Origin of the sequence: Secundilactobacillus paracollinoides DSM 15502 = JCM 11969 (genome assembly GCF_001311135.1) — a bacterium.
In the GTDB taxonomy this organism is placed as follows: Bacteria; Bacillota; Bacilli; order Lactobacillales; family Lactobacillaceae; genus Secundilactobacillus; species Secundilactobacillus paracollinoides.
Genome location: NZ_BBAG01000004.1, coordinates 1 through 57,330, shown reverse-complemented (window position 1 = coordinate 57,330; position 57,330 = coordinate 1). Strand labels below are relative to the sequence as shown.

The 57,330-nt window shown below is 47.4% G+C and carries 56 protein-coding genes and 11 pseudogenes; 12 read left to right on the top strand and 55 right to left on the bottom strand.

Going from position 1 to position 57,330, the window contains the following annotated elements; translation table 11 throughout:
* The first annotated feature begins 99 nt into the window (after positions 1–99).
* The 4 genes and pseudogenes from scrK (at position 100) to JCM11969_RS02975 (ending at position 3,141) form a co-directional block, all read left to right on the top strand.
* Positions 100–974 (top strand): annotated as a pseudogene (scrK, locus tag JCM11969_RS02990) (fructokinase ScrK).
* Between the two features lie 286 nt (positions 975–1,260).
* On the top strand, positions 1,261–1,794 hold the full coding sequence (locus JCM11969_RS02985) for a hypothetical protein (RefSeq protein WP_054708053.1): 534 nt from the start codon (positions 1,261–1,263) through the stop codon (positions 1,792–1,794).
* Positions 1,795–1,832: 38 nt separating this feature from the next.
* Positions 1,833–2,408: a hypothetical protein gene (locus tag JCM11969_RS02980; protein ID WP_054708051.1), complete on the top strand. Its 576-nt coding sequence runs from the start codon at positions 1,833–1,835 to the stop codon at positions 2,406–2,408.
* Positions 2,409–2,571: 163 nt separating this feature from the next.
* Complete coding sequence (locus JCM11969_RS02975) at positions 2,572–3,141, top strand: hypothetical protein (RefSeq protein WP_054708048.1); 570 nt, start codon at positions 2,572–2,574, stop codon at positions 3,139–3,141.
* Positions 3,142–3,656: 515 nt separating this feature from the next.
* Here JCM11969_RS02975 and JCM11969_RS02970 read toward each other — a convergent pair.
* Positions 3,657–4,310 carry a Fic family protein gene (locus JCM11969_RS02970; RefSeq protein WP_054708046.1) on the bottom strand — a complete coding sequence of 218 codons (654 nt, stop codon included), beginning with the start codon at positions 4,308–4,310 and terminating at the stop codon, positions 3,657–3,659.
* A gap of 272 nt (positions 4,311–4,582) precedes the next feature.
* On the opposite strand from JCM11969_RS02970, the pseudogene JCM11969_RS02965 reads away from it, so the two are divergent.
* Both JCM11969_RS02965 and JCM11969_RS02960 read left to right on the top strand, forming a co-directional pair.
* Positions 4,583–5,453 (top strand): annotated as a pseudogene (locus JCM11969_RS02965) (DegV family protein).
* Positions 5,454–5,483: 30 nt separating this feature from the next.
* The gene (locus JCM11969_RS02960; protein WP_054708043.1) at positions 5,484–5,678 is read left to right on the top strand and encodes a hypothetical protein; all 195 of its coding nucleotides are present in this window, start codon (positions 5,484–5,486) and stop codon (positions 5,676–5,678) included.
* 946 nt (positions 5,679–6,624) lie between these two features.
* Here the strand turns inward: JCM11969_RS02960 and JCM11969_RS02955 are convergent.
* From JCM11969_RS02955 to JCM11969_RS02945, 3 genes are all read right to left on the bottom strand, one after another.
* Entirely contained in the window at positions 6,625–7,296 is a 672-nt protein-coding gene (locus tag JCM11969_RS02955; RefSeq protein WP_054708040.1) for a hypothetical protein, read from the bottom strand.
* Positions 7,297–7,314: 18 nt separating this feature from the next.
* A complete protein-coding gene (locus tag JCM11969_RS02950; RefSeq protein ID WP_054708037.1) occupies positions 7,315–8,244 on the bottom strand; it encodes a GH25 family lysozyme in 930 nt (309 codons plus the stop codon).
* A gap of 90 nt (positions 8,245–8,334) precedes the next feature.
* A complete protein-coding gene (locus JCM11969_RS02945; RefSeq protein ID WP_082409143.1) occupies positions 8,335–8,943 on the bottom strand; it encodes a C40 family peptidase in 609 nt (202 codons plus the stop codon).
* A gap of 798 nt (positions 8,944–9,741) precedes the next feature.
* Between JCM11969_RS02945 and JCM11969_RS02940 the strand changes: the two genes are divergently transcribed.
* The gene (locus JCM11969_RS02940; protein ID WP_054708034.1) at positions 9,742–10,371 is read left to right on the top strand and encodes a hypothetical protein; all 630 of its coding nucleotides are present in this window, start codon (positions 9,742–9,744) and stop codon (positions 10,369–10,371) included.
* A 71-nt stretch (positions 10,372–10,442) separates the two neighbouring features.
* Here JCM11969_RS02940 and JCM11969_RS02935 read toward each other — a convergent pair whose 3' ends face one another.
* Entirely contained in the window at positions 10,443–11,330 is an 888-nt protein-coding gene (locus JCM11969_RS02935) for a DMT family transporter (RefSeq protein ID WP_156319237.1), read from the bottom strand.
* A 444-nt stretch (positions 11,331–11,774) separates the two neighbouring features.
* Between JCM11969_RS02935 and JCM11969_RS02930 the strand changes: the two genes are divergently transcribed.
* From JCM11969_RS02930 to JCM11969_RS02920, 3 genes are read left to right on the top strand one after another with little or no spacing between them, the layout of a single operon-like run.
* The gene (locus JCM11969_RS02930; RefSeq protein WP_054708032.1) at positions 11,775–12,371 is read left to right on the top strand and encodes a cadmium resistance transporter; all 597 of its coding nucleotides are present in this window, start codon (positions 11,775–11,777) and stop codon (positions 12,369–12,371) included.
* A 53-nt stretch (positions 12,372–12,424) separates the two neighbouring features.
* Positions 12,425–12,850: a EutP/PduV family microcompartment system protein gene (locus tag JCM11969_RS02925; RefSeq protein WP_054708030.1), complete on the top strand. Its 426-nt coding sequence runs from the start codon at positions 12,425–12,427 to the stop codon at positions 12,848–12,850.
* Between the two features lie 47 nt (positions 12,851–12,897).
* Complete coding sequence (locus tag JCM11969_RS02920) at positions 12,898–13,344, top strand: flavodoxin (RefSeq protein WP_054708026.1); 447 nt, start codon at positions 12,898–12,900, stop codon at positions 13,342–13,344.
* A gap of 422 nt (positions 13,345–13,766) precedes the next feature.
* On the opposite strand, the gene JCM11969_RS02915 is transcribed toward JCM11969_RS02920, so the two are convergent.
* The 21 genes and pseudogenes from JCM11969_RS02915 to JCM11969_RS02815 all read right to left on the bottom strand — a co-directional run bounded on the left by JCM11969_RS02915 (position 13,767) and on the right by JCM11969_RS02815 (position 30,091).
* Positions 13,767–14,519, bottom strand: a complete 753-nt coding sequence (locus JCM11969_RS02915; protein WP_225353104.1) for a tyrosine-protein phosphatase — start codon at positions 14,517–14,519, stop codon at positions 13,767–13,769.
* A 56-nt stretch (positions 14,520–14,575) separates the two neighbouring features.
* Positions 14,576–15,631, bottom strand: a complete 1,056-nt coding sequence (locus JCM11969_RS02910) for an oxidoreductase (RefSeq protein WP_054708020.1) — start codon at positions 15,629–15,631, stop codon at positions 14,576–14,578.
* 15 nt (positions 15,632–15,646) lie between these two features.
* Positions 15,647–15,991: a BMC domain-containing protein gene (locus tag JCM11969_RS02905; RefSeq protein ID WP_054708017.1), complete on the bottom strand. Its 345-nt coding sequence runs from the start codon at positions 15,989–15,991 to the stop codon at positions 15,647–15,649.
* Positions 15,992–16,017: 26 nt separating this feature from the next.
* Positions 16,018–17,205 carry an acetate/propionate family kinase gene (locus JCM11969_RS02900; RefSeq protein WP_054708014.1) on the bottom strand — a complete coding sequence of 396 codons (1,188 nt, stop codon included), beginning with the start codon at positions 17,203–17,205 and terminating at the stop codon, positions 16,018–16,020.
* 21 nt (positions 17,206–17,226) lie between these two features.
* Positions 17,227–18,344, bottom strand: a pseudogene (locus tag JCM11969_RS02895) (1-propanol dehydrogenase PduQ).
* A 3-nt stretch (positions 18,345–18,347) separates the two neighbouring features.
* Positions 18,348–19,790 (bottom strand): annotated as a pseudogene (locus tag JCM11969_RS02890) (aldehyde dehydrogenase family protein).
* Positions 19,791–19,792: 2 nt separating this feature from the next.
* Positions 19,793–20,230: a GlcG/HbpS family heme-binding protein gene (locus tag JCM11969_RS02885; RefSeq protein WP_054708011.1), complete on the bottom strand. Its 438-nt coding sequence runs from the start codon at positions 20,228–20,230 to the stop codon at positions 19,793–19,795.
* Positions 20,230–20,727 carry a GlcG/HbpS family heme-binding protein gene (locus tag JCM11969_RS02880; RefSeq protein WP_054708008.1) on the bottom strand — a complete coding sequence of 166 codons (498 nt, stop codon included), beginning with the start codon at positions 20,725–20,727 and terminating at the stop codon, positions 20,230–20,232. Before JCM11969_RS02880 ends, JCM11969_RS02885 begins: the two co-directional genes overlap by 1 nt.
* A 2-nt stretch (positions 20,728–20,729) precedes the next feature.
* Positions 20,730–21,308, bottom strand: a complete 579-nt coding sequence (locus JCM11969_RS02875) for a cob(I)yrinic acid a,c-diamide adenosyltransferase (protein WP_054708005.1) — start codon at positions 21,306–21,308, stop codon at positions 20,730–20,732.
* Positions 21,309–21,324: 16 nt separating this feature from the next.
* Positions 21,325–21,594, bottom strand: coding sequence for a EutN/CcmL family microcompartment protein (locus tag JCM11969_RS02870; protein ID WP_054708002.1), 270 nt, complete (start codon positions 21,592–21,594; stop codon positions 21,325–21,327).
* Positions 21,576–22,079, bottom strand: a complete 504-nt coding sequence (pduM, locus tag JCM11969_RS02865; RefSeq protein WP_054707999.1) for a PduM family microcompartment protein — start codon at positions 22,077–22,079, stop codon at positions 21,576–21,578. Before pduM ends, JCM11969_RS02870 begins: the two co-directional genes overlap by 19 nt.
* 15 nt (positions 22,080–22,094) lie before the next feature.
* A complete protein-coding gene (locus JCM11969_RS02860; protein ID WP_500861337.1) occupies positions 22,095–22,754 on the bottom strand; it encodes a PduL/EutD family phosphate acyltransferase in 660 nt (219 codons plus the stop codon).
* A 32-nt stretch (positions 22,755–22,786) separates the two neighbouring features.
* The gene (locus JCM11969_RS02855; protein WP_275452939.1) at positions 22,787–23,068 is read right to left on the bottom strand and encodes a BMC domain-containing protein; all 282 of its coding nucleotides are present in this window, start codon (positions 23,066–23,068) and stop codon (positions 22,787–22,789) included.
* Entirely contained in the window at positions 23,068–23,754 is a 687-nt protein-coding gene (locus JCM11969_RS17530; RefSeq protein WP_054707994.1) for a BMC domain-containing protein, read from the bottom strand. The genes JCM11969_RS02855 and JCM11969_RS17530 overlap by 1 nt, the downstream gene beginning before the upstream one ends.
* A gap of 17 nt (positions 23,755–23,771) precedes the next feature.
* Positions 23,772–24,122, bottom strand: a complete 351-nt coding sequence (locus JCM11969_RS02845; RefSeq protein WP_054707990.1) for a glycerol dehydratase reactivase beta/small subunit family protein — start codon at positions 24,120–24,122, stop codon at positions 23,772–23,774.
* A 1-nt stretch (position 24,123) separates the two neighbouring features.
* A pseudogene (locus JCM11969_RS02840) lies at positions 24,124–25,955 on the bottom strand (diol dehydratase reactivase subunit alpha).
* Positions 25,956–25,970: 15 nt separating this feature from the next.
* On the bottom strand, positions 25,971–26,492 hold the full coding sequence (locus JCM11969_RS02835) for a diol dehydratase small subunit (RefSeq protein WP_054707987.1): 522 nt from the start codon (positions 26,490–26,492) through the stop codon (positions 25,971–25,973).
* Positions 26,493–26,511: 19 nt separating this feature from the next.
* Entirely contained in the window at positions 26,512–27,213 is a 702-nt protein-coding gene (locus JCM11969_RS02830; RefSeq protein WP_054707984.1) for a propanediol/glycerol family dehydratase medium subunit, read from the bottom strand.
* A 28-nt stretch (positions 27,214–27,241) separates the two neighbouring features.
* Positions 27,242–28,918, bottom strand: a complete 1,677-nt coding sequence (locus tag JCM11969_RS02825; protein ID WP_054707979.1) for a propanediol/glycerol family dehydratase large subunit — start codon at positions 28,916–28,918, stop codon at positions 27,242–27,244.
* A 21-nt stretch (positions 28,919–28,939) separates the two neighbouring features.
* Positions 28,940–29,764 (bottom strand): propanediol utilization microcompartment protein PduB, encoded by an 825-nt coding sequence (pduB, locus tag JCM11969_RS02820; protein ID WP_082409141.1) that lies wholly within the window; start codon positions 29,762–29,764, stop codon positions 28,940–28,942.
* 33 nt (positions 29,765–29,797) lie between these two features.
* On the bottom strand, positions 29,798–30,091 hold the full coding sequence (locus JCM11969_RS02815) for a BMC domain-containing protein (RefSeq protein ID WP_054707976.1): 294 nt from the start codon (positions 30,089–30,091) through the stop codon (positions 29,798–29,800).
* 344 nt (positions 30,092–30,435) lie between these two features.
* Here JCM11969_RS02815 and JCM11969_RS02810 point away from each other — a divergent pair, with 344 nt between their 5' ends.
* Positions 30,436–31,557: a helix-turn-helix domain-containing protein gene (locus tag JCM11969_RS02810; protein WP_054707973.1), complete on the top strand. Its 1,122-nt coding sequence runs from the start codon at positions 30,436–30,438 to the stop codon at positions 31,555–31,557.
* Between the two features lie 261 nt (positions 31,558–31,818).
* Here JCM11969_RS02810 and JCM11969_RS02805 read toward each other — a convergent pair.
* From JCM11969_RS02805 to JCM11969_RS02670, 29 genes and pseudogenes are all read right to left on the bottom strand, one after another.
* Positions 31,819–32,525 (bottom strand): annotated as a pseudogene (locus JCM11969_RS02805) (MIP/aquaporin family protein).
* 150 nt (positions 32,526–32,675) lie between these two features.
* Complete coding sequence (locus tag JCM11969_RS02800) at positions 32,676–33,395, bottom strand: uroporphyrinogen-III synthase (protein WP_054707970.1); 720 nt, start codon at positions 33,393–33,395, stop codon at positions 32,676–32,678.
* An 18-nt stretch (positions 33,396–33,413) separates the two neighbouring features.
* Positions 33,414–33,698 (bottom strand): histidine phosphatase family protein, encoded by a 285-nt coding sequence (locus JCM11969_RS19595; RefSeq protein WP_054707966.1) that lies wholly within the window; start codon positions 33,696–33,698, stop codon positions 33,414–33,416.
* On the bottom strand, positions 33,685–33,999 hold the full coding sequence (locus JCM11969_RS19590; protein WP_054707963.1) for a histidine phosphatase family protein: 315 nt from the start codon (positions 33,997–33,999) through the stop codon (positions 33,685–33,687). The genes JCM11969_RS19595 and JCM11969_RS19590 overlap by 14 nt, the downstream gene beginning before the upstream one ends.
* Positions 34,000–34,082: 83 nt before the next feature.
* Positions 34,083–34,741, bottom strand: a pseudogene (locus JCM11969_RS02785) (adenosylcobinamide-GDP ribazoletransferase); the annotation flags it as partial.
* A gap of 24 nt (positions 34,742–34,765) precedes the next feature.
* Positions 34,766–35,362 carry a bifunctional adenosylcobinamide kinase/adenosylcobinamide-phosphate guanylyltransferase gene (locus JCM11969_RS02780; protein ID WP_054707961.1) on the bottom strand — a complete coding sequence of 199 codons (597 nt, stop codon included), beginning with the start codon at positions 35,360–35,362 and terminating at the stop codon, positions 34,766–34,768.
* On the bottom strand, positions 35,359–36,108 hold the full coding sequence (locus JCM11969_RS02775) for a hypothetical protein (protein ID WP_054707958.1): 750 nt from the start codon (positions 36,106–36,108) through the stop codon (positions 35,359–35,361). Before JCM11969_RS02775 ends, JCM11969_RS02780 begins: the two co-directional genes overlap by 4 nt.
* A gap of 5 nt (positions 36,109–36,113) precedes the next feature.
* A pseudogene (gene hemL / locus JCM11969_RS02770) lies at positions 36,114–37,354 on the bottom strand (glutamate-1-semialdehyde 2,1-aminomutase).
* Between the two features lie 152 nt (positions 37,355–37,506).
* Entirely contained in the window at positions 37,507–38,478 is a 972-nt protein-coding gene (gene hemB, locus JCM11969_RS02765; RefSeq protein ID WP_054707955.1) for a porphobilinogen synthase, read from the bottom strand.
* Positions 38,479–38,559: 81 nt separating this feature from the next.
* Positions 38,560–39,482, bottom strand: a pseudogene (gene hemC / locus JCM11969_RS02760) (hydroxymethylbilane synthase).
* Positions 39,472–40,761: a glutamyl-tRNA reductase gene (gene hemA, locus JCM11969_RS02755; RefSeq protein ID WP_054707952.1), complete on the bottom strand. Its 1,290-nt coding sequence runs from the start codon at positions 40,759–40,761 to the stop codon at positions 39,472–39,474. Before hemA ends, hemC begins: the two are co-directional and overlap by 11 nt.
* A 3-nt stretch (positions 40,762–40,764) precedes the next feature.
* The gene (locus JCM11969_RS02750; RefSeq protein ID WP_054707949.1) at positions 40,765–41,229 is read right to left on the bottom strand and encodes a precorrin-2 dehydrogenase/sirohydrochlorin ferrochelatase family protein; all 465 of its coding nucleotides are present in this window, start codon (positions 41,227–41,229) and stop codon (positions 40,765–40,767) included.
* 5 nt (positions 41,230–41,234) lie between these two features.
* On the bottom strand, positions 41,235–42,749 hold the full coding sequence (locus JCM11969_RS02745) for a cobyric acid synthase (protein WP_054707944.1): 1,515 nt from the start codon (positions 42,747–42,749) through the stop codon (positions 41,235–41,237).
* A gap of 220 nt (positions 42,750–42,969) precedes the next feature.
* Positions 42,970–43,671, bottom strand: coding sequence for a cobalt-factor II C(20)-methyltransferase (locus JCM11969_RS02740; RefSeq protein ID WP_054707926.1), 702 nt, complete (start codon positions 43,669–43,671; stop codon positions 42,970–42,972).
* Positions 43,672–43,673: 2 nt separating this feature from the next.
* Positions 43,674–44,477 carry a sirohydrochlorin cobaltochelatase gene (locus tag JCM11969_RS02735; protein ID WP_054707923.1) on the bottom strand — a complete coding sequence of 268 codons (804 nt, stop codon included), beginning with the start codon at positions 44,475–44,477 and terminating at the stop codon, positions 43,674–43,676.
* Positions 44,474–45,874 carry a uroporphyrinogen-III C-methyltransferase gene (gene cobA / locus JCM11969_RS02730; RefSeq protein WP_054707921.1) on the bottom strand — a complete coding sequence of 467 codons (1,401 nt, stop codon included), beginning with the start codon at positions 45,872–45,874 and terminating at the stop codon, positions 44,474–44,476. Before cobA ends, JCM11969_RS02735 begins: the two co-directional genes overlap by 4 nt.
* Complete coding sequence (gene cobK, locus JCM11969_RS02725; RefSeq protein ID WP_054707918.1) at positions 45,871–46,623, bottom strand: precorrin-6A reductase; 753 nt, start codon at positions 46,621–46,623, stop codon at positions 45,871–45,873. The genes cobA and cobK overlap by 4 nt, the downstream gene beginning before the upstream one ends.
* Complete coding sequence (cobJ, locus tag JCM11969_RS02720) at positions 46,620–47,345, bottom strand: precorrin-3B C(17)-methyltransferase (protein WP_054707915.1); 726 nt, start codon at positions 47,343–47,345, stop codon at positions 46,620–46,622. The genes cobK and cobJ overlap by 4 nt, the downstream gene beginning before the upstream one ends.
* A gap of 134 nt (positions 47,346–47,479) precedes the next feature.
* A complete protein-coding gene (locus tag JCM11969_RS02715; RefSeq protein ID WP_054707913.1) occupies positions 47,480–48,532 on the bottom strand; it encodes a cobalt-precorrin 5A hydrolase in 1,053 nt (350 codons plus the stop codon).
* Complete coding sequence (locus JCM11969_RS02710) at positions 48,519–49,292, bottom strand: cobalt-precorrin-4 methyltransferase (protein WP_054707910.1); 774 nt, start codon at positions 49,290–49,292, stop codon at positions 48,519–48,521. The genes JCM11969_RS02715 and JCM11969_RS02710 overlap by 14 nt, the downstream gene beginning before the upstream one ends.
* A 3-nt stretch (positions 49,293–49,295) precedes the next feature.
* Positions 49,296–49,859, bottom strand: a complete 564-nt coding sequence (locus JCM11969_RS02705; RefSeq protein WP_054707909.1) for a decarboxylating cobalt-precorrin-6B (C(15))-methyltransferase — start codon at positions 49,857–49,859, stop codon at positions 49,296–49,298.
* Positions 49,852–50,115 carry an SAM-dependent methyltransferase gene (locus JCM11969_RS20240; protein ID WP_369523182.1) on the bottom strand — a complete coding sequence of 88 codons (264 nt, stop codon included), beginning with the start codon at positions 50,113–50,115 and terminating at the stop codon, positions 49,852–49,854. Before JCM11969_RS20240 ends, JCM11969_RS02705 begins: the two co-directional genes overlap by 8 nt.
* On the bottom strand, positions 50,112–50,450 hold the full coding sequence (locus tag JCM11969_RS20235) for an SAM-dependent methyltransferase (protein ID WP_369523181.1): 339 nt from the start codon (positions 50,448–50,450) through the stop codon (positions 50,112–50,114). The genes JCM11969_RS20240 and JCM11969_RS20235 overlap by 4 nt, the downstream gene beginning before the upstream one ends.
* Positions 50,447–51,580, bottom strand: coding sequence for a cobalt-precorrin-5B (C(1))-methyltransferase CbiD (gene cbiD / locus JCM11969_RS02695; RefSeq protein WP_054707906.1), 1,134 nt, complete (start codon positions 51,578–51,580; stop codon positions 50,447–50,449). The genes JCM11969_RS20235 and cbiD overlap by 4 nt, the downstream gene beginning before the upstream one ends.
* A gap of 9 nt (positions 51,581–51,589) precedes the next feature.
* Positions 51,590–52,236 (bottom strand): annotated as a pseudogene (locus JCM11969_RS02690) (cobalt-precorrin-8 methylmutase).
* Positions 52,233–53,207, bottom strand: coding sequence for an adenosylcobinamide-phosphate synthase CbiB (gene cbiB / locus JCM11969_RS02685; RefSeq protein WP_054707903.1), 975 nt, complete (start codon positions 53,205–53,207; stop codon positions 52,233–52,235). The pseudogene JCM11969_RS02690 and the gene cbiB overlap by 4 nt, the downstream one beginning before the upstream one ends.
* Positions 53,194–54,568: pseudogene (locus JCM11969_RS02680) on the bottom strand (cobyrinic acid a,c-diamide synthase CobB). Before JCM11969_RS02680 ends, cbiB begins: the two are co-directional and overlap by 14 nt.
* Before the next feature lie 28 nt (positions 54,569–54,596).
* Positions 54,597–55,667 (bottom strand): threonine-phosphate decarboxylase CobD, encoded by a 1,071-nt coding sequence (cobD, locus tag JCM11969_RS02675; protein WP_054707901.1) that lies wholly within the window; start codon positions 55,665–55,667, stop codon positions 54,597–54,599.
* Between the two features lies 1 nt (position 55,668).
* Positions 55,669–56,178: an ECF transporter S component gene (locus tag JCM11969_RS02670; RefSeq protein ID WP_054707898.1), complete on the bottom strand. Its 510-nt coding sequence runs from the start codon at positions 56,176–56,178 to the stop codon at positions 55,669–55,671.
* 507 nt (positions 56,179–56,685) lie between these two features.
* Here JCM11969_RS02670 and JCM11969_RS02665 point away from each other — a divergent pair.
* On the top strand, positions 56,686–57,249 hold the full coding sequence (locus tag JCM11969_RS02665; protein WP_173585412.1) for a cob(I)yrinic acid a,c-diamide adenosyltransferase: 564 nt from the start codon (positions 56,686–56,688) through the stop codon (positions 57,247–57,249).
* Positions 57,250–57,330 lie beyond the last annotated feature (81 nt).

Genomic DNA, 57,330 nt, shown 5'->3' with positions numbered 1-57,330 from the left:
TATTTAAACCGTTAATTTACACCCTGATTTCTTAGAAGACATGCTATGATAGTGGTAACGAAAACGGTTCCAAAAATACAAGCAAGGGTGGTGGCACCGATGCGCCTAGGAAGCATCGAAGCCGGTGGCACAAAGTTTGTCTGTGCTGTGGGCAACGAAAATTATCAAATTGAAGATCAGGTGCAATTTCCAACCACAACGCCGGTGGAAACTTTGCAACAGACGGTCGATTACTTTAAACAGTTTCCGGACTTAAAGGCCATTTCAATTGCGTCGTTTGGCCCCATTGAAATTCGTAAAAATGCGCCAAAATATGGGTTCATTACGGCAACCCCCAAACCCAACTGGTCCAATGTCGACTTCTTGGGCAGACTCAAACAGGACTTTGATCTGCCAATTGTTTGGACGACCGACGTGAACGGCTCGGCCTATGGTGAATACGTGATGTCCGTTCTATATAACGAGCGAATCGATTCACTGACCTACTATACGATTGGTACCGGCGTCGGGGCGGGAACCGTGATCGACGGGAAGTTTGTCGGCGAACTTGGACATCCGGAAATGGGCCATGTGCGGTTGAAGCGCCATCCTGATGACCTCGACTTTAAAGGAATTTGCCCCTACCACGGCGACTGTCTCGAAGGCCTTGTTGCCGGACCAACCTTTGAAGCGCGGACCGGCAACAAGGGTGCCGATGTGCCACTGACCGACCACGTGTGGGATATTATGGCCTACTACATTGCCCAAGCAGCCTTGCAGACCACTTTGGTCATGCGTCCTGCTAAAATCGTTTTTGGCGGTGGCGTCATGAGTGAGGCATTTTTGGATAAAGTACGTGACCAATTTAAGACCTTGATGAATGGGTACCTCGATGTTGGCGAGCTGGCTGATTATCTGACAATGCCACTCGTGAACATAACGGATCCGCAACGGTTGGGAACTTTGCCTTGGCGTTTAATGCGGTTAATCATTAATCACAGTGGTTGACCCTATAGTTTATATTTGATCCTAATTAAATAACTAGGATGACTTTCAACGGTCTGGTGCGGGAATCGATGTTTGATTCCCGCACCTTTTTTGGCTATCACGCTGAAGCGTTTCAGATGGAACGTGGATAACGTGCACCAGCGCCTACTCTGGAGATGTTTGCAGGGGATTAGTGTTGCTATTTTATATGTCGTTTTTTTTGTACGGTCTTCTAGACAACCTAATCGAAACGCGCTATATTGGGCCTTAAATCACACGCAAAGGACCGATGAAATGAGCGACCAACCCTTTAACCAACACAACCACGGTGGGCACACGCCCTATCCAGACGACCACACCTTTATTCTGGCGCAATCGCTGATGATCCGCACCGCGCCGGAATGGACCGCGTTGGCCACCCCACCGCAAACGTTGCCGGCCGGCACACTTGTGCACTACGTTAACCACGTCACCACTGGTCACTACCGATACGTCAAGACAACTGAGGGGACTTATCTGCCAACGGCTGATCTGACAACCAACACCGTGTTTGGTGCCGACAGTGACCCCACTGTCTCGCAGGTGCCAAATCAAACGCCTGTTGTCGGCCATCGATACGCAATGAACGGACTATTTCGAGTGACTCGTAAGACCCTTGCCGAACACAGCGCACCTGATTTCAATGCGCCAGTCAGCCGAACCTTTAAACGTGGTGCGACGCTCCCATATGTCGCCAAATACCGCACTGCTCACCATGGCTGGCTAGAAATTTCGCATGCTGAGGGTGGTAACGGGTATGTCCCTTTATCCGCTACGTTGCAGGAATAGCCGAGTATTGGGGTCGCGAAAAGACCGGGTCGAAAGGCGTGACCCGTTTAATTGAGCCCTGGACTTACACGCATCCAGAAACCATCACAACTACTGAAGACCCGCGTCAATCCTTAGTACCCACCACCGATGAAAAAACCGGGTTCGATCAGTTAGCCGCCAAAATTGCCCAGGTTGCTGCTTCAGACACCGTTGTCATTGGCCTGATCAATGACACCCATCTTGATAGCTACAACACCGCGCAATCCGCTAACACATTGCATGACCTTAAGGCACTAAGTTATTTCGCCAAAAACTACGGACTGGATGCCCTGGTTGCTAACGGTGACCTCAACGATGGCGTTCAAACGCTCGATCGCACGATTTTAGACATCGACCGGGCAGTTACTGCACTCAAAACCAGTGACACCCCATTCTTCATCACCCAGGCAACCACGATGACAACTCCGGATTTGCCCGATACGAAAACGGCTACCGCGTTGACCAGGTGCTCTCAAACGTTGCAGCATCCAATTTACGAAATCGTCATGCTTCTGCCAGCCAAATTCGGCCACAAACAAGCGAGCCTGCCTTCTACGGCAAATACCGGGTACCTCACAGCCCAGTCAGTTTGATCCTATTAGATACGTTTGATATCCCCGATTCGTCCTCAGAGGCTATTTTAAGCGTGATTACGTTGAGGCGCCAACTGGCCTTCACTGGACAGGAATCTTACAAAACATCCGTCATAGTCGTTCCCGGATTCAACAGGCACAGGCAGACTGGTTTAGCCAGACCATGGCAGATTTAGAACCAAATGAACAAGTCATTATTTTCACGCACGACAGCATCCGCTCAGCCGTGACCGATAACGCGGTTGGTCGTTTTTGGACCTACGACTGGTTTGCGAACAATCAACAGGGTGCTTACGTTCAGGTCTATCAAACGATTATCCGTCATCACGCACAAATCATCAGCGTCATGAACGGCCACACCCATGTCGACGATTGGGCGGATGATGACGGTATCAACTGGATCACCACAACTTGCGATGCGCCGGACCGCAGGAAGTCAGCCCACGGGGCGCACGCAACCCCTTCTGACTCAGCCTGGGACGTGCTGGTGATCAACCCAACGCAGCGTCACCTGACACGACTGCGGTATGGTTGGCAGGATGCAACGGGTTCAGTGAGCCGACTTCGGGTGTCCTTGTTTGGCGATGGGACAGATAACAGGGTGCCAAACCTGCACGAAAACCTGAACAAACTGCGTCCAGCGACGGTGACAAGAAACACGATCCTCTACAATCAAACCTCCAAGCAAACCCGCCAAAAATGGCGTGGTTTCCGCGCTCATTTCGACTATTGACCCGCCAAAATTTAAGAACTTTTTTCCTGAAATGACTAGACAAAGTTCTCGAACCACCATATAATATATACGATTTACCGAAACAAGGTAATTCATCAAGCCCGTGAATCTGCTCGGAAACCAGATTTACACCCAAAGCATCCCACCCCTTTCTTTGCATGGATCGGGGAGGGATGCTTTTTTAGAGTAGAGTGCAGAACCAGGGGCGGTTAAGGAGTGGAGCCTAGTGGACTTTACCCGTAAAAGCCGGGGCTTGGCTTTTGCGGGCGAAGTCCACTAGGTGCAACTCCTTGCCCCGTGTCGCACGTTTCGGCTAGATAAAAGTAGAACACCATGCCAAACGGGTCCTTTCGGAAATCAAAAAAGAAAAGTGCATCAAAAGCTCACTACCTCCATCACACTACCCATCCGTAGTACATATCAACTAGCATACAATCGCCTTTAACACAAAAAAAGAGCCAGCCCTAATTCAAGGCAGCCGACCCATACATACTCGCACTTATACAATCACCAATTCAATTCACCAATCCAAATTCATACAACCACTGCTTCACCATCTCATCATCCCCGCTCAAACAAAAGGCATCCAACAGCTCCCGAAAAACATCGTGTTTGTCAGCCGGAATCGTCAGCACACCGGCGCCTTGACTGAGCAACAGGTTGTTCGCCGCAAACAAAGCAGTCCGCTGATTACCTGACACAAAATACTGGAGCCGACAAATATCTAAAAACAGGTCAATCGCTTGGTCCGTCACCGGTTGCCGGCTGGTCAACAGTTCAATCAGGTACGTCTCACGTTCCGTTTGGTCCGGAATCGGTGGTACCCATTGACTCCTCGGTGCCAAATGACGGATCGTAGCAGTTCGCAACTTACCAGCGCCAGCCACACCGGGACCCACGACAAGCTGATTGATGCGCTGAATCGTTCGAAACGTAAAGGTGTTGGTGTTGATCAGGATAAAACGAAAGGCATCCACCAAATGTAATAACACGTCAATATCGTTTTGATTAAAGGCCTCAGTTGTTGCATAATCAATGATTGCCTGAGCCAGACTCAGATCAACATGTTTAAACTGACTGGCACAGTAAATGAGTTGCGGCTTATGATCAAGCAGCAACTGTTGATTATCACTAATGCTTAGCATTCCGTTATGGGCACTGCTCATCATACATCCACCCCACTTAGCCAATCTGCGCGTTAATAAACAACCGTTAAAAATATTACAGTTATTATAACATGTCATATTCAACGGCCGTTAGTGAAAGCCCTTAACGATTACCAATTTTTTTGACAAGTGTTCACAATTTCGGTATGCCCGTCGACAACTTAATTGAATTTTCTACCTCGGTTCGTTAAACTGGAACTAGTTTTTTACGCAAAATACACATTTTGACACTAACGTATCACTAAAACTAGGAAATTTCGGAGGGTGCTCAACCCATGAAAATTGCAGTGGTAACCGATTCAGCAACGTACCTTGATTTCGAGGACGTCAAGAAATACAACATCCACGTGATGCCCATCACCGTCATCTTTGGCAAGCAGACCTTCCTTGATAACGTTGACATCACAACCGCAGAATTTTATAAGCGCATGGCTGCAGACCCCATCATGCCGTCAACATCACAGATCACCCTCGGGCAAATGCAGGACATGTACGACCAGTTGGCCGATGAAGGGTACGACGCTGTCATCAGTATCCACCTATCATCCGGTATCACTACCTTCTTCAACAATCTTGAACAGTTCGTGCCGAGTGTCACGAACATCAAGGTGTACCCGTTTGATTCAATGATCGCATCAGCTGGCGAAGCTAACTTAGCGTTACTGGCCGCTCGTTTGGTTGAAGCTGGAAAGACGCCGGAAGAAATTATCGCCGCGCTGACCAAGTTTCGCGATACCATTGACGCCTACTTTGTCGTGGACGACCTGTCACACCTCGTTCATACGGGACGCCTTTCAAACGCCTCAAGTCTGGTGGGGAACCTGTTGCGGGTGAAACCGATCCTGACGTTTAACGAAGACGGTCAAATTGTCGCCATCGAGCGTGAACACACGATGCGGCGCGCATATAATGCCATTAAGAAAAAAAGTTGCCAACGCTTATGAAACAAGCAAGGTGCCGCTACGGTTCACCGTGATCAACGCCGACAACGCCGAGCGCCAACAACAGTGGGTCACAGATCTACACGCTAGTTTCCCGGACATGGTGATCGACGAATCCATCTTGGGACCCGTACTGGGCGTTCACGTGGGCGCCGGTACAATGGCGGTATTGTGGGCTTATGATTGGCAACAATGGCCGGTGTAGTAATCCTTTAAATGAAAAGAGACAATTAACATGCAATTCTATTCGATTGGTGGGCATAAAGGCGACACAGACTTTATGACCCGAAAAGCGTTTGTGACAAGACTGAGGGAAGAGCTGAAGGTGCCAACAATTGACCTAACGCAGTTTCCAACACCTAAAGACCAAGAACAATATGATCAATTAGTGATCTTTTTAAAGAAGTCTGTGTTGCCAAAGTTAAAGTAACAGTCCAGCGGGCAGAGCCAAAGCAATAAACAGCGGAATTAAATATCAAAAAATAAAGTAACACCCTGTTGCTAACACGTTTCAGCGATTTTAAAGCCCGGTTACAATTGGGTAAAAACATGGACAGACTCGCAATAATTTTATATAATGAAGTCCGAATTACTATTAAACTCGTAATTCATCAAGCATGTTGCCCGTCTAGAAAACGGGTGACCAGTATAGCACCCCTGTCAGGTTTTGCATGATCTGGTGGGGGTGTTTTTTAGAGTGTGAAGCAAGGCGGGTTAGGGGCGGTGTGTAACGAACTCTGACCAAAAAGTCTGGGCTTGACTTTTTGGTCAGAGTTCGTTACACGTTAGCCCCTTGCCTTGCTGAACACGTTTCGGCAATGTGACATGAAAGCTCGTCGCCAGTGGCACTAAGTAAAGTGAAAATGGACCCCAAGTCTGGCATTTTTGCCAGAGTTGGCTTATGCAGGAGCCCTCTACCTTGCTGAACACGTTTCGGCAATATGACATGAAAGCTCGTCGCCAGTGGCACTAAGTAAAGTGAAAATGGATCCCAAGTCTGACTTTTTTGACCAGAGTTGCTTACACAGTAGCCCTCTGACCTTGCTGAACACGTTTTTACAATGTGGTATTAAAGCTCGTCGCCAATTGCACTCAGTAAACTAGAACACAAAAACGCCCTCAACTAAAATCCAAATCAGGATTTTAAGTTGGGGGCGCTTTATAGTTACGTTGGAAAAAATTGGCTGTGTAATTAACATACTTACTATGGTCCTTGAGAGATAGGCTTTACAAGCTTGTCTTTCTAGGCCACGTAGCCGAAACGAGTTCCAGGAAGCAGAGACCGGCCGCGTAAGAGCGATTAGTGACAAATCCAAACCCGGGATTTCTCACTAATCGCTCTTACACTCTGGTCTCTAACCGCTTCCTTCCACTCTCTACTTATCTCCCTTCAAAGCACTCTTAGCAATCTGCAAAGCCGTGTCCGAAGTTTGACTTGAAACCGTAGAGACCTTCTTATTATTTTGCCAACTGATCTGGTTTGCCTGTGAATCCTGCGCGGTATCGTATACCGTGACAGCACCCTTATCGACATCCTGGTTGGTAATGTTATTCTTCTTCAATTGGTTTGACACCGTTGATGCCACCGTTGATGGCGCGGAATGCGCTAAGGTTGAGGTGTCGGTCACCGTGGTCACCGTCCAATCGCCCTGCTTCCAGTTGAGGATCACGTGGCCCATAACGCCCTGTTCTTCGGCTTTTGTACCGTTTGACAAGGTCACCGCTTGCCCACCGTGCGTAGCAGCTGAAACGTCCGACGCTGCCTTATCAGTAGAAGACTTTGTCTGTTGCTGATAGGTTGCTGTCGTATCGTTGTCATCCGTTGTCTTGTATGTCATCTTCGCGTTGGCGTTAGTCCCACTGACAGAACTGGCCTTTGCCGTTGACCCATCAGAATCGACCTTGGTTGGGACTGATAACTGAGTGGTACTGGTTGCGGAATCCCCCTGAACACTGATCAGTGAGGCGGCCTTAGATAAGCCGACCCCGGCACCGACACAGATTGCCAGAGTGGCAACCGCCGTAATTAGTTTTTGTTTGCGTAACATTGATAGCCCTTCTTTCAATTAGTCTGTGACAGTAGCGGCGTTGGCATTGATGTAGCCGACCCACTTGCCGTTTGAGTACAGTGAGTAATATTTCCGCCCGTTGTAGTGGTTATAGTAGTACTTCGCCGTGTACGTGTTACCGACCGTGGCTGTACCAGCATTTGATGTAAATACTAATGACTTCCAAATGTCATAGCCAGACTTTGTGATCTTGACGGTCTTGTTGTAGCTGATTGCCCGTGATGACAGGAACCAACTCTTGTTACGCTTGTGTTCCTTACTTGCATCAACGTTTTGACCCAATGCACTTGAAGCCCATGAATCGGTGTATTGCCAAAGATCATGGCTGGTGGTTGGTTCGCTTGATTGGTAAGCGGCCAACCAGTAACCATCGTACTTGGTCATGGCAGTGTTGGCGTATTCAGTCGCAAAACTGTTGTAGGAATAAAACAGGATCCGTTTGTGTGGCGCCAATGACCGTAATTCAGTGTACCAAGCTGCGGTAGCGCTGTTGGTGGTCCCACTTGTGACGGTCTGATCTTCGTAGTCGTTCACGTAGAAGTCAGCGTCAGGGGCGCGGTTGTAGAGGTCCTTTGCTTCAGTCTTGGCATCTGAGGTGCTCGAGTACTGGCTAAATGAGTAGACCCCATATTCCAACCCGTATTTCTTACATAAGGCTGCGGTTGTTGCAAAGTCTTTGTCCTTGTAGTCTCTCCCGTATTGAACCCGTAGGATGACGTACGGCACTGTTTTCTTCAAATTCTGAACTTCGGTAGCGGTTAGTTTCCCCTGCCACTCTGAGAGATCGGGAATCGAACTGCCAACGGCGGCTTTGGCCGGCTTCGTGGCAATGCTCAAGCTCCCGAACACCACTAAAATTGCTGTAAAGAGCCAGATGATCAGTCGATGACCACCGAGGCGGTTACCTGTCTCACTCACAAAAATCATATCCTTCCTCTATGTTAAACGATAGGGCGCGTGTGAGTCATATCGCGATATCGTTTAACCAATGCATCCTTATCCAAATCAATTATTGGGCTAACGTTTCTGGTCGAGCGTAACCGACCACGTGCACCATGGTGCCGAAATCGCTTCTGTGATCACACCATCGTCTTGCGCATCCAACATTTTACCGCTGCCGATATACATCCCGACGTGGGTAATGCTGCCGGTACTTGTCCCGAAGAAGGCGAGATCACCCTTCTCTAAGTTCGCCTTCGAGACGTGAGTGTACGTGTTGTACTGTGACTGTGCGGTCCGTGGCAGCGTCTTGTAAGCTGCCTTTTCATATACGTACTGGGTCAAGCCAGAACAGTCAAATGATGATGGGCCAGTTGCCCCATAGCTATACGACTTTCCCAGTTCACTTTTAGCCACGCCATAAACTGTGGCATAACTGGCACCAGCTTTAAGGTACCCGTTCCAGATCCAACCACTGACCTTCCCAGACTTGCTGGTCACGTAGTAGTACAGGTATGTAACGCCGTCTGATTTTTTCTCGTAAAGTTTCTTAGTTGCTTCCCAAGTCGTGTTGGGATAGTTCGATAAGTAGTGGGTCTTACTGCTAAAAGTGACCGTTGAGCTACTGATCGATAAATTGTACATGGCGCCGGCGGTACTCTTTTTAACGTATGTCGTGGGCGTCATACTGGATTCCTTCACGTACGTGTCGGCGTGGGCTAAGGTGTGGCCGCTAACGCCAATACCAGCCCTAGCAATCCCAGTAGTCCGACCTTCATATAGAAATGATGTCCATTCTTTCGTTTCAAAAAAATTCCTCCTCATTTGATACGCTTACTAAGTTACACCTCTTGTGCGACAGGTCAGTTACCAGAAAATATCATGATAGTTAATATTTTGTTTCAAGAATCACGTTTGACACATTCCTGTAACGTAAATCGTGATAAACGCTGTTATAGCAACGTTTAAGTGCGTTTTAATTTAAGAATTAGACATTTAGTTAACCAACAGTTAACCCATCTTTGCCATTTTTGTATTAGCCCTGTTAAACCAGGAATACGCACAAGTTAATATCAAAAATACCTTATTGTTTGGCATAGTAATTGTAAATCCAGGGTTATCCGTACCTGTAAATAGCGACAATTAACCTGTTTTGTCTGAACCATAAACGTACGATGACCAGTATTTAATGCCGACAGACGCTGGTCGTTTGAATGACCTGTGATCCTAATCGTCACCAAAGACAACCACTGCTACTGTTTCGTATTAAATGACGTCAAGACCATTTTTATTACATCTGTGTGTTACGCTACTAAAGCAATAAAATGCGCAACTATACCACTTTACGATTAATGCGCAGCTAAAAATGTTGAAAGCGCTTTATAAATTGTTTCAATTCTATTGACACACCCGTCAAATATTGGGAAAATGAAGATGAACGTGAATTAACTCACGAGATACTTAACCGATTAGGAGGGACTGAACATGATTAGAGACATGAACCCTGAACTCGTTGAACGGCAAGCCCAGCTTGCCTTGTGGCTGCTGGTGCATGCACCCCAACACACGGCCTTAACTGACTTGAAGGATTACTTAAGAACGGATGAAGAGACGCTGCGCCATGATTTAAACCTGGTCTCATCTTACCTGTACCCCTATAAAATCGTGGTGGACCCCACAGACGACCAGAAAGTAGGCGCAGTCGGCCAGGAATCAAACATTATCCGAGCCGTATTGGATCTGTTAAACGCAGCCGCCGTTACCGGTCAATTCACCACCCATTTTTCGATAACCGACAGCGAACTGGAACCCTATTTTACTGACCGGATCGAAGCGCTAACGGCTGTCATGACGGTGCCAGCAGACGCGAAGCAAAAGCTTTACAACTATTTATGGACCGTCGGCATGCGTTACCGGTTCGGTCATGTGAAACGGCCGGCGTTGGCCAGCTACTTCACACCCGCGCAATTGGCCTTGATCTCTGAACAAAAAGAAAGCCACCCCTGGTCGCAACAGACCATTGATGGCTTAGATAAGTTGTTGCCGGAGAACGTGGAACTTCCGATTATTGAAGATTATTTGCTGACGTTACGTGTGTGGCTGTACACGCACTAGCACGACAGTGGTATTGAAGATTGAACCAATAAAAAACACGTTACGGCTGTTAGTTGCCCGCAACGTGTTTTTTAATTTTTCATGTCATCAAGGGTCACAAACACCGTGCCGATAATCATCAACACTAGAGCAATACCAAACAGAGCCGTGGGCCGCTCGCCTAATAAGAAGAACGAGAGTACAACCGCCAGAAAGGGGGCCACAGCATAGTAAGCGCTCGTTTTGGCTGCCCCGATACTGCGTTGCGCCAAAATGTAGAACACGATGCTGATGCCATAGGCAAAAAATCCAAGGATCAGCGCTGCAATCACAGTCCCAATTGCGGGCCAGCTCTCCCGGAGCGCAACCGAAACAATCAAACTCCCAATACCAACTCCGAGTCCCTTAACGATCACGACCTGCAGCGGATCACGATCCGATAGAACGCGGGTGAGGTTGTTTTCAAGTCCCCAGCAGGCCGTGGCGATGAGCGCCAAAACAGCGCCAAGTGAGAAGGAAAAATGCAGCACGCCGGTCGAACTCAGCAGAATACTGGCAATGGTAATGACCACGATGCCCAATCCCAACTGCTGTGAAATATGTTCGTGGAAAAAGAGCATCGCTAACACTGAAGTGGCGACGATCTCAAAGTTGCCCAGTAGTGACACACTGCCTGCGTCACTCAGCTTGAGTGCCAGGTTCATCAAAATACTGGCAACGATATTAAATCCAATGACGGCAATTAACGCCGTGGTGTCGCTGCGTTTCAACCCGTTAGCGACGTGGTGACCACGGTGCACCAGCGGATAGATCAACGCCGTGCCGATGCCGGTTCCCAAATATAACAGACTCGAAAGGATCGCCACTGGTACCGAGTGGATCAGGAGCTTTGCCAGCGGTGGGTAAAAGGCGTAGAGTAACGCGGAAATTAATGCGTACCCGATGGCGAGTTGGGTGGTGCGTTTTGTGGATGATGTCAAGTATTGAACTTCCCTTCTGAATCGCACACACGGTGCAACGCTTGTTACTATGTAGGATTAACGCACCGTTATCTTCTATTCTACTCGTCATCCCAACGAGACGTGAGGCAAAAATACATACTTCGTCAGTATCACAATTTTGCCACTTACCACAGTGGTCCGCGCCCTTGTTCATCGGGACACTATGGTCACATTTCGCATGGTTCAATTATTTTGTCTCAAGGCTAACAAAATAATCATAATTCAGGCCTGAACTGGTGGCCCGATCTAACGGCTTTCTGAAAACCACGCCTAACGCATTTAATCCTCACAACCCTGATATCAGGGCAGCTTCTTAAATTTTGACAACCGCTAACTGAACAAGATAAGCGCTTGAATATGTGCATCTTATCACTTAAAATGAAAAGATAAGCAGTAAATGAAAGCGGATACAGAGGGTTGAACATGTTAGCACTGATTATTACGGGGGTCGTGTCATTTATCAGTTCAGACCTAGACGACATTGTGGTCCTCACGCTCCTATTTACACAGGAAGAAAAATATAAACACTACCAAATCGTTTTGGGACAACTATTGGGTATCGGCAGCCTAGTCGTTTTCAGTCTACTGATTGACTACGGCCTCAGTTTTTTAACAACGGGATTGCTTAAATGGCTTGGCCTACTGCCAATTTGCTTGGGCATCAAGTACTGGTTTGACTACTATTATCGGAGCAAAACTGACAACAGCAACTTGCCCAAGGCTATCAAATACAATCAGTTTGCCATCATTAAAATCCTGAGCATTTGCCTACTGACCATTTCAAACGGTGCTGATAACATCGGCATCTACGTCCCACTATTTTCCCAATACAATGATGGCGAAACATGGTTAACGATCGCCGTCTACGCGGTCATGACGCTCATTTGGTGCTTCATTGGGTACAAACTAGCCAACCTGCCCGTCTTAAAGAAACGTATTGAGCACTACCGGAAGTGGGTCATCCCACTTATTTTCATTGTTCTGGGGGTTTACATCCTCATTAAAAACAACGCTTTTTGAGCGTTCAGCAACCAATGACATCATTATAACTATTGATATGGAGGCCTTTTATTATGAAGAAGGCAATGTTTATCGGGCCAATTGGGTGCGGCAAGACCACCCTGATTCAGCGATTAAACGAAATGAAGATCCAGTACAACAAAACGCAAACCATCGAATACTACGACAACATCATCGATACCCCCGGCGAATATGTCGAGCATCGATTTATGTATTCCAACCTCATGACGTCTGCCATGGGTGCGGACATTATCGTGTTGATGCAAAGCGCCACTGACCCGCGGGTGATTCTTCCTACCGGGTTCAGTTCAATGTTCAGCTGCCCCACCATCGGCATTGTCACTAAGACCGACGTTGCCAACGACAAAGACGTCGCGATCGTCAAGGAGCGGTTAGATGACGCTGGGGCTGATCCCATTATTTCGATTTCGTCTTATACTGATACTAATATTGATAAGGTTTCGGATTTACTTGCTTAGGCACTGTCAAGCCGTTACCAAACACTAAAAAAGAAGGCATTTATTTTATGAACGCACACGTCGTTTACGCAAGTATCACAGGCAATAATGAAGATATCGCTGATATTATTTCAGATCAACTCAAAAAACACGATATCGACGTCAATGAAACGGAGATCTCACAAACAGATGCCGAAGAGCTCTTAGACGCCGACATCTGTGTTGTTTGCCCGTACACCTATGATGAAGGTGCCCTCCCTGAAGAAGGCATGGACTTCTACGAGGACCTGCAGGACCTCGACCTCACAGGCAAAATTTACGGGGTTGCCGGCTCTGGCGACGTCTTCTATGGCGATGACTTCAATAAGGCTGTCGACGAGTATGGCGAGGCATTTAAGGCCGCTAGTGCAACGCAGGGGGCTGAGAACGTGAAGATCGATCTGGAACCCGTAGAAGAGGATGTTGAAACGTTGGCTGCCTTTACTGATAAGTTGGTGGCAGCTGCCGAGAAATAGCATTATATGTGCTGGTTTCAATTGAAATTTGTTCCATGATTATTAGAAACGTAAGAACGCTGACAAAAATTCTATGATGGATTCTTGCCAGCGTTTTCTGAGTTGGACGCATTTATGTTCATTAAGTAAACGGCTTCCGCATAGCGGCCTTGACGAAAATACCTTGTTTGGGCGTACTATTTTGTTGGTCTTGCTTGGCAACGTGCGCTACTTTTACATTGCCGAAACGTGTTCAGCAAGGCAAGGGGCGGCCATGTAACGGGCTCTGACCAAAAAGTCAGGCCCGGACTTTTCGGCCAGAGCCCGTTACATTCTGCCCCTTAACCGCCTTGCTTCACACTCTCTACAAAAAAGGTCTCCTCTCAGTCATTGGCTGAAAGGAGACTTTTATTTGTCCCTATCGCTTATTGCATTTCGATACATTATTCCAAATACGTGTCGCGTAACTGTCTTATGTCAGCATCGCTGAGCTGAACGATATCACGCAGATAAGCTTTGATACCGCCGAACTCATAGTTGATCAACGTCATTGCTTGATCAAAATAATCTTCATTCACCGTGGACAGGTCGCGAATCGAACTGATAAAGTTCTGATTCAAATGCGCCTGTTTTGCGTCACTTATCCGTTGATTTAACCGCTCAACGAGGAAGTTGTTCGTCAGCAGATAATCTTGCTTCACATCCGCCAAAGAAACGCCCAGTGCCGATAAAATCAGCAAACTGGTCAGTCCAGTCCGATCCTTTCCTGCTGAACAGTGAAAGAGGACAGTCTCGTCGTTTCCATAGGCAAGAAGATAGGTAAATACCTGACGCATTGCAGATTGAGAATGCTGATTGATCACAAGCTTGCGGTACACATAGAGCATCCGCAGATAGCCGCTGTGCGCACTACTCGAGTAGAATTGATTTAACTCATTCACTGTTTCAGTGCTCTCAGTGTCATCGTTATCCAGACATGGGAAGTGAATAAAGTCAATTCCCGCTGGAATAAGGTCCGGATACTGTTCGAGTTCCGCGCTAGACCGTAGATCAATATCAACTGTCACCCCATAGTCGAGCAACTGCTGCTGACCAGTGGGCGTCAATTCTGACAAATGACCGGCTCTTATTAATTTATGATACTTGACAGTTCTGCCATCACGCGCGACGTGACCACCGAGATCACGGCAGTTCAGCCACCTGATATTGGGATTGCCTCATTGTATCGTGTCATTAATATCACCCTTTACCGTTACAAGTTTAATGTGGTGTATGGAATCACCGTGCCAGTCACCCTGGACTCTGGCTGCACACCTGGGTTGCGTACCTGAGCTGGCCAGTTAGGTTGTTTAAGAAACTTACTGCCAACCGCAAACAAGTCACCTGAGGCTCGTTCAAACGCAAATTGTGTACCAAGATGCCCTGCAACCATGATCGGCAAGTCGTCCCCGACTGCCTGTTTCACGATGTCAGTAATTTGCAAATCAGAGAGCGTCTCACATGTAATCGAGGTCTGATCATACTGGCGAAGTGAAAGACTGAGATAATCAATGCCCAGCTTGCCAAGAACCTGCATTAAGAGAAGATCGTCTCCTAATTTCAGCGCACCGGGTTCAAACTCTTCTGGTGAGATCCGATACCCAACGATAAACCCAGGCTTGTGTGCCCGCGCTGTGTCCAAAACGCGTTTAGTCGTTTGGGCACAAAATCGAATGCGGTTTTCGAGTGACCCGCCATATTCGTCAGTCCGCAGATTTGACAATGGTGACATGAACTGCTGGAACAAAAAGGTATTTGCCCCATGCAATTCGACACCGTCAAATCCAGCCTTGATTGCCCGAATAGTTGCGTCTTCGAACTGTTGAATAACCGTTTCAATGTCGGTCTTCGTCATTGCTTTCGGCAGATCAACATCACCATGGGCTGCTTTCACTTCACTTGGTGCAAGGACTGGCGCCCCCTTCGCAGCATAAGCATTTGTCATCCGCCCCGCATGGACCAGCTGCAAAATTGCCTTACTGCCACCTTGATGAATGACCGTTGCAAGCTTTTTCAATCCGTCGATCTTACTGTCATCTGCGACACTGATCGCACCATAGGCAGTATTTGCCGAATCCGAAATGTATGCTGACCCGATAATATCTAGCCCCACATACTTTGCCCGCGCCTTATGAAAATTTAGGTCGTTTAGACTCACCGAACCATCAAATAATGACGATTGGATGTTCAAAGGTGCTAAAACAAGACGGTTACGAAGTGTGACACGCTTGTTAAGCTGATATGGACTGAATATTTGATCAATTTTCATCTAACCACTCCATATTTAAGTTCGAGTAATACTAGGAATATCGAAACCAAGTAATTCGTGTAATTTCTCAATCACTTGGGTCAACGCTGACTCAACCTCAGAAACTTCACCAACAATGACGACAGAACCACTGAACCGGTCAATAAATCCTAATTGAACGTTACTGGCCTTGGTGGCAATATCACCAGCGATGATGGATGCTTCGCTAGGTGTGATCGTTAAAATTCCCAACGCATTCTTGTGGATTTGAATCCCAAGCTTTTCGTAAATGTCTTCGGTCGGATTTGCAACGATATGAGCCAGCGTAACCTGTTTACCTGGAACGTATTCTTGAATTGTCCGTTCAATATCCCTAGCCATGACTGAACCCCTCCGTTACGACTGTGTTAACCAACAATTTTTTGCGTGTCACGGGCAATGATCAGTTCCTCATCAGTTGGAATGACCATCACTTTAACACGTGAATCATCGGCTTGAATCTCAATTTCATTGGCTTGGTTCTTGGCGTCATCGATCTTCACGCCAAGGTACCCAAGTCGTTCACAGACCCGCTGTCTGATTGGTGCTGAATGTTCACCAACGCCAGCTGTAAAGACTAACGTTGTCAATCCTTCAAGATCGGTCGTGTAACTGCCGATATACTCTTGAATCTGGTGCACATAAACTTCAAGTGCCAATTTTGCGCGGTCGTTGCCCTGTGATTCAGCATCCAGGACATCTCGAACATCGTTTGAAACATCCGATAAGCCCTTTAAGCCTGAATCATGGTTCAACATACTGCGAACATCTTCAGAACTGAGATGGTGTTCTTCTTCCAAGAACGGTAAGATCTCTGGGTCAACATCACCGGACCGGGTCCCCATCACGAGACCAGCCAAGGGCGTAAAGCCCATGGAGGTGTTGACGGATTTACCATCCTTGATGGCACAGATACTAGCACCATTGCCCAAGTGACAAGAAATCAATTTACTTGTCGCCTGCTCACCAACTAAGCGGGTCGCCTCGCTATAGATGTACTGGTGAGATTGGCCGTGGAACCCATAACGCCGTACGCCATCTTCAGTGTAGTATTTGTAAGGAAGCGCGTACATAAATGCCTTACGCGGCATCGTGCTATGGAAGGAAGTATCAAAGACTGCAACCTCTTTAGCATCGGGCAATAATTTTTCAAATGCCTGAATCCCCAGGAGGTTAACAGGGTTGTGCAGTGGTGACAAGACGGACAATTCGTCGATCTTTTCGGCAACGTCATCGTTGATCTCAACGGATTGGGTGTAATAACGCCCACCATGAGAGACCCGGTGACCGACGCCAACGATTTCAGACTTGTCTTGGATGAGCCCACTTCCGAGAAGTGCGTCGATCACCAGTTGGACAGCTGCTGTGTGGTCTTTGACCGGTTGTGTCGTTTCATGTTTATCACTATGACCGCCAATTTTATAGGTAAAAATGGCATCCTCGTGACTGATCCGATCAACCAATCCGCTTACCAGGACGACTTCTTCGGGCATATCATAGAGCTTCAACTTCAAAGAAGAGCTCCCGGCATTGATGGCAAGGATTTTCTGTGACATAGATGAGCTTCCTCTCTAAACTTATTTAATGACTTGTTTGTACAATGCAGCCAGGTCTTCGTCTGAAGGCACAACTGGTTGCCAGGGAAAGTCCCATCCTTCTTAGCGCCATCAACAACTGTATCGACCATCTTCAACGCTTCAGCTGGGTCAATGCCAAATGACTTAAGCGTTTGTGGACAATCCATTTCAACCATCATGTGTTGGATCTGAACAGCTAAACGCTTCACTGCGATCCGGTCACTCATGCTGTTTGAAACTAAACCAGACTTCTTGAAGGCTTCTGCGTACTTGTGTAAAGCAAAGTCAGATTTGCTTGCGTTGTACAACACAACGTGCGGCAGCATCATGGCACATGCTAACCCATGCGGTACATGGAAGTTTGCCCCTAATTGGTGCGCAATTGAGTGGGCAATTCCGAGGCCGGCATTGGCAAAGGCCATCCCGGCAGCACATGAGGCTTCATGAACCACTTTACGAGCGGCTTCGTTATCACCATGACGATAGCATTCAACCAAGTTATGCAGGATAACACTAGCTGCTTTTTCAGCTAAAGCGTCAGTAATGGTGTTTGAATCCTGGGCAACTAATGATTCTAGTGAGTGGGTCAAGACGTCAAGTCCTGAGAACGCACTGACACTCTTAGGTGCCGTCATCACCAGTTGTGGATCCAGCAGGGCAACATCAGATGATGCTGTCCTCCATAATTGGGGCCTTCTTATGGTGTTCCGTATCAGTCAACACACTGTGTTGGGTGACTTCAGAACCAGTCCCACTGGTCGTTGGTACAGCGACAAACAGATCAATGGTGTACTTGTTGAGCTTTTCACCAAAGAACCGAACAGCTTCCCAGTATCGATGGCAGAACCGCCACCAATCCCGATAACAACGTTTGGTTGGACTTTGTTGAAGACTTCAACACCGGCCATGATGTTTTCCAAAGGTGGATCTGGCTTCACATCAGAGAAGATGGTCACTTCATTTTTACCTTCGACATTCTTCTTGATACGATCAAGAGTTGGTGTACCAGGCAAGAATGCATCGCAGACCATTAAAATCTTTTTGTTAGAAATGTTTTGCAGCCAAGTTAGACTGTCGTTACCAGAGAAGACCTTGGTTGGAATTTTAAACTCTTCCATAGATTAAACCTCCCAAGAACGCAATGAGAACCCTTGTGGACAGTTGAAACGACGACGACGGGTAAAGGTCTTAGTAGTGGTAGTACCTTCACCAGTTGGGGTAGCAATTGTCAGCGCAGCGGCACCACTGTAGTAGCCGTTATCACCAACACCAGTTGCAGCAAATGTTGGGCCATTGGCAACGAAGATCGAGGTGTTCATCCGGTGAGCAGCCTTGTTGATGTGTTGAATGTTGTTTGAGTGAATTGAAGCAGTATGGTGATTGCCACCTTCAACTTCAATGGCTGTGGCTAAGACGGCGTCAAAGTCTGGGCAGCCCACGATTGGTAAGATTGGCATTAACATTTCAGTCTTAACCAATGGGTTATCCTTATCAACATCCATCATGATCAACTTAGGATCGCCGGTGTATGAAATACCCGCAGCATCAAGAATGACGGTGGCATCTTTTCCAACATACTTACGGTCAGGCGCACCATTAGCTGAAATGGTCATGTCAGCGAGATGTTGAATATCCTTAGGGTCAGTGACAAGGGCAGCACCCTTAGCAACGATCTTTTGAAGGAGTTCATCCTTGATTGAGTTTTCAGCAATGATTTCCTTTTCTGAGGTACATAGGATTTCGTTGTCAAACTTAGCTGATGTAAAGAGGTTGTGCGCTGCTAGATCAATATCAGCGGTGGCATCAACCATTGCAGGTGGGTTACCAGCACCGGCACCGACAGCTTCTTACCGCTCGTTAATGCTTGGTGCACAACTGCGGGGCCACCAGTAACAGCTAACATGGCAACGTCTGGGTGTTGCATCATTTCTTGAACGGATTCAATCGATGGTGTGTCCAGAGAAACTAACAGGTTCTTTAAGCCAGTTGCCTTGCAGACAAATTCGTTCAACTTTTCAATTGTCCAACGGGTAATGTTCTTAGCACCAGGATGGGCACCGAAGAACACAGCGTTACCAGCTGAGATCATCATGATAGAGTTGTTCAAAACAGTTTCACAAGTTGGTACTTGGGCCAACGGCACCGATAACACCGAATGGGGTGTATTCATACATCACCATTCCACCGTCACCAGTCTCAACTTCTGGGTCCAGTAATTCAACGCCTGGTGTGTTGTAGAGGGCGTTCTTTAACTTAGCAACCTTAGCTTCAACAGTCCCCATGCCAGTTTCTTCACGGGTCTGCTTGGCCATATATTCAATATATGGGCCAAAGCCGTCTTTGATTGCTTGCACGATCTTTTTACGGAAGGCAAGTGGCTTATCTTGTAAGATTTCCTGAGCTTGCTTAGCAGCAGCAATGGCATCATTGACGTTAGTGAAGATCCCGTTGCCTAACCCATCAGGCTGACTGGTAGTTGCACCAGCAGCACTAGATGAAGCGTTGCCGCTTAATTCTTCTTGTAAAATTCGTCTGATTTCTGCTTCAATATTTTGATCTGCCATACTCAGTTACTCTCCTTTAGAAATTCGCTTACGACGGCTTCACAAATGGCTTGATCTTCTTCGATCAACCCACCGCTAACGCCAACGGCGCCGATGATCTCGCCGTTTATAGTCAATGGAATTCCGCCTGGGAATGACACCAATTTGCCATCCAGCATGGTTTCCATTTGGTATAAAGGACCACCTGGTTGGATATCTTTGCTGATATCCTTAGTTGGTTCCTTCATTGCAATAGCGGACCAAGCTTTTTTAGGGGCTAAAAATGTCCCGACCAAGTTACCGTTTGGCAGATGATATGACATCTGAACAACTTGATTGCAATCCATAATTGCAAAGGTCACGCCAACTTTAAGTTCATTGGCTTTTGCGACACCAGCATCGATTGCGCGTTCCATCTTATGCTTGTCGAATAATTTTGCTTGTTCTGCTTCAGTTGTCATTATTTAGTCGTCTCCTTAAGAAACTCATTTACTGTGGCTTCACAGATTGCTTGGTCTTCTTCGATCAGGCCACCGCTAACACCAACAGCTCCGAAAATTTCACCATCACAAGTTAACGGGATTCCACCTGGGAATGACACAAGTTTGCCATCCAGCATGGTCTCCATTTGATAAAGGGGTCCACCTGGTTGAATATCTTTACTGATATCCTTCGTTGGTTCCTTCATTGCAATTGCTGACCAAGCCTTTTTTGGTGCCAAGAATGTCCCCACCAAATTACCGTTTGGCATGTGGTAAGACATTTGAACGACCTGTTTGCAATCCATGATGGCAAAGGTCACACCAACTTTAAGTTCATTTGCTTTTGCAATACCGGCATCAATAGCACGTTCCATCTTATGCTTATCGAAAACGTTTGCTTGAGCAGCAGGACCAGCTTGAACGCCGTTTTCTGCCAGAACTTCACTGATAATTTTACTAATTTGATCTTTATCCATTGTTAGGATTCCTCCGTTGCCTTTTTATACCGTTCAACAACCATGTCAAGGATCTTCTGATTCTCTGCAACGTGGTCTTCAGAACGCGCCATGATGTAGAAGAAATCAGAAAGACGGTTTACATAGCGTTCCAACTCTGGTCGAACGTCATTTTCGGCCATAAAGGAAACAAATTGTCGTTCGGCGCGACGGCAGACGGTCCGACAAACATGCAATTGCGCACCTGCACAGCTTGAACCGGGTAAAATAAACGTCGTTACCTTAGGGAGTTCGGCTGTGTATTTGTCGATAATTGATTCCAAGTAATGCACGTCCTCGTCAGTGATGATGGTACTTTGTTGCCGAAATTTTTCTGGTTCTTCGGTGGCAATCTCACCTTGAAGGAAAAACATGCGATATTCAATTCGTTGTAAGATCTTACGGTTTTCCGGATCAAGGCAAAATTTATCAGCTAAGCTGACATTTGCATTCAGTTCATCAAAGGTACCATAAGTTTCAACCCGCAAGGAATTCTTGGGGACCCGTTTACCGTCGAATAAACTTGTGTTGCCTTTATCGCCACCCTTAGTATAAATGGCCATAGTTACCCCTTCTTTATCACTTATCAAATCGGTCTATGATGCCGACAATCGAACAATCATTGACATCCTTAGATATATCCTCTGAGTTTGCGCGTCGTGCCCCGGCGCCTCTGACGAGTAACACATACTCGCCAACCCCGGCACCGACGCTATCAGCAGCCACTTCTTCGTGGCGAACTTCTTCTCCATTAGAATTGACTGGTTGCACGATCATCAACTTTCTACCGACAAGTGAACGATCTTTTTGCGTTGAAACAACGCTTCCAACTACTTTTGCCATATACAATCTTCATCAGTCCTAATCTGTATAGTAATCTGCTTCAACCGGCTAACTTCCGTGGCTTCGGTTGTTAAATGCTGAGCAGTAGTGACAACGAGTACCGCTTTATCAGGTAAGGCAGCAACGTCTGATCTGCTAACTGTTTTGCGATTGAACGTCACCACAGGACGTCCCTTATCAACAACAAATTTCACCGGCCAATTTAACAGCATCTTTTTAGGAATAAAGTTGACCATGTATTGACTAATATTAAACGTGAAGTTTACTTGAAAGCTAATCCCTTGCAAGAGCCAGTGAACCCAGTCATTTGCCGTGTCCACTCGGTACAGATCAATTAACAAATTAATGGTGACATTGTTAATTGAGACGTTTGCAAAGTCGGTAAAAACCTGGTCATCAGGTGGTAAGGTCTTATCAAGATAATCAACTTCGAATGATTGGTGTTCGCGTTGTCTGATTTTCGTCAGTACTTGCTCAATAAGATGATCCATGTTGGCCACCAACCTTTAACTATTCAAGTTATTTCTTATCCGGAACGATGATCCGGCCATATGTTGTGCTCCCCATACCAACGTTAGCCGCATTGGCCTCGTCAGTATCGATGTGCATTTCAAGAACAAAGTCCTTACGAGGACGGGCAATAACGTCGTTAAACGTTGTCCGACGATTGTTTGACATGATCTCAACACAGACCGTATCGCCAAGCTTAACGCCAAGCGCTTGGCATCGTCATCACTCATGTGAATGTGACGCTTTGCAACAATGACCCCTTGAACGTCAACTTGTCCATCCGGCGTCACAAGCTTAACGGATGGCGTACCATCCAAGTGCCCAGAAAGCCGAATTGGGGCATCGACCCCAATTGCAATGGCTTCTGAACGGGCAATTTCAACTTGTGAGTGGGACCGGCATGGGCCAAGGACCCGCACGTGTTCGATCTTGCCAGCAGGGCCGACGATCGTTGCCACGTTTGCAGTTGCGTATTCGCCAGGTTGTTTCAAAGGCTTAAACGCTTCCATCTTGCCGTTAGGAAATAACGTTTTAAAATCTGCTTCAGTCAAGTGAATATGGTGGTTTGAAACGCTAACCTGAACACGGTTAGGGTCGCATTCCTCCGCAATCACTTGTTTGATAACTTGTCTGAGTTTCTCTTCAGTTAATTCCATAAATTAACAGCCACCCTTTGTTCGATTATTGATTATTTTGCAGGTTGAGGTAAGATGTTTTCTACTTCAGCGTGTGGACGAGGGATAACGAATGACGTTAAGACTTCGCCAATGTTTTCAGCAGCTTGAACGCCGGCATCAACAGAAGCTTTAACGGCACCAACATCACCACGAACCATAACAGTAACTAACCCGCTACCGATCTTTTCTTGGCCAACCATAACGACGTTAGCTGCTTTAACCATAGCATCGGCTGCTTCGATAGATGCGACAAGACCCTTTGTTTCAATCATTCCTAATGCGTTGTTCATAATCAATTCCTCCTATTTTTGGTGCCTTTTAATTCAGCGTAGTGAATGCACTTCTTATGTGGTTCCCCCATCTTGCGTGGGCAGGCAGGATCACCACAAAGGTTACATGTGGCTTCTTTTGTATCATTTTTGTCGGCTGTCTTTGCAGTTGCTGACTTATCCGACACTGGTGCTTCCTTTTGCTTAGCATCTGGTGTATTCCCTTTTGAAATAGCTAAAGGAGCAGCATTTGCTCCTCCAGCTTGATCGATTGTATTAGTCGATTCTTCCACCGGTGATGCTGCCAATGAATCGTCCTTTGGCTTAGGGGTATCCTTTGGTGCTGGTCCATCATTTGGCCCCTTCGGATCATCTGGTCCCTTTGGATCACTAGGTCCTTGAGGATCATCTGGCCCTTGGTCGTCTAAATGATTGCCTTTGATCGCATCATTTTTCCCTAAGGTCTCAATACCAGGCGCTGGGTTGGCAATCACGTCTGAGCAGTAAACTTGATCGCCAAGTTCACCGATACCAGCATCGATTGCGGCTTGAACGGCTGCAACATCACCAGTGACAGAGACGGTGATCCAACCGCCACCCTTAGTATTTTCAACGTATTTCAGACTCACATCGGCTGTTTTAAGCATTCGATCTGCCGCAACGATTGCGCCAGGAAGCCCTTCTACTTCAAGGTATCCAATTGATTGCATAAAACGTTCACCTGTCTTTACTTCTTGAATGGAACTCCTTTTACCAGTCGAGCAGCGTTTGCCCCAACTTTACGAACGGTGACCGGATCAGTGATCTGGACATCAAACAGTGGTTTATCAGGTGCCAAGTTTTTGTAATGCACAATGATCTGTGTATCATCAAAGGCGACCCCCACTGACAATCGTGAAGCAACGGAAGCGTTGTAAGCTCGTTCAACGGCTGAACTGCCTTCCATATCGAGAATTTGAAACGGAATTTGTTCCTCTTCCATGCCATTTAGCATTGGATCAAGAACTGCAGGAAGCTGGCCATTAGAACCCGTTGGTGTCGCCAATATAATTGACGGCCGTTCAGAATCAAATGCCATACTATCCCCTCTTCTCACTCGCGTATGAAAGAATCAAACCAGTCGCCACGGCGTTTCTTGGACCTTCAATTCCCCGAATATTACCACGACCTGCAACTAAGTTATAATGTGATAATTCATCGGTTACCAGTTGTGGAATTTCAAAGTCGAGGGCGGACCCACCGACAATGACCACGAACGGAATATCTCGGATATTACCTGTTGGACTAACGTGGTGTAAGGCACGAATAGCATTTGTAACGAAGACCCGTTTCTTGGCTGTTTGACGCACGATTTTAACTTTTTCAATGCTCAAATTACCTGGAAGCGGTTCGTATCCATCTGGTTTAACGGCCACAACTCTGGCGAATAAATCAGCAGGTAATGGATCTTCGAAGAATTGAACGGCACCATCTTCATGCCGTAACTGGAATAAATTATCAACCTTTGCAAGTGGATACTTCTTAATATCCTCTGCCAAGTATGGGTCTTCCAACCCAAGTTCAGAATTGATGATCATGGTGACCATATCACCGGCACCAGCCAAGTGAATCGCAACCTTTTCATCTTTCTGGTTGATAATTGAAGCATCGGTTGAACCGGCACCCAAGTCAAGAATGGCAATCGGCTTCGTTGTCCCAGGCGTTGTTAACGCACCCAGAATTGCTGATTCAGCTTCAGCACCACCAATTTCAACTTGGACGTGGAACTCGTCTTTCATGAGATCCGCAATCGCTTGCATTTGTAAGTGATCCGATTTAACCATGGCGGCGATCCCAACAGCTTGTTCCATCGAGAATTCACCAGCCAGACCACCCCGAACCGTTACAGGAACGGAGGTGTTGACAGCCAGCACATCTTGAATCGCAATGTCACTGTTTTGTTTGTCAGTTAACTGCGCCATCGTTTGACGCACCTTTTCCAACATTCCGCCGACGTTAGTGCCCGATTCACCGGTAATGTCATCGACACTATCGAACTCGTTCACCTTTTTCATGATGGCATCCGCACCAGCTGCAACGTTAACCTCGCCATGACCGTTTGGTTGGCCATTGATCAAGATCTTACCAGCTGGAATCACACGCGCTTTAACGTCACCAGCTGGCGTCTTAATGACAACAGCTGAACGGTTTCCAATTAAAGCCCGGGCAACGGGCACAATGTTTTTAGTTTCTTCAGAAGAAAGTTCGAACAGTGTGGCGATACCATATGGGTTTGACAATTGAGCAATGACCTTGCCAGGTGGTGCAACTTCAACCGCGGCAAGCATGTTCAACGGTACCTTGTCGATCTGTGACACTTCATCCACAATTGGAATCTTTTTTGTTAACCGGTTATTGATCAGGACACCATCATCACTTTGGAGGATGGCAGCTGTGATCTGATAGCCTGATGCAACGTAAGCGTTAATCAGCTTTGCCGCATCCGCAAAATCAATTTCTTTGGAGATGATCACGATGTAAGGCTTGTCCTTATCACCCTGACTCAACAGATCCAGCAAATTTACCGTGTAGCCAGAACCTGTTCCGACACCCCCAGGCGTACCTGGGTTATGCCCGATCATCGTTGATTCAGTAATGACCGTTTCAGTAATGGTTTCCATCGCAACATCACCAATAACGGGCGTTGCTTCGTTGATCCGAATCAGATCAACATCGGAAATTTGCATGTTTGATTTTTGCAAAACGATTTGAATCGATTTACGAACCCGATCAAGTTTTGCTTGGTACCTTTAATGCCAGTTGTTTCGGAAATTCCAGAATTAATGAAATTTACTTCACCACTGTCAGACACATCCGCAAGGGCAACTTCAGTAGAGGAATTTCCGATATCAACACCAATTACACGTGTCATACTAAAACCCCCTAACTAGTTATCGCCCTTCAACTTCTTGTTGACTTCGTAGTTTGTAGCAGCCTCTTCGAACCATGCGGCACAAATCGGTGCGTGGTACTTGTCACGAAGATCTTTGGCGGTATCCAATAATTCTTGTTTTGTTGAACGGAATGGCCGTAATGAGTTGTAAAGGTTCAAAACAACATCATCAGGAACAGAAGTTAATTCTGAAGCCCGTTGCATGTTCCGTTGAATGGCAGGACGGCCAGCGTTGGCAGCAATTTCACCTTGTAACTTCAACGTTGCTGGGGTGATCCGCATATCCTTGGCAGTAACCTTACCGTTAACGACGTTTTCCAACGTAATTTCGTTAACGCTTTGTCCTGTTGGTGTTTTGATTAAATCTGAATGCTTTTCAAATAGTGGGTAGTCAGCAGCCCCTAATTCTTTTTCAGAACTAGTAGCGGTGCTAGCACTAGTTGATGCACTAGAAGCGTTGCCGCCCTGTTGTAACTGAGCAGCAATTCTAGCGACTAAGTCATCTACTTCGCTCATAGTATTAAATCCTCCTCAATTAAAGGGTAACCTTAATTTCTTCGGCAGCCTTACCAACGACAACCTGCTTCGTTTCCTTAATGTGCATCAAGGCTGAAAGAGCTTGATATTGGACACGAGCCATTTGATCGTTAACGGTTGGCACTGGGTTTGGTGACATTCCCTTGGCATATTGGGCAGCGTTCTTACCAATTGCCCGGTAGGCATCAAGTGTTAACACTGGTGCTTGAGGGAATAATTCAAGGTTAGATAATGGTGCTTGATCCTTTTGGTGAATGATCGTTGTACCCTTTGATTGAATAGCAACTGAAATGCCAGAACCAGATAACTGGTCAACATCAGCGGAAACAAAGGAAACATCTGAAGTCCGGTATACCTTAACGACCCGAGCCTTCAAGCCTTCTTCTTCGATCCCGGCAATGACTTGACGTAGGATATCCTTGTGAGGAATCTTGGTCATGGTCTTAGTCAAAACTTCAGCAAATGCTGGGGCAACCCCGATCACAACTTCGTCCTTTGACAGACCTGGCTTGGCGACACCAACGTGTTCAAACCAATCTAACTTCTTCTCTGGTACGGCACCTTCCTTGGCACCAGCAACTGGGGCTGATGCTGCAGATTGGTCACCACCAAAGGAAATTGGCGTATCAGTGTTTTGAACTTCACTTAAAACGCCTTTGATAATATTTCTAAGCAATGTTTCATCAATTTCTGAACTCACTGTGCTTACCTCCCTTCGACCTGTCTGGTTAGAATTCCAACTTCTGAGGATCCAAAGCCCACGGAACGTTTTCTAGACGGTTCCACTTGTCTTTGTCTTCCCATAGACGGTAACCAGTACCTGGGCCTTTGTAATCGTTAGCATCGTTAATAGCTGAAGTACACTTCCAACCATCCAAGAAGACAGCGGATGTTTGCAGGTAGTCACCACAAACTTTTTGTTGAGCTAACTTAAGCACAGCTTCAGCGACGTCTTTGATATCGTGGTCGTATAAGGCCTTGATAACATCAATGACCGTAATACCACGAGTCATTAAGTCTTGAGCAGCCTTCATATCTTGCACCATGTCACGTTTTGGCATGTCGTTTGAATTGCTGCCGTAAGTTGCGGCTTCAACTTCTTCATCAGTGATTGGTGGTAAGCCTAACCCATCAAAGACAGCTTGGAGAGCAACACCGGCCTTGTGACGAATCTTGATTGATTCTTCTTCAGTGATAGGCATGATCCCACCATTGATGGCCAAGTCACGTTCCAAAGTAATGTAATCATCGAAGTCTAAGGCATCCATGTTTGACCCAGCAAAGGTGTTATCAATGTTTTCTTCGGCGGCATACCCTGATGAAATGTAATCAGTACCGGCGATGAATTGACCGATCATCCGGCCAGTCCGACGAATGTCAGAGTGAGAGAAGGCTTGGTCGTTACCAGAAGCACATTCAAGGTCAAGTGACATACATAGTAAGTTTTCACCGAGAACTTCACGGATCCCGCCTACGACGGCACCTGGCATCCCGATACAACTAACACCACCGTTTTGCAGGCCTTGAACACCTGATGCTTTGGTAATGTAGATACAACGTGCTTCAAGGTAAAGCATTGACTTACCTTCAGTGTAGCCCATCATAACCTCTGAACCGGCACCTGAAGTAAACCGCATCTTCAACCCACGTGAAGCGTAGCAAGAAGCTAAGAAGCCCTTTGACCAAGGGGTATCATCACCATCAGTGAAGACCCGGTCAGTCCCATAAACGGAAATCGTTTCGGCATAGGCGGTAAACCCACGCATCCCTAAACTCAATTCGTCAGCTTCTTCAACTGAACATTGGGTGATAACACCAGGACGGCCACTTTGAGCACCGACCATGATTGAAATGGCGTTCATTGGCGCATACCGAGCAACGGCAGTCGTGGTTTCTTCTTCAGGAACCCCACGTAAAGCGGCTTCGGCAGCATCAGCAGCAATTTCAACTGGGTTATCCAACGTGTTGGTGGCGTGGACTTGTGTCATAGGTGTCCGACGTGGCCGCATCTTTTGAGTTGCCATGATCATTTCAGCAAAGTTCAACTGGCTGATAACTTCAGCAGCCTTTGCAGGAGTCATAGCTGTTGTGTATTCAATAATTTCAGCACGGGAGACGTTAGGATCACACATCATGTTGGCGATCTTAACTGAATCGGTCTTTAAAGTCTTTTCAGCGTTGTCCAAGTTGATCCCGTATTCGGCGATGTACTTGTCGATAAGGTCGAAGTCTGCCTTCTTCTTACCATCCATTTCAGTAACAACACCGTTTTCGATCGTAATACTTGGTGTTGGATCATTCTTACCGTTAAGGGCAACTAATCCTTCATCATCCCAGTTCTTAACGAACCCATCTAAATGAACTGGACGTTTCTCTAATTTTTCAAATCTTTTTTGACGTTCCAATATTGTTCCTCCTCTCTGCTACTACTTAATGTATGATGGAAAATCATTTACTGGAGTTTCGCCAAGTTGTGCCAAAAGCTTAAGGCCAACTTCACGGCCGGCAATAACGGCCTGGCGAACGGCACCTGAATCACCGCTAATGTGAACCATCCCTTCGTTTGAGAAGCTGGTCCCATGACTAGGAGAAGCAAAGGAAAGAACGTTAACCCCGGCAGTTTTAATTGCAGTATCGGCCATAACAACACCGATCCCAGAAGGGGCGCCACAAATCAAACCGTATGCTTTGCCTTCAGGAGCGCCGAATGCCATGTGGCAGGCGCCTGAAGCACGGGCAGTAAATTGTAATTCCAAGTGACCAGCAGCAGAGTTATAAACGTCTCCAAAAGTCCGGCTCAGGTTATCCAAAGCTACATTAATAGCTGAACGAACGTCTGAAGGATCATACCCACCAACAAGAATCAAAGAACCGTGACCAGCGCCACCCTTTGTATCACGTGGAAGTTCGATATCGACAACTTCTGTGTTGGTTGCCTTAACAGCTTCGTCCATGGCCATAATTTGTGGGCCAGCACCTGAACGAGCACTAAGAATACCAAGTACAGAGTATTTCTTTGTAATGTGCAGTTGATCTAACAAAGTTGGGTCAACACTGGGAATACACATACCAATGGTGTCACCGATTTCTCGAGTTCCAACAAACTCAGGGACAACACTAGTAGAGTTTAAAAAATCATTCATTTCGAATCCTCCCGATGCATTTGACTGATTTTTATCATCAAGCGAGATTCCTTTTTTGAGGAGCTCACTCATTACTTGCTCAACTAACGCGTCTTTATTCACACTCATACCCTAATCTCCTTTAATAATCAGGCTAACTGACTATTCTGCAGAGAGTTTCTTAGGATCTGGGAGAATCTTTTCAACATCGCTATGTGGACGTGGAATGACGTAGTTAGATAAGACTTCACCGATATTTTCAGCTGCTTGAACACCAGCATCAACAGCGGCTTTTACGGCACCAACGTCACCGCGAACCATAACTGTGACTAACCCATGACCAATCTTTTCTTGGCCCACCAAATCAACATTTGCGGCCTTGACCATTGCGTCGGCTGCTTCGATTGAGGCAACCAGACCTTTCGTTTCGATTAATCCTAAAGCTTCTTGGTTCATTAGAGCTTCCTCCTAAATTTTGGAAGTGCAGTGACGTTAGACAGTAAACGTTTGAGAAGTTGTTATTATCTAATTTCCGCGCATTTCCAATTAGTTTTGAAAACACTTACATTATAGGTGATTCTATTTGTGATATTTTAATCAAGTGTATTTCGCGATGTCAAAAAAGGTAAACGCTTTCAAAAGAATATGGCATTAGTGCAAAATAATACAAATTAATTTAAAAATTATGTTGAACTACCGTTGCGATTATTTTAAAATCAATTGTAAAGGAGTTGGCATCGTTTACCGTATTTATACAGTGTACGTGAACCGCTTCTCATACAATTGGAGGAGGACCATTTATGATCGACTATCCACTTAAAACAGAAGACTATCGTACACTTGCAGGGGCGGTTGCGACGTTCGCCGGTATTACTCAGATCGACACTGTTTTTTATACCTTAGACGAGCAATTACTAAAGGATAACGCTGTGTACTCAGGGCTTGACGAGGTCCAAAAGAATATCAACTTTGATGCGTTAAAGGTCTACGCGATTTTTCCTGTCACCATTGAGCATCGCCTATGGGGATTCATTATTTGTAACTCAGTAAACGTTTCCCAACAGCGTATTTATCTTTCTAGAAGTTATCTCGAAAATATCTTTAATCAACTGCTAGAACCGGATTTCAACATCACCGTGTCTGTCTGGGATGCCCTAGATACGGAGCAGTTGTCTAAAATCCGCTACTTCGACACTTTCTTGCGTGCCTCAACAGCAGAAGGTAATCAAATTACCACGCAGCCGGTCAAGACGGACCGCAATAAGTACCACAATGTAGAAACTGAATCGCAGCCCACTGTCCAAAGTGAGGATGATGGCGTCACCCAGAGTATTGATGCCGCCATTCAATATATTGAAAAGAACATTCGGCACACGATCTCACTGTCGACCGTCGCGCAAGAAGTCTTTTTGTCCCCGTCCTACCTCAGTCGAATTTTTAAGAAGATCCTCGACGTCAACTTCATCGACTACGTGAACTACCGAAAGATTGCAGTAGCCAGTGAAAAACTCGCTTTGTCTAAGCTGCCGATCAACTACATTGCGAATCAAATCGGCTTCCAACAGACGAGCTATTTCACCAAGATCTTTAAGCAACGCACTGGTCTGACACCATCGGAATACCGCCACCAGAATACGTCGATTCAAAAGATCTTTACAATTCACCGCGATATTACCTGGCAGGAAAGTGACACCGTTTTTGACGTCTCAAAACGCTATTTCCAAAAAAATGACATTGCCTACTTCTCGCAGCCGGTAAATGGCTACCCGTACTTTAATAACATCAGCAACCTCGCCGACTCGACCGGCTCTCGCGGTTGGATCTATACCGTTGACTGTAAACAGCCGACGGTGCCATCGAGTGCTGTCAGCATTAAAGGCAAGTCAGTTGTACAGTGGATCTACACGGCATTCGCGAATTAGGTCATTTTTACCAGGTACAAGCAAAAATAATGGTATTTTTTTGAACACGCGTCAATTATCCTACGACAATTAAGTAATAGTTGGTTTTCTCATCCATTTAACGTTTGATAAATTAAAAGTCTCTCCTATTTTCAATTTCACATCGTAATTTAGGAAAAATACTTAATTTATGACATTGTATACTGGACACTTTTCTGAATACGCAAAAAAATGCTATCAAATTAACTTGATAGCATTTTTATTTGAATAAGTGCAGGATGACTAATGAACAGCCGTTTCCAATGCGGCGGCAAGAAAACCACCGATCAGTGGACCACACATTGGAACCCATGCATAGTCCCAATGAGCTGAACCCTTGTTAGAAACAGGCAAGATCGTGTACGCGAACCGCGGACCCCAGTCACGGGCCGGGTTAATGGCGAACCCGGTGGTCGTCCCTAAACTAGTACCAATGACGAAGATCAAGAAACCAACAACAAGTGGTTTCAAGCCAGTTGTGAAGTTACCTAAGTTAAGAAGAATAAAGACAAACGCAAATGTTGCGATAACTTCTGAGAGGAAGTTGAAAAGTGGTGACTTAATTGCTGGCATCGTAGCAAATATCCCAACAGTGTTCCCATTCTCTTCCCCTTTGGTTTCTTTAAAGTGTGCCCCAAAGCAACCATGACGATTGCTGCGCCACAAAACGCACCTAAGAATTGACCTGCTAAATATGGCAAAACTTCATTCCATGGAAACAACCCGAAGATTGCAAATGGAATTGTAACTGCAGGGTTCAAATGCCCATCTGAACCCAAAAGACCTGCAACATAGACCCCCATGGTAACAGCCATACCCCATGACAGGCAGACGAACAGCCAACCTGAGCCTTTGGCATACGTCTTATTTAAGTTGATCCCAGCACCAGTCCCGGCTCCTAAGAGAATCAGGATTGCAGTGCCGAAAAACTCACCAATAAAACCATCCATTAGTGACACCCACCTTTATATTAGTTTGTTAATTCACAATTAACAAACTAATATTAGCATATTTGTAAGCGCTTTATTTACATTATTTTCACTTCTTTACAACATAAATGTGATTCCTTACAACAATAATGTGTGATGTCGTTCAATATTTTACTGGTCTGCCCGTTCGTCATTGCACATTTTCATAAGCATTTGTCCAAGAACGTGTTGCCTGTTAACAGGTTTAACAACGTCATGGCTAAATTTGTTGATTTCAGTAAATGTACTATCGCCTAACGTATAATACGTGACTGATGAAAACACCTTTGAAAGTCGCGACTCAATCACACGAAGCCGAGTGTAAGACGACGGACTAGTGACCAGCACTCGATTAATGGTTTGACCCTGTAACGCGGCAACAATTTCGTTCTCCTTTTGCTGCGACCAAGTGTTCTTATAACAGATCATTTGGTGCACATTTACGAGTGCCGACAACCGATTTTGTTTGACGTGACGATTGCCGGTTAACCACAGCACGGGAGCATTGGTACTATGCTGCACCAGTTGCGCCAAACTGGCCTGATTTTCCGATTGAGACTGGTGCACCTGAGTTGCCCCGCGGCGACGTAACTGATCAGCCATTCTTTGACTTAAGACATAGTAGTGTGGTTGCCGCTGGTCTTGCCAATATTGTCCTAAATAGAGCTGGAGTGCAAAGGGACTGGTGATCACAATGTTTTCGGCTTGGGCAATCTGAGCCACCTCTGACGGCGTTAACTGACTAGCGACCAGTTCACGCAACGACATATACAACGGCGTCGTTACCGTTGCGAGTGCCCGTTGAAACTCAGTTGAGACCTTTTCTTTCGGATACGTAATCAAAAATGCCACTTAAAACACCTTCTCATTTTAACGATTTAGCGCTTGTAGAAGTCCCTTGCCACCTTGAATCTGATACGTCGAATAGTGGCCCGCCTTAAAGTCGAGGTTCCAGAAAACCGTTCCCGGTACCCACGCTTGGTGCATGACGCGCAGTGTCCCTAAATGGGCCACTAGTAACATGTTTGCCGTTTGATTGAACATCGGCATCAACGTTGCAACAGTAGTCAGTACCCTATTAGAAAAATCAGCGAAAGATTCCGCACCATTGGGCGTTACATCAAAGGGATTGGCAATCCAATCATGCCAGGTCACTGTCCTTGGCCTCAATTTCATCCGCATCCAAGCCCTCCCAATCACCAAACCCTTTTTCATTCAAGCCGGGATTAACGAGTACTTCTGCGTTCGGGTGGTCTTCGATAATGGGCTGAGCCGTTTGTTGCGTGCGACGCGTATCACTACGGATAATGACGTCTAGCGGTTGTCCGCGTAGCTTGGCAGCCAGTTGGCTTGCCTGTTGTCGGCCCTGTTCATCAATCGGAACATCCAGCGCACCGTAAAATTTACGTTGCTGATTAAGCGTTGTTTCACCGTGACGGGTCACAAATAGCGTCATTTTAGCACCTCTATAATCCCACTATAGACCAGCAGGAAGACAACCTGCGACAGCTCACCAAAGGCGCCAATGGTGTCACCGCTGAAGCCCTTTAATAATCGAATATGAAAGCGCCGATAAAAATACCCGAAAACAACCATGCTAAATAGCCAACTAGTCCCGGCCACTGCAACACCGCGCCGATCACCACAATTGCGAGCACCTGCGAGGCAACGATCCGCCAAGTCTTCACGCCGACCCAGATACTGGCAAGACCACTATCGCCGTTGTAGACCATCTTGTAAAACAGTAGTGCAATACCCGTTTTGGCCATCATTGTCATCACCGCGGTGAGTCCGATCAACTGCCAAAGGGGTAACTGGTTACAGATCACAATACCACTGCCGATAACGATCAGGTAAAAGTAGATCAGCCCCAGCGCGCCCATTGTCCCCAGCCGGCTATCGTGCATAATTTCCTTCATCCGTTCTGGTTTCCGCGATGAAAACAACCCATCAGCGGTGTCCGCAAGCGCATCTAAATGAAAGCCGCCCGTGAGCAGACCATCTGTGATCCAGTAGATCATCCAAGCAAACCACAGTGGAAAAATACTAGCGAACCCCCAGAAGATCAGCGCCTCGATGCAGCCCAATAAGAGTCCAAAGAGGCTGAAGTACTGAATATTATTTTTAAATTTAGTCGTTGCATCCTTTATTTCAATTGGAATCGAAATGCGCGTGAAGAATTGCGCGTATAAAATCATTGCTTGTCCCATACGAACCCCCAATTATTTCAACTGTTGCGGTAATCCACTGACGACAAAATACACATGGTCCGCGGCTTGGGCCAGACGCTGATTAACTTGACCATAAATATCTCGCAATATTCTGGTCTGCTTCGTTGCCGGGACGATGCCCAGACCTGTTTCGTTAGTCACGATCACCATTGACTGACTGGTTTTCTGCAAGGCTGAAATGATGCTTTCCCACGCCTCAAAAATAAGGTGGCTGACCATGGCAATCTCATCGCTTGTCATCTGGTCGATGGCATCATCAAGCTCAAGATGGCGCGAACTAGCAAATTCAATTGCCCAATCGTAAAATAAGTTGGTATTGAGCATCGTAGCATCATCCAGCAGATAGGCATCGTATTGACTGGAAGCCACAAACTCACCAACTTGTTTAAAACGCTCCTCAGTCACCCAATTCTTGGCTTCCCGCCGTTTTTGGTGCGTTTTGATACGCAACTGCATCTCCGGATCCGGTTGCGTCATCACGCCAGTGGCAATATAACAGACTCGCGCATCATCTTGAAGAGATTGCTCGGCAAACACGGATTTACCGCTCTTTGCCCCGCCCGTCACGAGTGTTAAGCTGTTTGTCATTTTATCGCCTCCTTCAAGTCCGCAATCGCAACTAATTCTGGAAATTTCTGGGTCACTTCCGCCGCCTGCGTTTTTGTCACAGCAACCAGCACAACCGTTGCCGGCCCTGCTGACGTGTGCAACGCTGGCGCTTCACTGTCGACCAGATAATGAATAGCAAGTCCGTGAGTCTGCGCCATCTGGCCGAGCTCATAGGTGACGCCTTTTGATCCAACCGGCAGCATGTCCACCACTGCAGACTGTTGCCTGATTTGGCGCACCGTATCATAACTGAAAATGCTGTCCAAATGGGCAACCACTTCATCGCCAACATACGGCACCCCCAGCTGGAAAACTGTCAATTCAGCCGTTGCGGTCGTCGGCATCATGTTATTTTGAATGCGGCCGATCACCGTAATACCAATGGAGGTTGTAATTGTGGCCATGTTATCTTCGGTACTGCCATTTAGCGGCACATCAGCTAACTTCGCCCGCGCCATTTCGGCACGCACCCCCGCAATCATTTTTTCACCTGTCGGCACCAGCTCATTGCCGATCGTATCGATCACCGTTATGGGTTGGGCACCATAGCACATTAACTCGAGCAAGGGAACCCTTAAAGAATAAGCAGCCGTAATAGCTGGATCAACGGCTACAACGTCTGCTTTTTTCTCCCCAATTCCGGCACTGCTGTCGCACGCGATCACGAGTGATTCCTCAGAAGTGATCGGTGCTAACGTTAAGTCTCGAAACTGTGTATTTTTCATCTGTTTTACCCGTTATTCACGGCGTCGAACGCATCGTTGAACGCCTGAATCGTGTCGTCAATGTCTTGCGTCGTGTGTTTGCTCGACATAAAGTTCGTTTCAAACTGTGATGGTGCCGTGTAGATACCCTGTTGCAGCAACTGCTTAAAGAATTTCGCAAAGTAGGCCACATCGCTGGCTTGCACGTCCGCAAAGTTGTTGACGTCGCCACCGTTGAAGAAGTAGCTCCACATCGTCCCAACGTGGTGCACTGTGATCGGTACATCGTGCGCATCTGCTGCGGCTTTGATGCCTTCAACTAACCGCGTCGTTTTAGCCGTCATGTTCTTGTATAGGTTATCATTCAGCTGATTAAGCGTGCTCAACCCACCAGTCATCGCAAGGGGATTACCTGACAGTGTCCCAGCATGGTAAACACTGCCATCCGGCGTAATGTGTTCCATAATGTCGCGCCGGCCGCCAAAGACGCCAACGGGCAAGCCGCCGCCAACAACTTTACCAAGTGTGGTCAGGTCTGGCTTAATGTGGTACAAACTCTGCGCACCATGGTAGGCTGCCCGGAAACCGGACATCACTTCGTCAAAAATCAGCAGTGATCCTGCGTCAGTTGTCAGTTGCCGTAACGTATCCAGGAATTCTTGGGTCCCAGGGATTACACCCATGTTTCCCGCAATTGGTTCAACGATCACAGCGGCAATTTCTGGTCCGTTCTTTTCGAACACGGCCTTGATGCTTCAACATCGTTATATGGCACGGTCAAGGTATCGTAAGCCAAATCCTTTGGCACACCTGGCGACGTGTTGATGTTAAACGTGGCTAACCCGGAACCCGCGTCAACCAGCAATGAATCACTATGCCCATGGTAGTTCCCAATGAACTTAACGATCTTATCACGGTGGGTAAAACCGCGGGCTAGACGAATCGCACTCATCGTGGCTTCCGTCCCAGAGGACACCATCCGCATCATTTCAACGGATGGGACGATCTCGCGGATCTTCTTTGCCAGCTGTGTTTCCAATTCTGTTGGCGCACCGTAGCTGGTTCCCTTCGCCGTGGCTGCTTGGAGCGCACTCACGACCTGATCATCAGCATGACCTAAGATCAGCGGTCCCCACGAGAGCACGTAATCAATGTACGTATTCCCATCAATATCTTCAATGTGTGACCCTTTTCCCTGTTTAATAAACAGCGGGTCGCCACCCACGTTCTTGAACGCACGAACTGGACTATTCACACCACCTGGCATGTAACCCTGCGCTTCCTTGAACGCTTTTTTTGAGTTGTCAAAATTCTTCAATGTGTTTGGTTCCCTTCTTAATGAGTATTGCCGTTGCCGGTTAAGTCGTTTCATTATTATCTAAAACACAGATTAAACGCAAACGCCTCAACACATCCCGACTACTGAGCCATCCGAGCAGCAACTTCCTTCGCAAAATAGGTAATGATCAGATCAGCACCAGCACGCTTAAGCCCCACCAGCACTTCGTTAACGATCTGTTCTTCATTGATCCAGCCATTTGCGGCAGCCGCTTTAACCATCGCATATTCGCCTGAAACGTTATAGGCCACGAGCGGCAAATTGGTGTTGTTACGCACATCACGAATGATATCAGCAAACGCCATCGCTGGCTTGACCATGGTAAAATCAGCCCCTTCGGCTTCATCACTCTTCATTTCCCGAATTGCTTCAAGACGGTTAGCCGGATCCATCTGGTAGCCTTTACGATCGCCAAATTGTGGGGCGCCGTCAGCAGCATCCCGGAATGGGCCGTAGAAGCTTGATGCAAACTTAACGGAATAAGCCATGATCGGCGTTTCGATATAACCAGCTTTATCCAAGCCCTCACGAATAGCGGCAACAAACCCGTCCATCGCATTTGATGGCGCAACCATGTCAGCCCCGGCCTTTACTTGGCTGACCGCAACCTTAGTGTTGTATTTAAGTGATTCATCATTTAACACTTTGTGATCCTTCACGATTCCGCAATGGCCAGTGGATGTGTACTCACACATACAGGTGTCGGCAATGACAATGAGGTCTGGGTAGGCTGCCTTGATCTTACGGATGGCCTGTTGCACAATGCCGTCATCCTCCCACGCGCCTGACCCGACGTCATCCTTGTGATCTGGAATCCCAAAAATGATGATCGACTGAATACCAAGATCAACGATTTCCTTAATTTCATCTAAGATCGTATTGAGACTATACCGGAAAATGCCAGGCATGGAGGCAATTTCTTCCTTATCAGAAATCGTGGCATCTACGAAAACCGGCATGATGAGATCAGACTTTTCCAAGTGCGTCTCGCGGACGAGATCACGCATTGCAGCACTGCTTCTTAAACGACGATGACGATCAAATGTAACCATAATGATAAACGCTTCTTTCTGTTGGGTGTCGACCGCTTACCGCATTGTCAGCAAGTAAGCGTCACCATCCAGCTTATAAATTTATTTTAACGTTGATTCAATTAATTTCAAAGCGCCTTCTGAAATTAATGTCTCAGCAGCTTGTTGGCCAAGGTTATCCTCAGGCGCGCCCTGGACTATTTTGTTGAATAAATGGTGGCCATCCGGCGATGCAACCAGGCCTTTAAAGGTGACCTGACTGCCAGTCGTCTCAGCAAAGGCGCCAATTGGGTAATTGCAGCTGCCACCAAGAGCACGCAGAAAGTCGCGTTCCACGCGAACGTTCAGTTGGGTTGTTGCATCGTCGATCGTACTCAACAGGGCCAAGGTGTCGGCATCTGTTTTGCGACATTCGATGGCGAGTGCCCCCTGCCCCGTTGCAGGCAGGATATCATCCTTCAAGCTTAGACGGTAGAGCCATCTAATGGCACTTGCAGGCGATCCAACCCCGATTCGGCCAAGATAACGCCATCCAGGTGTTCCGTTTCAATTTTCTTGATGCGCGTATCCACGTTACCACGAATTGGAATCACCTGAACATCCGGGCGCAAATGCAGCAGCTGGCCCTGACGGCGCAAACTATTCGTGCCAATGCGCGCCCCCTCGGGTAGATCTGTTAAGCTCGAAAACTTCCGCGGGCTGATCAGACAATCAAACGGCGACTCACGCTTGGGAATGGCCCCAATCATCAGATCATCCGGTAAGACAGGCATGACGTCCTTTAGACTGTGAACCGCAAAATCGATCTCGCCAGTTTGCAGCTGGGCCTCGATTTCCTTCACAAAAACGCCCTTCCCACCAATTTTTTGTAAACTATCTTTTAAATTACGGTCCCCCTGCGTCACGATTTCCTTGATCTTAAACGTGATGTTTGGGAAGCGTTCCTGTAAGGCTGCGATGACCAATTTAGATTGGCACATGGCCAGCAGCGATTTACGGGATCCAACAATAACTTCATTTTTCATAAGGCTGCTCCTGTTTAACTAAGTCCGTTGAAAGACCAAAGATCTGGCAAACAAACGCGAGGTCCAAGTCAGCATCATCCTGCAAAGAGAGTTCCTTCACACTCTTAATGGGACCAAGAATCATCTGGTTGATGATCGATTTCATGTGCTTGCTGATTACTTTGCGCTGATGGGCATCTAGCTCTGGCAGTTTACGCAATAAACTGTCGTACGCGGTTTTCTCAACGTCCAGTGCCGACTCACGAATCTCTTGAATGACGGGCACCACGTGAAGCTGTTGCTGCCAAACAAAGAAGGCATCAACTGCCGCTGGTACTTGGGCTGCCATCGCTTCAAGCATCTCACCCTTAGCCATTTGGTTTTCAGAGATAATCGCCGTCAGATGGTCAATGTCAAAGTAGGTGATTTCAGTTGGCAGGTCCTCACTGTGGACGTTACGCGGCACACCCAGATCAACGACCGTCTTCAAATTGGTTGCGCCACTCGCCAAGGTATGGCCGTTGAGCACCGGCTGTTTAGCTGAGGTTGCTAAAACCACAGCATCCGCAGCGTTAGCCGCAACAGCCAGTTTATCCCAATCAGCTGCCTGCACCGTCTCACCATAGCTAGCGGCAAGCGCGGTCGCCCGCTCGTTTGTCCGATTTAAAATGGTGATGTCTTGAAAACCCATGGTACTTGCATTTTTTAGGACATGAGTGCCGACATCACCAAGACCGGCAATGACTAAATGCTTGTCAGTCAGGTCTTTCAAACTCAGTTTAATTTGATGTAACCCAGTCTGTCCCGATGTTTTAGCCAGTTCACTGACCCGATACGTTGTGTGTTGTTTCTTAGCAAACGTGATAGCAGTTTTAGCCAGATGGTTAAGGATGACCCCCGTTGTTCCCTGATCTCTAGCGGTAAAAAAGGCTTCCTTCACCTGTCCTAGGATCTGCGGCTCGCCGACGATCAGCGACTCTAACCCAGTTGTCACACGCAACAAGTGGGCAACTGCGTCCTGTTTAAACCCGATCTGCGCCCACTGTGTGATTTGGTCAATACTGACATGAAACCAGTTCGCTAAGAACCGTTTGATATAGTATCGGCCGGTATGGATCTGGTCGACCACGGCGTAAACTTCGGTTCGGTTACACGTTGATAATATCATATTTTCGAGGATCGATTTTTCGTCACTTAACAGTGCGTTCGCCCGGGTCAGCTCATCCTTACTGAAAACGAGCTGTTCTCGGGTCGTGATCGGCAGCTGTTGATAGTTCAGACTGACGTAGATGACAAACATGGGTTAACCCTCCTCCTGATTAAACCAGTGTCTCGTTTCCAGCCACTGGCGAATTTCTTTTTTGATCTGCTTGGCCTTAGTTGGTGATTTGCCCTTCGTTGAGACGGTCACCAGCAAATTTTTTGACTCAACGCGCGCCACATTGAAAAAGTCAGACTGTTTTTTATCACTCGCGTCGTTAACTAATTGAAAGTGAGTCGCGTCTTTTGTGACCTGCCGATTGACGCGACGACTATTGGTGCAGGCAATAATCAGATCCATGTCGGCAATATCGCCCGTTGCGTAGTCTTTTTTGATCCAGGTGATTTTTGCCGGATCAATTTTGTCGCACAGCGATGGGCTGATCACAAAGACGTTCGCTTTAGCGTCCAGCAGACCGGCTACTTTCCTAGCGGCAATCTTCCCGCCGCCAATGACGGCGACCTGCTTGCGACTCAGATCAATATTGATTGGGTATGGATAATTCACGAGGTTCACTTCCTGTAATCCACGTCAGACGCAGCTAAAATGTCATCAATCTTAGCCATATCGACGTTTTCTTCGACAATTTTCGCTAATTTTTCGTACTGGGCTTCCTTATACTCAGCCATTGTTTCGTTCTTGGCATGTAGTGGCTGGAGCCCCTTTGCAACCCGAAGCTGATCCAATAATTGGCGCGTCCATGCCGTATTATCAAATATCCCATGCAGGTAGGTGCCCCACACGCTGCCATCAGCATTGACCGCACCGTCTAAACGATCCTCCGGTTGCCCGTTATTTTCAATAATCGTTGAAAATGGGCTGGCGTTTACCCCTAAACTGGTTTCACCCATGTGAATCTCATAGCCGTGCAAATCCGTGCCTGCATGCTGTGCAATCGCTTGAGTGGTCGTTTTTTCACCGGTAAAGGTCGTTTGAATATCCAATAACTGTAAGCCGTCTTGATCAGTAATATCAGATTCAACATGGTTCGGGTCATGGAGCTTACTGCCCAACATCTGATAACCGCCGCAAATGCCAACAATTTGTGTTTTTCGTTCATGCAGCGCCTGAATTTCTGACACGAATCCATGCTCGCGCAGATAGGCCATATCTTCGTTGGTGTTTTTACTCCCTGGCAAGATCAGTAAGTCGGGGTTGCCAAGGTCTTCTGGCTTAACCACGTACCGAACGGAAACATCCGGTTGAATTTCAAGACTGTGAAAATCAGTAAAGTTCGATAATTTCTGGAGTGCCATCACGGCCACATCCAAGTCCTTGGTCGTATCCATGACTCGCGACTTGCGTTCCAAGGCCACGCTATCTTCTTCATCCAGGTCAACGTCAGTCATCGGAATGACACCGATCACCGGCACACCAGTCAATTCTTCAATCATATCATTGCCGGGCTTCAGTAGACTAGCATCACCGCGAAACTTATTGACAATGATGCCCTTGAACCTCTTTTGGTCTTCTTCAGGCAACAGTTTGATCGTCCCATAAATTGAGGCGTACATGCCGCCCTTATCAATATCCGCAACGAGGATCACTGGTGCGTGGGCCATTTCAGCCATGCCCATGTTGACCAGGCCCTTGGTATCGAGATTAATTTCTGCTGGACTGCCAGCCCCTTCCAGCACCATCACATCATTTTCAGCAGCTAATGACCGGTACGTGGCTAACACGCGGTCTTTAAGCGCCATCTTGTGATTCTGGTATTCAACCGCCGTCATGTCGGTCAGGACCTTCCCCATAAAGACGACCTGTGATTCCTTGTCCGTCGACGGTTTAAGTAGTAGCGGGTTCATCCGCACGTCTGGTGCAACGCCAGCCGCCTCTGCCTGAAACACCTGCGCGCGGCCCATTTCTTTGCCATCCGCAGTAATGTATGAGTTGAGTGCCATATTTTGTGATTTAAACGGGGCAACCTTTAAGCCGCGATTCTTCAATATCCGGCAAAGCCCGGCCGCAACCCAGCTCTTGCCTGAATCCGACGCGGTCCCCTGAAACATGATTGATTGTGTGCCCATAATCTAATCAACCCTCCTGAATTCATCAATGGTCATCGATTCTTATAAATGACGCGTGATCGTGCGTCACACTCATGGTCTTGACCGGGATGCGGCCACCATGTATGTAGGGTCTTTTCGATCTTATCTGCCACTTTAAAATGAGCGTGGCTTTTGCTTTAGTAGCGTTACCAATCAAGGAACCCAACGCCCTCAAAGACAAAACGAAAAGACCTGAAACTCAAAACGCATATGTTTTCTTCAATAATAATGTTGAGAAGTAGGGCAACTTTTCCGTTGAATCCACTTCCGACAACTTGACTGTTTGTTGTGTGCGCATTGATGCGTTACTAATGATGAGCGCGTGGTCCAACAAATTGCGTTTCTCAAGCAGCGCATAGACCAGCGGTAAGTTGGCTGAAATCTTCATCATGACCACGTTGTCATTATCATCAATGGCGGTGGCGATGGCTGTTTCATCCGCGGTTGCCGGAATAATTTCCAGCAATTCATCATCAAGCATTAAGGGTGTCGAAATGGTCGCTGCAATTTGGGAGTATGATGAAATGCCGGCCAGTGTTTCAACACTAATGCGATTACCAATAATATCCAGCAAGTAGCTATAGGTACTATATACGGATGCGTCACCCAGTGTAATGAAGCCGACCTCGTTGCCTGCTTGAACGTCGGTAACGATTTCTTCAGCAATGGCTTGCCAACTCGCCTGTTTTTCTGCCAGGTTCTTGACCATTGGAAACCGGCGCCGTTTGATTGTCAACTGGGCTGAAAAGTACGGCGCCGCAATTTTTTCTGCCACGCTTGGTTGGTCGTTATGCGCCTTGGGGGCGTACAGGACATCAAGGGCTTTGATCGTGTTGACCGCCTTAATCGTCATCAACTCGCTGTCACCAGGGCCAACGCCAATGCCGTAAAATGTTGCCATGCTTACATTCCGCCTTTCGTTTCAGCGGCCGAAGGTGCGGCCAACTGACGTTTTAAATGCGCTACGAACTGCTGCTGAATCTCAGGATAAGCGCCCATGCCCTTTTGGACAGGCGTGACCTGAATCCCTGCGCGTTGCAATTGTGACTGCCAAGAATCAGGTGCATCAGATGCCATGTCGTTGTGGGCGTGATTCCCAGCGACCAGCATAAAGGGCTGTAACCGAACTTTTTTGGTACCAGCGGCTTTCAACCGACCAATCTCAAACTGGATGTCGGGGTAACTCTCCACAGCCCCCATATAATGCTGACTGTCCATCAACATGTGATCCAAGCACGCGTAGGCGGTAAACGCACTGTTAGCCGTACCGTGCCCCATAAAGAGGACGGCTTCATCAGCTGCGAGCGGACTGCCGATCTGTTTTAGAAAGTGCACGATTGCCTGATAGTCAGCAAAGTCATTCAGCAACGGCCGGCCGATGACCACCCGCTTGAAGTGACTCGCTGATGCGCGAACGGCATCTTCAACCTGATGGTATTCAATGCCTGGAATCAAATGCAACGATTGCACATACAGGGTATCAAATCCCGCCGCGCTGATCTTAGCAATCGCTTCTTGTGGGGAATCAATAGTTATGTCTTCGTTTTGTTTGATGCGCGACACCACGATTTTTGACGTAAACGCACGAAAGACTTCAGCATCCGGAAATGCCATTTGAAAGGCGTTTTCCGTGGCTTCAATCGTTTCGTGTCGCGTTTGTGGATAGGTCGTGCCGAAACTAACGATCAATAGTGCTGTTTTACTCATCGTGCAAAGACCTTCCTTACTGTTTGAATCACATTATCGTAACTTGGTTTAACTTCGATCACGTTTTGGAGACCCCGTTTTTGGCACTCATCAGCAACTGTCTGGCCCATTGCAAAACACCGCATGTGCCGCATGAGTTCCTGTTCATCACTCGTGCAACCGGTGTAGAGGTCAGCCACAGCAGCCGAACTGGGAAACACGATTCCGTGAAACGCGTTCAGGTCGATTGACTGGTCCACGGTCTCACTTTGGTAGGTTGCTAGATAATCTGCTTTGATTGCTGGCTTATAGCTCGTGAGTGCCGTCTTTTCGCCAATGAAAACAACCGGGCGCTGATAGTCTAACTTTTGCGGATCATACAACTCGTCTGCCAGCAGGCCATCTTGTTGCAGCCGGTACTTCACGATGTGGTTGCAGGCAACCAGTTTCCAATTCGTCAACGCCCGGTTGTCAATGCCCATTGTCAAGAGCCGCTCCTGAAAATAGTGAAAGGCCGCAAAGTCGATCACAATCAGCGTACCGCCAGCGTTGAAATCTGGTAGATCAAACGCCAATGGTCGCTTCACACGTCGGTCAAAGAAGTTAACTGCAGCACCCTCATCCTGCAGTGCGTTGCACAATTTAGAATCCTGTTTATACGGAATTAAAAGGTGCAGTCCCTGAAGCGGTTGGTGCGGTTGAAGGTCTCCCATGAGTTGAACGACACCGCCAACAACGATAAGCGCTGGCGAGGTTATTTTCGTTTCTTCAACCAGTTTGACAATGTTCGCCAAGTCTGAGGAGACTGCCCGCTGCTTCCAATGTGTTGCCCACTGCACCACGGCAACGGGCGTCGTGTCCGCCATCCCATGCGCCATCAGTTCCTGCGTAATAGTTGGCAGCTGGGCCATGCCCATCAGGAAAACAATGGTGCCTTCCTGATGCGCGATATTTTCCCAATCCAGTTCCTTACCATTTGACTTGCGATGGCCAGTAATGACGTGAAAACTCGACGCAAAATCACGGTGAGTAATTGGAATTCCCGCGGCTGCCAAGCCCGCAATTGCGCTCGTGAGGCCAGGGACGACTTCAAAGGGAATCTTATTTTTACTCAAGTATTGACCTTCTTCGCCGCCGCGCCCGAACACGTAGGGGTCGCCCGCTTTGAGTCGCGCCACCCGCTTACCGGCTTTGGACAAGTCCATCAGCATATCGTTGATCTGATACTGGCTGACCTTATGATGCAACGGTAACTTCCCGACATCGATCTTTTCGGCCGCGTATGGTGCCAACATCGCAGGGTTCACCAACCGGTCGTAAACGATCACATCGGCTTCTTCTAGCCGGCGTTTTCCCAGCAAGGTGAGCAGCTCCGGATTTCCCGGACCCGCACCGATCAATGAGACTAAACCATTCATTGCGTTCCCTCCAATAGTGTCGTTAATTCAGATAAACTTGCGGCCTGTTCTGGATACGTCAGCGTTGGTCGCTTGATCACTAAACACGGAATGCCAAGTGCGTCACAGGCGGCCATTTTTTCTTGAACCCCGCCGCGTCGACCAGACTCTTTTGTGACGACTGCTACAGCGTTGCACCGCTGAAACAGGTCCACGTTTAGTTGTTCAGTAAACGGGCCACGAACGCCATCAATCTGGTCCGCTTCAAACCCGGCATCATCCACTAGGCCAATGGCTTTCACAGTTGGTAAGACGCGGACGTGCAGCCGATCAACACCTAATTTTTCAGCGTATTCACCGGCTGTCTTACTCCCTGTCGAGAGATAAACAGTGCCAGTTGTTTGCTGTAAATAGCGCACAACGCCATCCAGATCATCGAATAACTTTAAGTTGGGGCCCTCGGCCAGACCGTTTGTGCGTTCAAGGCGGATGTAGCGAATCCCGTCCGTCTTAGCAGCACTCATGATCGTGCTGGAGATCACCTTTGCAAACGGGTGCGTCGCGTCGATAATCAGTGTCACGCCGTGTTGCGTAAAGAACGCGTGAAAGGTTGCCGGTGTTAGGATCTGTTGACTCACCTGTGCTGCGTGGGCTCGCGCTAGTTCTGCACCGTATGCCGTAGTGACCGATAGGATAAACGGTACCTTACGCTGAGTCAGGTCGTCAGCAACCTCTAAACTTTCACTCGTGCCCCCAAGGAGCAAGATCACAGGGTGTACCCCCGTGGTGTCACCATTCGACCGTCCGCAACGTAGGTGTTCTTGTTTCCCACGATTACGATCGTCGTCATGTTGATCTCCTCCTCATCGAGGTCTTTGATAGTGGTCACTTTTTCAATTTCTTTCTTGCGGGCAACGTCTTTACCGATTCCCACAACTGTATCTTCTGACTTGTATTTCAAAATAATAGCCAGTGCTTCATGCAGATTGTTTGGCCGTCCCTTGCTGCGCGGGTTGTACAAACAGATCACGAAATCGGCCTTGGCTGCAGCGTCCACGCGGTCCTTGATGACATCCCACGGGGTCATTAAGTCGCTCAAACTGATGTGACAAAAATCGTTCATCAACGGTGCTCCTAACGCAGCGGCCGCACCAATACTTGCCGTCACACCAGGGACGACCTTAACGTCGATGTGCTGGTCAGCCTTTGAAGCAAGTTCCAATACTAAACCGGCCATCCCGTAGATCCCAGCGTCGCCACTGGAAATAATGGCAACGTCCTTACCCGTTTGGGCAATTTCAATGGCTTTTTTGCACCTCTCTATCTCACCTCGCATGCCAGTTACAACAAGTTCCTTGCCCTTCAGCATGTCCTGTACTAACCGCACATAAGTTGCGTAGCCAACGATCGTGTCTGTTTTTTCAATGACATCTAATGCTTCTTGAGTCATCAGGTCCTTTGACCCCGGGCCAAGCCCAACGATGTATAACATATGTCTGTACTCCTCTTTGTTTAATGATTTTTGACTAGCTTCTTGCGTCTTTTAATGTTAGGTGACGATCCATTGCACTCTGCGTGGTGCAACGAAGCGGCATGATAGTGCTATTTAGATGACGCAGCGCTGCATTACAACGACTTGCGACTCATTGCAATCGTGATTTCATCCAACGCAAACCGATCAGTGATCGTTCGTTGCCCAGTGAGCGTTTCAGCTGCAGCGCAAGCAACGTTGCCGACACCCACTGTTTTGGCAACGAATGTCGACTGTGGATAGTGCTGGCTTGCTGGTTTCAATGCCGCCGCAGTATAGAACGTTACCGGCACATTTAGCGTGTCAGCCAGGTAATGAATAGCGCCCTCGTGCTGCTTTTTTTCGATAGAACCCAACGCATAAATGGATTGCCAAGCTAATTGATGTTCGATACAAAACTGGGTAAATACAGTTTGAATCATGTCGAACGTCACATCCTTTCGACAACCGATACCTAACGCATTGACTCTAGGAATCACCTGGACGCTAGCAGCACGTTTTTCAAAGTTCACCTTATCAGACACAATGACCAGCGGCACATCAGCTGATGCGTCGGCCAACGTGGTCAGCTTTCGAAAGCCGCTTAGGTCTGGAAAATAAGTGTTAAACGCTGGATCGATCCAAATTTCAACCGGCTCACCAGCAGCCAATAGACTGTTATATTTTTTGGTATTGAATTTAAAATCCGGGTACCAGCCGTCAACCTGTTGTGCCAGCGTGTCCAATGCCTGAACGTGCTCTGTGTCAGTCGCTGTCGTGATAACGGGATCAGAATCCAGCAAGGTCGCTAACTGGGTCGCCCAAGCATTAGCGCCGCCAACGTGGCCAGACAGAAGACTGATCACATGGTGAGCACGTTCATCGACGACCAGGACAGCTGGATCAACCGTTTTATCCTTGATCAGTGGTGCAATCGTGCGCACAACGATTCCGGTCGCCATCACACAGATCACACAATCCATTTCCTGAAAAAGCTGCTGGCAAGTGACTGTAAACTGACCCTTACCAAACGACGACTCATCAGGTGCCGCAAAGCGGGCCGGTAAATAAAGGCCACCATGCATCGCTGTCGCAATCTGTCGGGCAACCCGTGTCCCCTGAAGCGTTAATGCGATCACACCGAGTTTTGGGCCATCATTGCTTGGCATTTTTAATTCCTTTTCGATAGGTATGAGTAAACGTGGCATCATAAAGTTTAGAGTAACTGTAGTCGTCACCTAAGAAGTCACCAACCATGATTAAGGCTGTCCGACGAATGCCCGCTTCCTTGACCTTCATGGCAATGTCCGCCAGCGTCCCCTTGACCATTTTTTCATCCGGCCAAGTTGCTTTATAAATCACGGCAGCTGGCGTCGTTTCTTTGTACCCGCCGGCTAAGAGTTCGCGAACAACTTTCCCGACACCCTGAACGGAGAGGAAGATCACCATTGAAGTGTGATGACTGGCGAGTCTTTGCAGTGATTCACTATCAGGCACCGGTGTGCGACCGGCCATCCGGGTAATAATGACGCTTTGTGAGACTTCAGGAACTGTATATTCAACCCCCATTGAGGATGCCGCACCGAGGAACGAACTGACACCGGGAATGCATTCATACCCAATATCAAGCTTTTTTAATTCTTCAATTTGTTCACGAATCGACCCATAGATTGAAAAGTCACCAGTCTGTAACCGCACGACTGTCTTGTCTGCTGCAACAGCTTCTTGCATTTTGGCAATAATATCTTCGAGCGTCATGCTAGCGCTGTCATCTTTCTCCGCGCCATCTTTGCAATAATCCAGCAACTCTGGGTTCACTAATGAACCCGCATAAATGACGACGTCAGCCTCAGCTAAGCGCCGATACCCCTTCAACGTAATGAGATCTTTATCACCAGGGCCTGCGCCCACAAAACTTACTACTGTCATAATTTATCTAACCTTTCTGATGGCACTCACAACGAGTGTCGGATTTTGGGGTTTAAAGAAGTGACCTTTGCCAAGTGCGTGCCACTTTGCGATCCGCGTTTCGACCATTTCTAGGTCGGTAACAGCGACAGTCTGCAGGTGTGTCATCGCTTCAAACGCGTTTTCTTGCAGGATGAAGTTGAGCACCAGTGCCCCACTATCAACTAAGTGAGCCACTGAAAAATCAATGATCGTCTCCAAATTAGCGCCACTGCCGCCGACAAAAATCGCGTCGTATTGCTGGTCTGGAATATCAGCTGGTGCCTCACCCTGGACTAACGAAATGTTGGTTGTGCCAAAACGCGCCATATTTTCCTGCATAATGGCCACTGCATCGTCATTTCTCTCAACAGCAGTCACCTGGAGTTCTGGAAATTCCAGTGCAGCCTGCAAACTCACGCTGCCCGTCCCTGAGCCAATATCAAGGAACTGTGACTTGCCGTGCAGTTGTAACTTATCAAGACTGATTGCACGCACCTCAGCCTTTGTCATTGGGACCTTTGTCCGTAAAAATTCCTCATCACGCATTCGTTATGATCACCACGTTCATCTTGTATTTTTTATCTGGAACGGCTTCAGGCTGAAACTGACTGATGCATTCTTCTGGATAGCTGAGCTGTTCACCAATGTAAATTGCCCGCTTTTGATGACGGTGCACCACTTCTTGGGCAATCTGGTAGGGACCAATGACCTCATCCGTCACCATGCCAATCGTTTTGTGTGCCAGCAGAAAATCAAAGTCAGGAATTCGACCATGACTGCTGGTAAAGTAAGCATCGTTCATGCTAGTCCCACCTGGTGAAACATGTACTGAATCGAGCTAATGCCGGGAATGATCGTCACGTCATCCGGTCCAAATTGTCGCAATGTCCAACTTCCGATGCCATATAGCAATGGATCACCGGATGACAGTAAAACAACTTTTTGATCATACTGTTCAACCAGTACTTTTTTGAGCAACGCTAGTTTAGGGAGGACAAGCTGTTTTTCAGCCGGTATATCAAACCCTGCAAGCTGTCGTTTTGACCCGATCACCAGCGTAGCCTGTTGCAATAAATTCTCAGTCCCCTGCAAACGCAGTTCTGGACTGCCGGGACCAATGCCTAAGACTGTGATCATTGCCAATCCGCCTCAATTTCTTTCAGTGGCTTGGTTGCAGCTAAAAAGCCAGTATCACGTGAGAAAATCACCGCATCGATGTCGATTTTCGGTTCCTTATGCGCCAACAGTTTGTCGGCTCGACCCTTGATCTTATCGACGATCATCTGGTAAACGTCTTGGTAACCGGCTTCGTTGATCAATTTGATCATCGCAATGGTCGTCAAACAGCCATAGACGTTTTTCATCAGATCTAGTGGCGCACCCATTAATGCGAGGTTTGCAACCATGATTTCTGCCCGTGCGTCGGCGTCCTTACTGTGCGTCGAAAATATACCGCCAGCGACCTTGATCATTTTGCCAAGGTCGCCCACGATCAGTAGTTTAGTGAACCCAAGCCGTTGCACCTCTTTAAGGACGTAGCCGACGAAATTACTCATCTGCACCTGCTTATCAACTGAAATATGCATCTCATCCTTCAGAAAATCTTCGCCATAATTACCCGGCGTTAAGATGAGCGCAGTATCGCCGCGCTTGCGGTGAATGTTCATTTCAATCGAGATCGAATGTTTCCAGGATTCCTCAGACATCGGGGTCACGATTCCGCTTGTACCAAGGATCGAAATGCCACCGACAATGCCCAGTTTTGGGTTATAGGTCAACTTAGCAACACGCTCGCCTTCAGGGGCTGAAATGACGATGTCAGCGCCCTTCTCCGAGCCAAGCACGTGTCGAACCCCTTCTTGAATCAGCTTGTACGGCGTTGGGTTAATGGCCGGCATCCCCGGCTTATTCGCCAGTCCATCCTGAGTGACCCGGCCGATCCCCTCACCACCATCAAGGGTAATGGTGTGGTCATCTCGTAACGTCACCGTGGAATAGATCAACATCCCATCCGTAGCATCCTGGTCATCCCCGCCATCCTTTTGAATCGCGACACTCGCATGATGACGATCGAATGAGCACTCCTGAACATCAAACTGCACCGGTGTCCCGTTTGCGGCATTCACTTTAACCACAGCTGGCGCTTTTTGGTCGAGAATGGCCTGGGCCGCTGCAACGGAAGCAGCGGTTGCAGTCGTGCCAGTGGTGTACCCTTTTCGTAACTTACGACCGTTATAGTAAACAAAATTATCTTCTGGTTCTGACATTGACGTCACCTACTTTACAAGATCGAGGTTATACAACACCGCGTTGACCATGGCTGCAGCAAGGTTACTGCCGCCCTTGCGCCCTAGTGCAACGATGGCTGGAATGTCGCTTTCGTAGAGGGCTTGCTTGCTTTCAGCAGCTTCCACGAAGCCAACGGGGACGCCGATAACGGCATCCGGTGTCAACTTACCAGCCTTAGTCATTTCTAAGATCTTATACAGTGCGGTTGGCGCGTTGCCAACGACAAACACTTTTTCCGTTGGGACTTCAGCCGCAACTTCAATGGCCGCCATTGACCGGGTAATGCCGCGTTCTTTCGCCCGAGCGAATACTTCCGGTTCACTGATGTAACAGTGATAGTGACAGCCAATAGCATCTAGCTTTCGCTTGTTCATTCCCGCCAGTGCCATGGTCGTATCGGTAAAGATCGTGCCGCCATTTTGCATCACGTGCGCGATTTTTGTAATTGCGTCGTGGGTGAACTTTAAATTTTTGAGGTAGTCAAATCTGCGGTGGTATGGATTGCACGCTTAATTGTGGCTTCCTCAACTGCAGAATGAAACGTGTAGTTCGGATCAATATGATCAATTTCGTCTTGAATCATTTCAAAACTTTTATCCGTAATTTTATTTGGAATCGTAATGTAATCACTCATGCCATAAATCCTCCAATGATTAAAAATGCAACCCGACAAGCACAGACTAGGACTAAGCCTAAAACCGCAACCGTATAAACGAGTTTTAGCGTGTTTTGAATGGCCCCAAAATCGGCAGCAACCGCATCCGCGTTGCCAATAAATGGCTTATCAACAAGTTCGCCAAAGTAGGTGTGCGGGCCGCCAAGACGTAGATTTAACGCCCCCGCAACAACTGATTCAGAAAAGCCGCTGTTTGGGCTGCGGTGATGTTCTCGATCCCGCCTGCCGACAACCAGCGCGTTGCTGGTATCAAAGCGCAACAGCGCCGTGGCCAGCATCAGTAAACACCAGGTCAGCCGGGCCGGAATGTAGTTGAACAGGTCGTCTAATTTTGCCGACGCCAGACCAATATCACCATACGTCTCGTTTTGATACCCGACCATCGAATCCAGCGTGTTGACTGCCTTGTAGGCCAGACCTAACGCCGGACCGCCAACGGCTAGATACAGCAGCGGTGCAATCACACCGTCACTCGTGTTTTCAGCATCCGTTTCAATGGTTGCTTTACAAACGTCCTCTGCCGAAAGCCGATCCGTGTCTCGACCCACGATCATGCCGACCTGGTAGCGAGCCTGTTTCAAGTTATTTTCCCGTAAACTCGCCATAATCTTGCGGCTTTCAATGGCGAGGCCCTTAATTGACAGACACGTGTAGCACAGATACGTGCCGATCACAAAATGTAACCAGGGAATCGACCGGGTCAGCCATAAAAGACCAAACGTAATTGCGTAAGTGCCGCCAACGATGATCACCCACATGAGGCCGCCCAACCAGCGCCGCGTTCTTGGCTTGTAGGCGGGCTTGTTCCACAATCTGGTCAGACCAGCAATCGCGTGTCCTATCAGTTTAACTGGATGCGGCCAGGTCGGCGGATCGCCAAGCAGCAGATCCAATACGAATCCAATCGTAATCATACTAATGACTTGCATGAACACGCGCTCCTAACCGATCCAGTAACCCGTTAAAGACTGCTGCGCTCTGGTAAAAATGAACATGCAGGTAACTCGCAAATGTCTGGCGGACTTGGTAGCCGCCAGTCCACTCGTCAACCACAACACCATCCCGCACCTTTTTCATATGAAGGATCGGTTCGAGTCCTGACTGGGCAGCAAAAACGGAGTGATGGAACTCATGACCAACTAATTTGGTGCCAGCCATGCCAATAAGCGACGACTTCGCCGGTGTTGCCTCGCAGTACCCAAATCGTTTCAACCGTGGGGTCATGGTACTGCTGCCATCGAGGATACCTACCATCTCGTAAGTCCCATTTTCAGTCGTCAACTGTTTGCCCAAATACATCAGTCCGCCGCACTCTGCATAGATTGGCTTATCCGCCAGCGAGAAGTTTCGAATGGCTTGTTTCATTTCCGTATTTGCTGCAAGCTGTGCCGCAAATTCTTCGGGATAGCCTCCGCCAAGGTACAGTGCGTCAACATCAGCTGGTAATGTTTTGTCCTTAATGGGACTAAACGGTTTGAGAACAACGCCGGCTTCCCGTAAAGCTTCTAAATTATCTTGATAGTAAAAATTAAACGCATCATCCTGGGCAATACCAAGCGTTAACGCCACTTGGTGCGTCACAATGGGTGACGGTGCCTGCGGATCCACACTGGTGCCTGCCAATGCGAGGATCTGATTTAAATCAATATGTGCGGTCGCTAATTTTCCAAGCGCCGCAATTTTGGCATCCACTTCGGGCAGTTCGTTATCGGGTACCAGCCAAGCTGCCGCGAAGGTAAAGCCAACTCTTTTTTAAACGGCAAATACCCCAGAACTGGGACGTTAACGTAGCGTTCAATTGCCCCTTTGATCAACTCATAGTGGTTTTGACTCATCACGTTATTGACGACGACACCAACAATTGGAACGGCCGGATCGAATGTCAGAAATCCTTTCACTATCGCTGCAATCGATGTTGAGGCTGACCGGCCATTCACCACTAAGACAACTGGAATGGCCAGCGCCTTAGCAATGCTTGCGGAGGAATGGGCATCCTTATCAGTGCCCAGCCCATCGTAGAGGCCCATGACCCCTTCAACAACACCCAGATCAAGGTCATTGGTATCCCGTTCAAACAGGTATTTTAACGTCTCATTGTTTGGGACAAGAAAACTATCAATATTGCGTGACGGCCGTCCCGTGATGCGGGAATGAAATTTAGTATCCACGTAGTCCGGACCAACCTTATATGGCTGAATCCGCATCTGCCACTGAGTGCTGACAAAATGCCCAGCGTCACACTGGTCTTACCAGAACCGCTCGTTGCCCCAGCAATCATTATTTTCTTCATGCAATCAGCCCTTTCACCTGCTAGACATCTATTCGACTGAACGCAGTGCCGCGATCAGCTGTTCATTTTCTGAATGCGTTCGAACCGCCACTCGGTAGTAGTCATTGCCAAGTCCTGCATAATCGGAACAGTCGCGAATCATGATGCCGACCTGCCAGAGTTTTTCGCGAAGGTTAGGCATCGTGCTGCGGAGTAAGTAATAGTTCGTGACTGAGGGGAAAACGGTCAAGTACGGAATCGTTTTAAGTGCATCAAACAACCGTGGTCGTTCAGTCGTTAGCCATGCGTATGTTTGGTTAATATAAACCGCATCGTCATACATATGCGCCCCAAACTTAGCCGCCATGGTATTGACCGACCAGGGTTCCTGCGTGGCAATCAGTCGTTGTTTAAGCTGCTCATTTTTGGTGATGGCAAACCCTAAACGGAGACCGGGAATCGCAAAAAACTTCGTTGCTGACCGCAGGATAATCACGGGATCGCTTGCGGTCAGCTGACTCACAGCACTCAGAGCATCGTGGTCTGCAAGATCCATGAAAGCTTCATCTAAAATCAGCCAGACATTGTGCCCCATACAGTAGTCTGCCAGCTGCTGAACAGCTTCTGGCATAATGACTTGACCACTCGGATTATTCGGATTGCACAGACACACCAGATCAATTGACTTGTCGGCCTCTAACGTCGTGATCAATTGTGTCACTGAGACCTGAAACACATTTTCGGGCGTTAAGTTAAAGTGTGAGACCCTTGCGCCAGCGCGGGTCAATGAGCGTTCATACTCGCCAAAGGTCGGCGCCAGAACCAATGCGTGCTTCGATTGTAAGGCCGTTGCGGTGTCAAATATCATCTGCACCGCGCCGTTTCCGACGAACACATCCTCACGCGAAACGTTAAAGTGCGTGCCGATTGCATCACGTAATTCTGGGTACTGGGGGTTGGGATAGTAGATCACCTCATCAATAGCATCGGCAATCACCCGTTTTAATTTTGGAGACAGCCCCAACGGATTAATGTTGGCGCTAAAATCAATTAGTGACGCGGGATCAACGCCCACCTGCTGTGCAATCAACTCACGATTGCCGCCATGAATAATTGTCATATTAGTGGCTCCCTAAGAAGTTGGCGTGCTTCATCGTTTTTGGTAAAAACGCGTAAACAATTTCAGCAATGACGATGTTAAAGATGGTTGCGACAGTCAACGGCACAAACAACGCAAATATAGCGCCCTTTAACAGTGGGTAAAGCAGCGGAATCTCCAACGGGGTGTTAATGATGTACCCCACAATGTCAGAAATTAAGATCACCCCAAATTTATCTTTACCGAACCGTTGCCGGATCCAGCCAAACACAAACATGCAGACCCCCATCATAAAGCCGACAACTAAGTGCACCGGCAAGGTTAACGGAAATCCGGACAACGCAGCCGAGGTCAAATGGCCAAAGATACCAAGAAACGCGCCAAACCACGGTCCTAATAAAATGGCGCCTAAGAACGCTGGGGCCGAATCAAACGCAATCGACCCCATGATCTTAATGTTGGCGCCCACCACACATAGTGCAAGTAACATTGCTGCCAAAACAATTCGTCTTAACCGATCTGAATTACCCATAATGACTAACCTGACTTTCTTTAAATGAATAGAATAATTGATATTGTTGCCGCTTACATCATCATACCGAACTTGGTTCCTATTAAAAATATAATAGGTTCCCCTTGTATTTCAACGCCTTGTGATTCAACTAACAATTTTTTTGCCGCAATTCTATTATTTCTTCAAAATAGTACAGAATTAATTGCGAATGATAAAATATTGTATGACATTTTCACAACGGTCAACTGACAATAACTGGTCAATCAAGGGTTATGACACACTTCATTTTAATTGGTCGATTTTTGAAACCGCTTTTATAACAAATTCTCGTCGTAAACCAACTATTTTGACGTCATATCAAAATGAATGCCACCATTTTGCTAGAGATTCTGTTTTTTCGAGTTTAAGTGCTTTAAAGACGATTGCAGCAACGTTTATCGACGGGCATCAAGAATCGCCACTTTAAGGTTATTTTATGTACAATGGAGAAAAGTAATTTTATCCCATTATTTCAGGAGGCTCATTATGAAAATTTACACAAAAAAAGGTGACAAGGGACAGACCCGGATCATTGGTAAGAAAATTGTGGACAAGGACGACGCTCGTGTGGAATCTTACGGGACCGTTGACGAACTTAATTCATGGGTTGGGTATACGATTTCTGTTCTGACCCCAGAAACCGCCGTGTTAAAGGACGAGCTGGAGGAGATCCAACAACTGCTGTTCGACGCTGGTACTGATCTGGCAACGCTTAACGACGACCCCAAGCGGTCATTCATCTTTAATGTCGATTCAGTTAAGTGGTTAGAAGGTAAGATCGACACGTACACCGAGGCCGTTCCCGCCGTTCAAAAATTCATCCTGCCTGGTGGTAACCAACCAGCATCCGCCCTGCACGTTGCCCGAACCATTACGCGTCGTGCTGAACGCCATATTGTGACGCTGCAAGGTGAAGATGACATCAATAAGGACGTCCTTGTCTTCATCAACCGTTTGTCGGACTACTTCTTCGCAGTAGCTCGGTATGCCAATATGCTGGGAAAAAATGAAGATATTTTGTATCGGAATAGTAAACCGGTATTTAGGTAGAGCGTGAAGGAAAACGGGAGGAAGCGGAGTGTAAGCCAACTCTGACGTAAATGCCGAACTTGGCATTTACGTCAGAGTTGG

Coding starts and splice junctions, on each gene's coding strand:
- JCM11969_RS02985 (WP_054708053.1), top strand. CDS start 1,261: ATGAGCGACCAACCCTTTAACCAACACAACCACGGTGGGCACACGCCC.
- JCM11969_RS02975 (WP_054708048.1), top strand. CDS start 2,572: ATGGCAGATTTAGAACCAAATGAACAAGTCATTATTTTCACGCACGAC.
- JCM11969_RS02970 (WP_054708046.1), bottom strand. CDS start 4,310: ATGATGAGCAGTGCCCATAACGGAATGCTAAGCATTAGTGATAATCAA.
- JCM11969_RS02960 (WP_054708043.1), top strand. CDS start 5,484: ATGCAATTCTATTCGATTGGTGGGCATAAAGGCGACACAGACTTTATG.
- JCM11969_RS02955 (WP_054708040.1), bottom strand. CDS start 7,296: ATGTTACGCAAACAAAAACTAATTACGGCGGTTGCCACTCTGGCAATC.
- JCM11969_RS02950 (WP_054708037.1), bottom strand. CDS start 8,244: ATGATTTTTGTGAGTGAGACAGGTAACCGCCTCGGTGGTCATCGACTG.
- JCM11969_RS02945 (WP_082409143.1), bottom strand. CDS start 8,943: ATGACGCCCACGACATACGTTAAAAAGAGTACCGCCGGCGCCATGTAC.
- JCM11969_RS02940 (WP_054708034.1), top strand. CDS start 9,742: ATGATTAGAGACATGAACCCTGAACTCGTTGAACGGCAAGCCCAGCTT.
- JCM11969_RS02930 (WP_054708032.1), top strand. CDS start 11,775: ATGTTAGCACTGATTATTACGGGGGTCGTGTCATTTATCAGTTCAGAC.
- JCM11969_RS02925 (WP_054708030.1), top strand. CDS start 12,425: ATGAAGAAGGCAATGTTTATCGGGCCAATTGGGTGCGGCAAGACCACC.
- JCM11969_RS02920 (WP_054708026.1), top strand. CDS start 12,898: ATGAACGCACACGTCGTTTACGCAAGTATCACAGGCAATAATGAAGAT.
- JCM11969_RS02910 (WP_054708020.1), bottom strand. CDS start 15,631: ATGAAAATTGATCAAATATTCAGTCCATATCAGCTTAACAAGCGTGTC.
- JCM11969_RS02905 (WP_054708017.1), bottom strand. CDS start 15,991: ATGGCTAGGGATATTGAACGGACAATTCAAGAATACGTTCCAGGTAAA.
- JCM11969_RS02900 (WP_054708014.1), bottom strand. CDS start 17,205: ATGTCACAGAAAATCCTTGCCATCAATGCCGGGAGCTCTTCTTTGAAG.
- JCM11969_RS02885 (WP_054708011.1), bottom strand. CDS start 20,230: ATGACAACTGAAGCAGAACAAGCAAAATTATTCGACAAGCATAAGATG.
- JCM11969_RS02880 (WP_054708008.1), bottom strand. CDS start 20,727: ATGGATAAAGATCAAATTAGTAAAATTATCAGTGAAGTTCTGGCAGAA.
- JCM11969_RS02875 (WP_054708005.1), bottom strand. CDS start 21,308: ATGGCCATTTATACTAAGGGTGGCGATAAAGGCAACACAAGTTTATTC.
- pduM (WP_054707999.1), bottom strand. CDS start 22,079: ATGGATCATCTTATTGAGCAAGTACTGACGAAAATCAGACAACGCGAA.
- JCM11969_RS02860 (WP_500861337.1), bottom strand. CDS start 22,754: ATGGAATTAACTGAAGAGAAACTCAGACAAGTTATCAAACAAGTGATT.
- JCM11969_RS17530 (WP_054707994.1), bottom strand. CDS start 23,754: ATGCAATCAATTGGATACCTTGAAGTAGAAGGGCTTCCTGGCGCAATC.
- JCM11969_RS02845 (WP_054707990.1), bottom strand. CDS start 24,122: ATGGCATTTGATTCTGAACGGCCGTCAATTATATTGGCGACACCAACG.
- JCM11969_RS02835 (WP_054707987.1), bottom strand. CDS start 26,492: ATGAGCGAAGTAGATGACTTAGTCGCTAGAATTGCTGCTCAGTTACAA.
- pduB (WP_082409141.1), bottom strand. CDS start 29,764: ATGAGTGTGAATAAAGACGCGTTAGTTGAGCAAGTAATGAGTGAGCTC.
- JCM11969_RS02815 (WP_054707976.1), bottom strand. CDS start 30,091: ATGAACCAAGAAGCTTTAGGATTAATCGAAACGAAAGGTCTGGTTGCC.
- JCM11969_RS02810 (WP_054707973.1), top strand. CDS start 30,436: ATGATCGACTATCCACTTAAAACAGAAGACTATCGTACACTTGCAGGG.
- JCM11969_RS19590 (WP_054707963.1), bottom strand. CDS start 33,999: ATGACGCTATTTGTGACCCGTCACGGTGAAACAACGCTTAATCAGCAA.
- JCM11969_RS02780 (WP_054707961.1), bottom strand. CDS start 35,362: ATGACAAACAGCTTAACACTCGTGACGGGCGGGGCAAAGAGCGGTAAA.
- JCM11969_RS02775 (WP_054707958.1), bottom strand. CDS start 36,108: ATGAAAAATACACAGTTTCGAGACTTAACGTTAGCACCGATCACTTCT.
- hemB (WP_054707955.1), bottom strand. CDS start 38,478: ATGGTTACATTTGATCGTCATCGTCGTTTAAGAAGCAGTGCTGCAATG.
- hemA (WP_054707952.1), bottom strand. CDS start 40,761: ATGTTTGTCATCTACGTCAGTCTGAACTATCAACAGCTGCCGATCACG.
- JCM11969_RS02745 (WP_054707944.1), bottom strand. CDS start 42,749: ATGGGCACACAATCAATCATGTTTCAGGGGACCGCGTCGGATTCAGGC.
- JCM11969_RS02740 (WP_054707926.1), bottom strand. CDS start 43,671: ATGGCAACATTTTACGGCATTGGCGTTGGCCCTGGTGACAGCGAGTTG.
- JCM11969_RS02735 (WP_054707923.1), bottom strand. CDS start 44,477: ATGAGTAAAACAGCACTATTGATCGTTAGTTTCGGCACGACCTATCCA.
- cobA (WP_054707921.1), bottom strand. CDS start 45,874: ATGAATGGTTTAGTCTCATTGATCGGTGCGGGTCCGGGAAATCCGGAG.
- cobJ (WP_054707915.1), bottom strand. CDS start 47,345: ATGTTATACATCGTTGGGCTTGGCCCGGGGTCAAAGGACCTGATGACT.
- JCM11969_RS02715 (WP_054707913.1), bottom strand. CDS start 48,532: ATGCCAAGCAATGATGGCCCAAAACTCGGTGTGATCGCATTAACGCTT.
- JCM11969_RS02710 (WP_054707910.1), bottom strand. CDS start 49,292: ATGACAGTAGTAAGTTTTGTGGGCGCAGGCCCTGGTGATAAAGATCTC.
- JCM11969_RS02705 (WP_054707909.1), bottom strand. CDS start 49,859: ATGCGTGATGAGGAATTTTTACGGACAAAGGTCCCAATGACAAAGGCT.
- JCM11969_RS20240 (WP_369523182.1), bottom strand. CDS start 50,115: ATGAACGATGCTTACTTTACCAGCAGTCATGGTCGAATTCCTGACTTT.
- JCM11969_RS20235 (WP_369523181.1), bottom strand. CDS start 50,450: ATGATCACAGTCTTAGGCATTGGTCCCGGCAGTCCAGAACTGCGTTTG.
- cbiD (WP_054707906.1), bottom strand. CDS start 51,580: ATGTCAGAACCAGAAGATAATTTTGTTTACTATAACGGTCGTAAGTTA.
- cbiB (WP_054707903.1), bottom strand. CDS start 53,207: ATGCAAGTCATTAGTATGATTACGATTGGATTCGTATTGGATCTGCTG.
- cobD (WP_054707901.1), bottom strand. CDS start 55,667: ATGACAATTATTCATGGCGGCAATCGTGAGTTGATTGCACAGCAGGTG.
- JCM11969_RS02670 (WP_054707898.1), bottom strand. CDS start 56,178: ATGGGTAATTCAGATCGGTTAAGACGAATTGTTTTGGCAGCAATGTTA.
- JCM11969_RS02665 (WP_173585412.1), top strand. CDS start 56,686: ATGAAAATTTACACAAAAAAAGGTGACAAGGGACAGACCCGGATCATT.